The following is a 57,671-nucleotide window of genomic DNA, read 5'->3' as shown; positions in this document are numbered from 1 at the left end:
TACAGCCCTCCGCCGCATCCCTCGGCGCGGTAGTCCGGTACGGCGATGGCGCTCAGGTCGTCGGCATGGCCATGGGTCAGCGGATAGCCGCAGGTCTGGGTCAGCAGCAGGGCGGGGTCGCGCCAGTTCACATCCACCGGCCGGCCGCGGGTCAGCTCCTGCGGCACGTCGTCGAGCCCGGCCCGGCGCAGGTGTCCGGCGATCGCCGTCCACCAGGCATTGGTCGCGGCCTGAAGTTCCGGCAGGTCGTACATGGTGAGGGCGGCGATGGCGGTCATGCGGCCAGTCCTTTGTCGATCCGGTCGATCAGCGTGCGCATATAGGCCGGGATCTCATGGGCATGGACCACGGCGTGGCGGATCAGGTCGTCGAAGCGCCGGGTGAGGACCCGGATGTGCTCGGTCGTGGTGAAGACGATATACATGTCTCCGGCGTAGATCGCCGCCCGCTTCGGTCCGAAGATGGTGACCGGAATGGCGTAGTCGCGCACCCCGTCGAACAGGAACCAGCGCACGCTCGGATAGAGCTCGTCGACCAGATCGGCGATATGGATGAGCTGGCGGCGGCGCATGTCCGGCGGCAGGTCGCGCCACACGCCGGTGCCGTCGGCAAAGTCCAGCATCGACTGTATGGAGGTGCATATCTCCACATCGGTTTCCGGCTGACGGACATAGTCGAGCCGGTCGCGGGAGCGGCGCATCGCCTGGTCGGCCATCGAGCCGCCGGTCTCCTGATACTCGTAGGCGATCACCTCGGGGATCTTCACCTGGTCGGGCAGGCTGGTCGGAACGTAGCGGATCTTGTAGCCGGCCGCCTCCGCGTGCCAGCGCAGCAGGTTCTCGTCGGCGACGGTTCGGTTGTGCGGGCTGATCTCCGGCGAGCGTTCCATGATGTCGGCGGTGAACTGTCCCTCCTCGGCGAGGCCGAGCAGCCAGTCCAGCGACACCTGCAGCGTCACCGCCAGGGCGGCGACCGTGTCGGCACGGGGCAGGCGCACACCCTCGTCCGAGAGGATCTGGGACAGGGTCGAGCGGTCGACCCCGATGCGCTTGGCCACCGCCGAGCGCGACAGGCCGGCGCGGTCCATTGCCGCCTCCAGCCGCTCGCGGAACAGGCGGGCGACATCGCGCTTATCGGCCGGTTGAAGAGAGTGTTGCATTTAATAAACATCGTTTCCTAAGTGGCGCTTTGTCAACATTAGTTTCGCATTGGCTCAATTGTGGCAACATCGGGGTTGTCGATAGGGTCGCGCCATGGATCAAGTACATCGCGTTGCCGCCGACGGCACCGGCCACGGGCCTGCTGTCGCTCCTCTTCCTGTTGCCGCTCACCGCCGCCGGGTCCGCCTGCCGGATCGGGTGGAATGGCCGACCGTCTGGGTTGCCTTGTGTGTGTATCTGCCGATGGCCGCCGCGCTTGGCGTGGTGTCGGCGGGTTGGATCCCGTGGTGGACGGCGACGCCGGTTCTGGCCTGGTGCGCGGCCTGGCAGGCGTCGCTGCAGCATGAGGTGATCCACGGCCACCCGACCCCCTGGGCCCGGGTGAACCGGTTGATCGCCGGCCCGCCGCTGCTGGGCTTCGTGCCCTTCGACCGGTACCGCGACAGCCATCTCGCCCATCACATCGACGAGCGGCTGACCGATCCGCTGGACGATCCGGAGAGCTGGTATGTCACCGCCGCACGCTGGCAGCGGGCGGGCCGGGTGGAGCGGGTGCTGCGCCTGGCGATGAACAGTCTGGCCGGCCGCGTGGTGCTCGGCCCCCTGTGGGTGGCGGCACTGTCCCTTGTGACCGATGGTCGCGACCTGTTGGCCGGTCGTCGCCTTTTCGCGCTTGCGGGGCATGCAGCACAGCTTGCGGCGATGGTGGCCTGTCTGTCGGTCGTCGGGATCCCGCTCTGGGGTTATGCGCTCCTCGTCGCGTGGCCGGCGACCGGTCTGATGCTGGTCCGCAGCTTCGCAGAGCACCGCCCCGACCCGATTCCGGCCCAGCGGAGCGTCATCGTCGAGGCCGGCGGGGCGTTCGACCTGCTGTTTCTGTCGAACAATCTGCACGCCCTGCACCATGAGCGGCCCGGATTGCCGTGGTACCTGCTGCGCCGTGTTTTCCGCGATGGCCGTGGGGGGATTCTCGCCCGTAATGGCGGCTACAGCTTCGACTCATACGCCAAAATGGCAGGGCGCTATCTTTTTACACCCCGGGATCACCCGATTCACCCCCGGTGCCGGTAGTGGAAACTCAACCCTGGAGATTATAGGCCGGGGAGAAGTCGTTGTTTTCGTAGGCAAATGCATGCGACAAAATGGTTAATTTATGTGAAATTCATTTTATTTCGCCATTAACGAGTTATAAACAAATCAATGTAATACAACGTATATCCGTGGAACGCCCCGAACTTGGATGAACGTGGTTTCAAGTTTGTTGTCGCTCCTGCAATCGAGGGATATACGAATGGGTGAACCCGACAGCCTATGTCACCAGGAGTACCGAGCGGGAAGGACGTTCCTCCATTCCGATCAGTTCGCCTCACGCGTGTGGCCGTCGCAAACCCGATAAACGTGTATTGCCTTGTCAGCGAGGTAATGCGAAACCCATACTGCACTTTTAGTGAGACGGACGGTCGCGCACACCTCCGTCTCGAAGTAAGGAGGTTGAAGTAGCTCCATGGCTAAAGCCAAAGTAGATAAGCGTCGTGATGATCCCAACTATCAGATCACGAACAACAACCCGATCGACGTGCATGTCGGTCGCCGTGTGCGGCTGCGTCGCACGTTGCTGGGGATGAGCCAGGAGCAGCTCGGCGAAGCGCTCAACATCACCTTCCAGCAGGTTCAGAAGTACGAGCGCGGCAGCAACCGGATCAGCTCGTCCCGGCTTTGGGATATCGCCCAGATCCTCGACGTGCCGGTCAGCTTCTTCTTCGACGACATGTCCGACGACACGATGGCGCACTCCCCGCGCCGCATGAAGTCGGGCCAGCCGCGCGACGAGTACGAGGAGAACCCGACGGACCCGATGGCCCGCCGCGAGACCCTGGAGCTGGTGCGTGCCTACTACTCGATCAAGAATCCGAACCTGCGCAAGCGCATCACCGAAATGGTGAAGTCGGTCGCGACCGCGCTGCCGGAAGAGAAGTAAGCCTCTCCCTCCCCGGAAATCGTCTACAAAGCGCGCCGCTTGCCGGCGCGCTTTTGGTTTGCGCGCATGGCGTCAGACCGATCCTGAGGCGGAGATAAGGGGTTGGCCCGGCGTGCCGGCAGGAGGTCAGGTCGAGCAGGAGGTCAGGCGGAGACGTCGACGTTCTGGCCGCGGCCGGCATCCACCGGCACCGCCGGGGTGGCGGCGGAATTGGGGACCTGATCGGCGATCTGCTCGGCGACGGCGAGCAGGGACGACAGGCCCTGACCCAGCACGCGCACCTGCTCGTTCGCCGCGCGCACGCCGGACACCGACAGTGTCGCACTCGCTGCTGCTGCGCCCGAAATCGCCATACCGTGTCGCTCCTGAAACCGACGTGATAACTGCCTTACAATACAGCAGGATGAGCCGCATTTGAAGGGCGGATGCCGGAACAGCCGGATCGGGGTGACGGATGACGACGGGCGCGCGGGTGATCTGGGGCGGTGTGGTCGCCCTTCAGCTCGGCCATGCCGCCGGAGAGGCGGTCCGGTCCTGGGCCGCCCCGCGCGGGCTTCGGCGCCTGCTGCTGGTGCATGGGCCCGGCGGCGGCCCGGAGGCTCTGATCCCGCACCTGGAAACAGCCGGCCTGGCGGTCTTCGCCTTCGAGCATCCTGGCGGCCCGTCGGTCGCCGCCGTGGCGGAAGCGGTCGCGGCCTATCATTTCGATCAGTGCGACGCGGTGGTCGCGATCGGCGGCGGGGCGGCGGTCGACCTGGCGACCCTGGCCGCCTTCATGGCGGGGCAGCGCCATCCGCTGCCGGATCTGGCCGCCGATCCGTCGGCGGTTGATCCCCGCGGCGTCGCCTCCTGTCTGGCCGTCGCGACGGACCCGACCGGGCTGGCGGCGCTCGGCGGCGCGCGCGTTCTGATAGACGACCGGGGCTGTCCGTTTCTCATTCGCGACCCCCTCCTGCGCCCGGGCGCAGCCGCCTGGTGTCCGCTGTCGGGCAGCGACGGTCTCTGCGCCCCGGTGGTGGCGCTGGCCCTCGATGCGGGGGATGCCGAGGCTGCGGAGCGGCTGATTGCCGCCGGGCCCGAGGATGTGCCGGAGATCGCCCTTACGGTGGCCGGACTGCTGGAACGGCGCCTCGGCCCGGCCCGGGTCTTCGCCGCCTTCGCCGAGGTGGCCGGGGAGCTGCCGCCCGGGCCGACCCTCGCGGCCGTCCTGCGGAGTGTCGGCGGCCCTGAGTCGACCCTCTCATTCCTCTCGCGCGCCCTGGACCCGGACGGGACGGGGAGGGCGGGGCTGGACCGCCTTCCCCTGGACGGCCTCGCCCATCTCGATCCGGCCACTCTACCGGTGGACATTTCCGGCGTGCTGGTGATGCTGGGACGAGACATACCGGCGCGCAGACGCCGTGGCGGACGGGGAGGGGCGGCGCGCGGCCGTCGATCTGAATGACGCAAGATATCCGCGATGCCGAGCCCGGCGACTACGAGGCGCTGGTTCTCCTGAACAATGCCGCCGTGCCGGCGGTGAATGCCCTGACGGTCGCCGACTTCGCCGATTTTGCGGCCCAGGCGGACCTGTTCCGGGTGGTCGGGCCTCTGGGCGACCCGCAGGCGGTGCTGATCGCCCTGCGCCAGGGCCGGGTCTATGACAGCCTGAATTACCGCTGGTTCGAGCGCACCTATGACAGCTTCCTGTATGTCGATCGGGTGGTGGTGTCGGAATCCCAGCGGGGCAAGGGACTGGGCGCGGTGCTGTATGAGGATTTCGCCGGGGCCGGCCGTCGGCTCGGCGTGCCGCGGCTGACCTGCGAGGTGAACCTGGACCCGCCCAATCCCGGTTCTGTGCGCTTCCACGAGCGGCTCGGCTTCCGGCCCGTCGGTACCCAGCAAGTCGGCAGCAAACAGGTCCAGCTCATGGCCCGGGAGCTCGCGACGTGAGCGCGCCGGACGCCCCTGAGGAGGTCGTCGCCGCGCTGCGCGGCCTCGGCCTGATCGGCCCCGACGAACGGCCGGTGCTGACCCCGCTGACTGGCGGCGTGGCTTCGGATATCTGGCGGGTGGATGCGGCGCGCGGGCCGTTCTGCGTCAAGCGGGCGCTGGCCAAGCTCAAGGTCGCCGCCGACTGGCGCGCGCCGGTGATCCGCAACGAATACGAGGTCGCCTGGTTCGAGACGGTGGCACAGGCTGTGCCCGAAGCGGTGCCGGAGATCCTCGGCCACGATCCCGAGGCCGGGCTGTTCGCCATGGCCTGGCTCGACCCGTCGGACCACCGGCTGTGGAAGGCGGATCTGGCGGCGGGAGTGGCCGACCCGGCGGTGGCCCATGCGGTCGGCGACCGGCTGGGCCGGATCCATGCCGCGACCGCTGCACGCCCGGAACTGGCCGAGCGCTTTCCGACCGACAGCATCTTCCACGCGATCCGGCTGGAGCCCTATCTGGAGGCCGCCGGCCGCACCCGACCCGAGGTGGCGGCGGAACTGGCCGCGCTGGTCGCCCGTACGGCCGCCACCAAGCGCTGCCTGGTGCATGGCGATGTCAGTCCGAAGAACATCCAGGTCGGCCCGACCGGCCCGCTGTTCCTCGACGCGGAATGCGCCTGGTGGGGCGATCCGGCCTTCGACCTGGCGTTCTGCCTGAACCACCTGCTGCTGAAATGTCTGTGGGTGCCGGACAAGGCGGCCGGCTTCCTGCGCTGCTTCGAGCGGATGAGTGCAGCCTATCTCGCCCGGGCCGACTGGGAGGATGCGGCTGAACTAGAGACGCGGGTGGCGAGCCTGTTGCCGGGGCTGTTCCTGGCGCGGGTCGACGGCAAGTCGCCGGTGGAATACCTGACGGAAGAGACGGACAAGGCGCTGGTGCGCGAGACGGCGATCGGCTGGCTGAAGACTCCGCCGGCGACGCTTGAGGCACTGCGGACGGATTGGGCGAAACGGGTGAATGCGGAAGGCGCAGGGATATGAGCGATACGATCGACGCGGTGATCGGCCGACGGGTCTGGGACAGCCGGGGGCGCCCGACCGTGGAGGTGGAGATCCGCACGACCTCCGGCGCCATGGGCAGGGCGATCGCCCCGGCGGGAGCCTCCACCGGATCCGGTGAGGCGCTGGACCGGCGCGATGGCGGTTCGGCGTTCGCTGGCCTCGACGTGCGCGGCGCGGTCGCCTCGGTGAACGGCGAGATCGCCGAGGCGCTGAAAGGCCGCCCGGTCGACGATCAGGCCGGAATCGACCGTGGCCTGGTCGAGTTGGACGGCACTGGCGACAAGTCGCGGCTCGGCGGCAACGCGATCATCGCCACCTCCATGGCGCTGGCCCATGCGGCCGCCGCCTCGGCCGGTCTGCCGCTGTGGCGCCATCTGGCGGGCGAGGGGGAGCCCGGCCCGCTGCCGCTGCCGGAGATCCAGATCCTCGGCGGCGGTGCGCATGCCGCGCGTCGGGTCGACGTGCAGGACTTCATGGTCATCGCCGTCGGCGCGCCGGACTATCCCACCGCCCTGGACTGGACGGCCGATGTCTACCGGGCGGCGGGCAGGATTCTCGCCGATGCCGGCAAGCTGCAGGGCGTGGCCGACGAGGGCGGGTTCTGGCCTGCCTTCGACAGCAACGAGGAGGCGCTGGACTGCCTGCTGCGCGCCATCGAGGCCTCGGGCCACGCGCCGGGCGACGACGTCGCCATCGCGCTGGACATCGCGGCCTCCGATTTCGGCACCGGCGGTCGCTACACCCTGGCGCGCGACGGCCGCGAGATCGACAGCGACGGGCTGAGCGAGATGCTGCTCGGCTGGCTCGCCAAATACCCGGTCGTGTCCATCGAGGACCCGCTGGGGGAGGACGACGAGGAGGCCTTCGCCCGCTTCACCAAGGCGGCACCTGCAGGCGTGCAGGTCGTCGGCGACGACCTGGTGACCACCAACGCCCCGCGCATCGCCCAGTGCGCCGCGCTGGGTGCCGGCAACACCGCGCTGATCAAGCCGAACCAGATCGGCACTCTGAGCGAGACCCACGAGGCCCTGGAAACCGCACTGGCCAAGGGCTGGGGTGCCATCGTCTCCGCCCGGTCCGGCGAGACCGAGGACGTCACCATCGTCCATCTCGGCGTGGGCTGGGGCATTCCTCAGCTCAAGGTCGGGTCTTTCACCCGATCGGAGCGCATGGCGAAATGGAACGAAGGCCTGCGGCTGGCCGAACAGGTGCCGACAGGTACCGCCTTGCCGCCACGCACGGCCTATCCCTGGGGACGCAAGTAAGGACGACGGTTGGCATGAAGGTGGCGGCATGAAGGTTCTGTATCACTACGACGTCGGCCCCTGGCTGCGTGACCGGCTGAACCGGATGGCGCAGGAGGAGGGCCTGAAGGTGGCGATCTGCTCCGAGCGGGACCACGAGGGCTTCCTGGAACAGGTGGCCGATACCGACGTGCTGCTGCACAACCTGGAGCCGGTGAAGGACGAGCACATGGCGGCGGCACCCAAGCTGAAGCTGGTGCAGAAGATCGGCGTCGGGGTTAACACCATCGACCTGGAGTCGGCCAAGGCGCGCGGCATCGCCGTCTGCAACATGCCCGGCACCAACAGCCAGGCGGTGTCGGAGATGACCCTGCTGCTGATCCTGGCCTGCCTGCGCCGCCTGCCGGTGTTCCATACCCGCACCGCGCGCGGCGACGGCTGGGGCTGGCCGCCGGCGATGCAGGACACCCTGGGCGAGGTCGCCGGCAAGACGGTCGGCCTGGTCGGCAACGGCTCGGTGCCGCAGCTTCTGACGCCGGTGCTGAAGGCGATGGGCGCGCGGGTGATCTTCACCAAGCGCGGCACGCCGGACCCCGCCATGCCGGAATGGGTCGACAAGCCGACCCTGCTGGCGGAATCCGACATCATCTCGCTGCACATCCCGCTGGTGGACGAGACCCGTCACTGGCTCGACCGCGGCGCCATCTCGCAGATGAAGCCGGGCGCGATCCTGGTGAACACGGCGCGCGGACCCCTGGTCGACGAAGAGGCGCTGGCCGCCGCCCTGTCCACCGGCCGGATCATGGGGGCGGGGCTCGACGTCTTCGCCGAGGAGCCGTCGCCGGCCAACAATCCGCTGTTCAAGCTGGACAATGTGGTGCTGGCGCCGCATGTGGCGTTCTTCACCCTGGGCACGCTGGAGCGCAGCCTTGCGGTGGCGAGCGAGAACATCAACCGCCTGCGTGACGGGCGCGAGCTGCTGCACCGGGTCGCCTGAGCGTCCGGACGCATCTAAGCGAGGAGACCACCGTGAGCGATATCGCGCCGAGCCTCGGCGACCTGCCGACCCCCTGTCTGGTGCTGGACCGCAGCAAGATGGACCGCAACCTGACCCGCATGCTGAAGCGGGCGGAGACCCTGGGTGTGCGCCTTCGTCCGCACTGCAAGACGGCGAAATCGGCCGAGGTCGCACGTCTGGCCCTGGGTGGCGAGGTCGGGCCGATCACCGTCTCCACCATGCGCGAGGCGCAGTATTTCGCCGAGAACGGCTTCTCCGACATCACCCTGGCGGTCGGCATCTCGCCGTCGCGGCTCGGTCAGGCGGCCGATCTGCTGGCACGTGGCGTCGATCTGACGGTGATTACCGACAACGCGGTCATCGCCGGCGAGATCGTCGCCGCCGGCAAGGCGCGGGGCGTGACCTTCGCGGTGATGATCGAGGTCGATGTGGGCGAGCACCGGGCCGGCATCGACGCCCATGCACCCGAGCTGCTGGAGATCGCCGCGATCGTCGCCGAGGGCGGCCAGGAGCTGCGCGGCATCCTCGCCCATGGCGGCCATACCTATGGCTGCCGCACGCCCGAGGCGGTGGCCGAGATCGCCGAGCAGGAGCGGGCCGGCGCGGTTCTGGCCGCCGAGCGCCTGCGTCAGGCGGGGCATGCCTGCCCTGTGGTCAGCGTCGGCTCGACCCCGGGCGCGCTGTTCGCCAGGTCGCTGGACGGCGTCACCGAGATGCGCCCCGGCGTCTACATGTTCATGGACCTGTTCCAGTCCGGCGTCGGCTGCTGCGGGTTGGAGGACATCGCCGTCACGGTGATGGCCAGCATCACCAACCTGCGCCCGGAGCAGGGGACGGCGATCATCGATGCCGGCGCGTTGGCCCTGTCCAAGGACCGCTCCACCCAGGCGCTGCCGCGCGACTGCGATTTCGGCCTGCTGACCGACGCCTTCGGCCGGCCGCTGCCGGGGCTGACGGTGGAGGCGGTGCATCAGGAGCACGGGCGGATCGGTGGGGCCGGGGCCGACCCGGCGGTGCTGCCGATCGGCAGCCGCGTTCACGTGCTGCCGAATCATGTCTGCATGACGGCGGCGATGTACGACCGCTACGCGGTGGTCGACGGGCTCGAGCGGGGGCCGAACCAGCCGGTGGTGGCATTCTGGGAGCGGGTGAACGGCTGGTAGCCGCCGGCCCGCCCGCCTACGGCTTGGAGGCGAGCTCGGCGATCTGTTCGTCGGTCAGGATCGCGCCGTCCAGTTCGGCGCCGCGCAGATGTGCCCGGCTCAGACGGGCGCCCTGAAAATTCGCGCCGCGCAGGTTGGCGCCGGTCAGCTTCGCCCCGGTCAGGTCGGCATCGACGAAGACCGCGCCGGACAGGTTCGACACCCACATCCGGCCGGTCGGCGTGCCGTCGGCGGATTTCAGCTCGACCTCGGAGAAGTTCGCCCCGGCCGCCCGGGTGCCGGTCAGGTCGGCGCCGGACAGGTTGATCCCGGCCAGTTCGGCGTCGCGCAGGTCGGCGCCGCTCAGGTTGACTCCGCTCAGGTCGGACATCACCAGGCTGGTCCGGCGCATGGTCGAGCCGGCCATCTGCGCCTCGCGCAGGTCGGCGCCGGACAGGTTCACGTCCGAGATGTCGATGCCCGACAGATCGGTCTTGGCCAGTTGCGCCCGCGAGCCGCCGCGGCCCTGTTCGCGGATCCACACCGCGTGGTCGCGCAGGATGTCGCGCATGGAGCGGGACAGGCCGCGGCCGTCGGAATTCACCAGATTGGCGCCGGCAAGATCGGCCGAGGAGAGATCCACATTCTCCAGAATGGCGCCGTGCAGGTCGGAATTGCGCAGCAGCGTGCGGTGGATCAGCGCGCCGGAGAGGTTGGCTCCGGACAGGTTGGCGCCGACGATCTTGGCATCCGACAGGTTCGCGCCGGACAGGTCGGCGCCCGACAGGTTGGCGTTCTCCAGATTGACGCCCGACAGGTTGGCGCCGCACAGCAGCGTCTTCTCGAGCGTCGCCCCGACCATGCTGGAATGCGACAGGTCGGTGCCGGACAGGTTGGCGCCGTTCAGCTCGGCCTCGTCCAGCTCGGACTGGCCGATATTGGCGCGGATGATGGTCGCCGGCGCCGCCGGATTGCCGCTGATCAGCGCACCGCCGCGCAGGTCGGCTTCCTTCAGGTTGGCGCCGGCCAGGTTGGCGCCGCGCATGAAGGCGCCGCGCAGGTCGGCCCGCATCAGCATCGACTTGGCCAGATCCGCACCGTCCAGGTTGGCGCAGAACATGTCGGCATAGGACAGGTCCGCCCCCACCAGGATGGTGCGCGCCATGTAGGCGCCGGACAGCTTCGCCGACTGCAGCATGGCGGCCGTCAGGTTGAATTCGGAGAGGTTGCAGCCGGACAGGTCCGCTCTCTGCCCGCCCGACTTGCGCTGGAGCCACCGTTCGTGGCTCTCGATCATCTTGAGTATCTGCTCCGGGGTCATATGGGAGACCCCATCTGCCAGCCGTCGATGATCACGCGGTAGATCTTCGTCGGCCGCGGATCGGAAGCATAGAAATGCTCGTCTATGCGGACCTTCAGGTTCCGCATCTCGCAGTGTTCCTGCAACTGTTGAAATCCTCTGGTCTCGACGATGTCTGCCAGGCTGCTTCCGAGATCAGCCACCGTGACGTCCTTGAGCGGCTCGCCGTTCTCGTCCGTCAGGTAATAGATCACGAACCCGCCGCCGGTCGGTCCGACCCGGGAATCGGCATATAGCGCAACGTCGTCTTCGACACGGCTCACCAGTTCCAGAAGTTGGTTGCTGACCGTATGAAGAAACGATGCGTTAGGCTCGGCCACTGTGGTCATCATAGTTGAAGGTCAATCCGATCTGGTGTTTGGGCGTCGATGGACCGACCAAGACAATGCGTTAAAAACTCGACGCGACGTTCAATCTTTCGACCAAACGTCGCGTCGGTGCGGAAACAGTAGCCCGCAACATCTGGGGTCGCCGGCAAAGTCGTGAGCTCTGCCCGCCGTGTTCGCCGTCGATCAACCGTCCGAGGAGGGTGCGGTCGTCGGCGTCTGTGGCGCCATGACCGTCTGGCCGGTCGACTTGCTTGACGCTGATTTCGACGACCAGCCGCAGGCGGAAGCGCCGGTGGCGCCGAGCATGGACAGGCCGAAAGTCACTGCGAGGGCAACGATGAGGGTGCGCATGATGTGCCTCCTATCTGTAGACCCCAAGGATAGTGTGTTAAGCGCCTCACGACAACTGGAACCGGATCAGACGGCAGCCGCTTCGGTGTTCAGCGCTGTTTCCAACTGCTCCGGATCGACGACCGTGTCGGTCAGGTTCGCGCCGGTCAGGTTCGCCCCCTTCAGCTGCGCGCCGGTGAGGTCGCAGTGGGACAGGTTCGCCCCGCGCAGATCCGCCCCCCGCAGATCCGCGCCGTTGAGCTTGGCGCCCGACAGGTTGGCCGGCCAGAGCCGGCCGGTCGGGCGGCCCTTGCTGTCCTTCAGGTTCACCGGCGAGACGTTCGCCTTATGCAGATTGGCGCCGACCAGGCTGGCATTGGAGAGGTTCACCCCCTCCAGCACCGCCTTGGTCAGGTCCGCGCCCTCCAGGTTGCACTTGGCCAGGTCGGACATCACCAGCAGGGTCTCCGACAGGTTGGCGCCGGACAGGATCGAGGTGTGCAGATCCGCCCCCGACAGGTTCACGCCGGACAGGTCGATATGGCTGAGATCGGTGCCGACCAGCACCGCCCGATCGCCGAGCCGGCCGTCCTCGCGAATCCACACATAGTGGTTGTTCAGCATGTCGCGGATGTCGGAGGGCAGGGTGTCCTCGCTGCGCACCATGTTCGCGCCGGTCAGGTTCGCGGTGGCCATGTCGCAGCCGTCGATGTTCGCGCCCGACAGGTTGGCGTGCTTGAACACCGTGTTGTTGATCACCGCGCCCTGGAGCTGGACGTCCTGCAGGTTGGCGCCGGTGAAGTCGGTGTCGCTGAGGATGCACCCCTTCATGTCCGCGCCTTCCAGATTGGCGTTGCGCAGATTGACGCCGGACAGGTTCGCGCCGGACAGGGTGGCGCCGGCCAGGTTGGCGTTGGCCATGGCCGAGTTCGAAAGGTTGGCGCCACGCTCGTTCTTGGTCGGGCTGTCGCGCTCGCCGTCCTCGTCCTCGGTGCCGAACATCAGCGTGCCGCCGCGGAAGTCGGCGCCGCGCAGGTTGGCCCCGGTCAGGTTCACGTTGCGGATATTGGCGCCGCGCAGATCGGCGTTCTCCAGGTTGCAGCCCTTGGCGTCGACGCCGTCCAGCACCGCGCAGAACAGGTCGGACTCCGACAGGTCCGTGCGTTGCAGGATGGCGCGGGTCAGGTCGCAGCCTGACATCTTGGCGCCGCGCAGCCGCGCCCCCTCCAGCGAGAAGCCGGTCAGGTTCTGCCGGGCCAGATTTGCGCGCACGCCTCCGCGACCCTTGGTCAGCCAGGATTCGTGCTCCTGAAGGATCATGACGAATTGTTGCGGCGTCATCGGGATGCCCCAATCCCTTGCGGTCTCATTGCGCGAATGTCTCCCCCACCGTGCAGGGCAAACGTTAACACATCGTTTGCTCTGTGAAGAAGCATGCTCGGCGGGGAAGCTCTTGCGGTCCGTTCCGTCCGCCTATTCGGCCGGAGCGCCCTTGGGATCCGGGCCGCCGGAGGCCCCCGTGACCGTCGCCGGCACGTCCGGCGCCGGGCTCTTCGCCTCCCGGCCCTCGATCGCCGCCATGAACAGCGACAGCATCGGCGGGATCAGCCCCAGGGTCAGCACGGCCGACAGGGCGAGGCCCCCGACCACCACCGAGCCGAGGCCGCGGTACAGCTCCGACCCCGCGCCCGGGAACACCACAAGCGGCAGCATGCCGAGCACGCTGGTCAGGGTGGACATGAAGATCGGCCGGATACGGTTGCTGGTCGCCTCCAGGATCGCCGCTCCCGGTGCCATGCCCTCGTCGCGCAGGTGGTGCAGGGTCTGGTGCACCAGCAGGATCGCGTTGTTCACCACGATGCCGATCAGGATCACGAAGCCGAGCAGGGTGAGCATGTCGAGCTTCTGCGGGGTGAAGGCATTCAGCACCCCGAGCCCGAGCATGCCGCCGGCGGTCGCCAGCGGCACCGAGAACACGATGATGATCGGGTACAGGAAGCTCTCGAACAGGATCGCCATGACCAGGTAGACGATGGCCAGCGCCATCACCAGGTCGATCTGCATCTCCGCCCAGGTCTCCTGCAGCTTGCTGGCGGTGCCGGACAGCCGCATGGTCACGCCGGCGGGCACGCCCTCGGCGACCACCTTGGCGATCACCTGGTCGCGCAGGATGTCCATGCTCTCCTCCAGCGCGATGGAGGCGGGCGGCTGCACCACCAAGGTGATGGTGCGCAGGCGTTCGCGGTGGCGGATCTCGGTCGGGCCGGTTGTGACCGCCACTGTGGCCAGGGAACTGGCGGGCAGGATCATGCCCTGTTCGGTGACCACGGGCAGGGCCTCGATCCCCTGGGTCTGGGTGACGTTCTTGACCGGGCCGCGCAGGGTCAGGTCGACCCGCTCGCCGTCGACGGTGATCTCCGCCACCCGCAGCCCGTCGTTGAAGGCATCGACGGTCTGGCCGAGTTCCAGGGCGGAGATGCCGTTATCGGCCAGTTTCATGCGGTCGGGCAGCAGCCGCACCTCCGGCGCGCCGAGGGTCAGGCTGGGCAGCGGGCGGATCTGCGTGCCCTCGCTGCGTGGCAGGACGTCGTTGATCGCCCGGTCGATCCGCTGGGCCACCTCGACGATCTCGTTCATGTCGCCGCCGGAGATATCCAGATCGACTGCCCCCGAGCCGCCGACACCGCGGCCGAACAGCGAGGTCTGGAAGAAGAAGGAGCGGGTCCCGGGCACCGAGCGCACCGGGGCACTGAGCACCGGGATCAGCTCCGCCACCCGGCTGTCGTCGGCCGCGGCGGCACCGATGATGGTGTTGGCGCGGAAGGCGACGAAGAAGAAGCGCGACAGGGTCGGCGTGCCGTCCTCGGTCTGCAGCCGCTCCGCATTCTCGTCCCAGATCGGCCGGGTGGCGTTCTCCAACTGGCCGGCGATGGCGGTCTGGGTGTCCAGGTTGTAGCCCGGCGGCGGCGACAGCCGGCCGATCACCAGGTTGCGGTTGCCGTTCGGCAGGTAGTCGAGCTTCGGCAGGAAGATATAGGTCGAGATCGAACAGACGGCCGTCAGGGCGAGAATCATGGCGGCGGCGAAGCTGCGCGAGCGCACCGCGCTGCGGGTGATGCCCATCACGCCGCGATGGAAGGCCCGGGCGAAGTGGTCGATGCCCGGCACCCGCCGGCTCTGCGCCTTCTCCACCCCGGGGCCGAGCAGGCGGCTGGCCAGGGCCGGGACCACGGTGACCGAGACCAGCAGCGACAGCAGGACCGAGACCGAGATGGCGACGGCGATGTCGCGGAACAGCTGTCCGACTTCCAACTGCATGACCAGGATCGGGATGAACACCATCACCGTGGTCAGGGCCGAGACCAGCACCGCGCCCCAGACCTGGGAGGCGCCGAGATAGGCGGCGTCCTTGGCGCTGCGGCCGTTCTGGCGCAGCCGGAAGATGTTCTCCAGCACGACGATGGCGGCATCCACCACCATGCCCACCGCGAAGGCGAGGCCGGCCAGCGAGATCACGTTGATCGACCGTCCCAGCGCGGCCATGGCGACGAAGGACCCGACCACGGAGACCGGAATGGCCAGCGACACCACCAGCGTCGCCGATCCCGAGCGCAGGAAGGTCATCAGCACCACCGCCGCCAGCACGCCGCCGACCCAGATGTTCTGCTGCACCAGACTGATGGCCGAGGTGATGTAGGTGGTCTCGTCATAGACCTTGTTGATGTAGAGCCCCTCGGCCGGCAGGTCGTAGGCCGACAGCTCCGCCAGGGCGGCGTCGACGCCGGCCATGGTCTCGATCACGTTGGCGCCGGTCTCGCGGCGAATGGGCATGGCCATGCCGGGCTCGCCGAAATAGCGGATCCGGGCGACCGGTTCCTTGTAGTCGAAGACGACGGCGCCGATATCGGCCACGGTCAGCCGGGCGACCCGGCCGGTCACCGGATCGACGGTGGAGCGCAGCACCACGTCGCGCACCGACTGGACGCTCTCGAAATCGCCTTCGGTGCGCACGGTGTAGCGGCGCTTGCCTTCCTCCACCGCGCCGGCGGAGATGGACGCGTTGGCGGCGCGCAGACCCTGGACCACCTGGCCGATGGTGATGCGGTTATGGGCGAGGCGCTCCGGGTCGACGATGAGCTGCATCTCGCGCTCGGCGCCGCCATAGACGTCGACGCGGCTGACGCCGGGCACCCGCTCGATGCGGGTCTTGATCACGTCCTCGGCGAAGTCGCCGAAGGTGTGGATCGGCCGGTCGTTGCCCGCCACCCGGCGCAGGGTCAGCCAGGCGATGGCGTTGTCCTCGGCCCCGGCGGTGCTGAGCGTCGGCTGGTCGACCTCGGCGGGATAGTCGCCGACCCGGTCCAGCCGGTTGGCGACCAGCAGCAGGGCACGGTCCATGTCGGTGGCGACCTGGAACTCCAGCTCGATGCGGCCCCGGCCGGTCTCGGCCGTGCCGATCATCTCCTCCAGCCCTTCCAGGCCGCGCAGCTCGTCCTCCTGGCGGTTGACGATCTCGCGCTCGACCTCGGCCGGGGCGGCGCCGAACCACTCGGTCTCCACCGTGATCACCGGCCGGTTCACGTCGGGGGCGAGCTGGATCGGAATGTTGATCAGGGCGACGATGCCGAACATCACCACCATCAGCACGGCGGAGATGATGGCGATCGGCCGTTCGATCGAGGCGCGGATGATGTTCACGGCGCTGTCCCCCCGCTCTCGCCTCAGCCCTGACCCTGGCCCACGGACACCGCCTGGCCGGGGCGCAGCACCTCGTTGCCGCGGACCACGGCGAGGTCGCCGTCCTCCAGCCCGTCCAGCACCTCGAAGCGGTTGCCGACGCTCTCGCCGAGACGGATCGAGCGGGGTACCGCCTTGCCGTCCTGGACGATGAAGACGATGTTCTCGCCGCGCTGCACGGTGACCGCGTCCTTGTTGACGGTCAGCACCTGCCGGCTCTGGTCCAGCGGGACTTCCAGGGTGATTGCCTGGTTCGCCGCGTTGCCGACTTGGGAGGAATCCTGTGGGGTGAAGCGAACGGCCCGGGTCCGGGTGCGGGTGTTCTCCTCCGGCACGACGGCGCGGACCACGGCGAACAGCCGGGTGCCGTCCTGCAGCTCGCCTTCGACCACCGTGCCCGGTTTCAGGCCGCCGGTGCGGTTGGCCGGCACGTCGGCCTCGATCTCCAGCTCCACGTGGTTGAGCATGGTGACCACCGGGTCGCCGAGACGGACATAGGAGCCGGCGGAGACGTGCTTGACCGTGACCACCCCGTCATACGGCGCGGTGATCGCGGCGTCCTGCAGGGCGATCTCGGCCAGGTCGAGCTGCGCGCGGGCGACGGCGGCATCGGCCTCGGCGGCGCGCAGGGCGGCCCGATGGGCCTCCACGTCGCGTTCGGCATCCTCCACCCGGTCGGGGCGGTGCGCGCTGGACGAACGCAGCTTATTCAGCCGGTCCAGGGTCTGCTGCGCCTTGGCCAGATTGGCGCGTTCGGCGGTGATGTCGGACTCCGCCGCCTTGGCCTGGGCCTCCGTGCGCAGGCGTTCCGCGGCCAGCCGGTCGCTCGACAGCCGGGCGATCACGTCGCCGCGCTTCACCTGGTCGCCGACCTGCACCGCCACCTCGTCGACCCGCTCGGCCACCCGGGCGGCGAGCACGCCGGACTGCCGGGCGACGAAGCGGCCGAGCACGTTTACCGTGGCGATCAGCGGCTGCCGGGTGACGGGATCGACGGTGACCGACGCCTCGCGTCCCTGGGCCAGGGCGTCCGAGGTCGGCAGAAGCACCGCGCACAGGGCCCAAAGCCCGAGGAACAGGGCGGCGGAACGGGCAGGAACGGGCATCGTATGCAAGTCCTCACAGTCACTGGACGGTCATAAGGTAGCGCTCGTCACGGGCTTGCAAGTCTACAGGGTGAGATATACCAGAGTCCGCAACTATTAACCGGCTGACGGCCAGCGATCCGCGGGCGCCGCGCCGGCCCGGCGGCCAACCGAAGGGCGGGCTTTTGCGAATGACTTCGCATCCGACCGTGATCGAGACGGAGCGGCTGGTTCTGCGGCCGTATCGGTTGGTCCGGTCGATGGGGTACGCGGAAATCGCTACCGTCAGCTATGCCGGAGACCCCGTGCTGCTGCTGGTACGCGAGCGGGGGGCTTGCTAGGCTCGGCCCATGACAACGCTTCTCTATACCCACGACGCCTGCGTCCATCACGAGCCGGGCAAGATGCACCCGGAGCACCCGGCCCGCCTGAAGGCGATCTGGAAAGCGCTTGAGGCGCCGAACTTCGACAAGCTGGACCGGCGCGAGCCGCCGATGGCCTCGGTCGAGCAGATCGCCCGGGTCCATCCCGAGCGTTATGTGGCCGCGATTCTGGAGGCGGTCCCCAAGACCGGAATGGCGGCGATCGACGGCGACACCTTCCTGTCGCCGGGATCCGGCGAGGCCGCGCTGCGCGGGGCCGGGGCGGCGGTGGCGGCGACCGACGCGGTGCTGGGCGGCGAGGCGAAGAACGCCTTCTGCGCGACAAGGCCGCCCGGCCACCATGCCGAACCGGACCGGGCCATGGGCTTCTGCTTCTTCAACAATGTCGCCATCGCCGCCCGCCATGCGCAGGCGGTGCACGGGCTGAAGCGGGTGGCGGTGATGGATTTCGACGTCCACCACGGCAACGGCACTCAGGCGGCGTTCTGGGACACGCCGAGCCTGCTCTACGCCTCGACCCACCAGATGCCGCTGTATCCGGGCACCGGTGCGGCGACCGAGCGGGGCCAGGGCAATATCGTCAACGCGCCGTTGGCACCGATGTCCGGCGGCCCGGAGTTCCGGCAGACCATGAGCGACCGCATCCTGCCGGCGCTTGAAGCCTTCATGCCGGAGCTGCTGATCATCTCCGCCGGTTTCGATGCCCACCGCGACGACCCGCTGGCCTCGCTGATGCTGGAGACCGAGGATTTCGTCTGGGCGACCAAGGAGTTGATGCGGGTCGCCAAGAAGGTCTGCGGCGGCAAGGTGGTCTCGTGCCTAGAGGGCGGCTACGACCTGCAGGCGCTCTCCGTGTCGGCGGCGGCCCATGTGAAGCAGCTCATGAAGGGCTGACCGGCCGCCTCGGGCGGTATGCGAAGTCCAGGGCGAGGCTCAGTCCGCCGGCCTTGTTTCGCACCCGCACCCTGCATACACTCCGCGCGCTTTCCGGAGGACAGACGTGACCGATACACAAGCCGACAAACCCGCCGCCGCGCCCGCTCCAGCGCCGGTCGATACCATGAGCTTCGAGGACGCCCTGCGCGAGCTCGAAGCGATCGTCGAGACCCTGGAGCAGGGCCGAGGCTCGCTGGACGACGCCATCGCCGCCTATGAGCGGGGGGCGGCGCTGAAGAAGCACTGCCAGAAGAAACTGGAGGAGGCCCGCCTCAAGGTCGAGAAGATCAAGCTCGACGAGAGCGGTCAGCCGTCCGGCACCACCGATTTCGACGCCTGAGGGGAGCTGTCGATGGCCGACCTGCAGACGCTGCTGGCGGAGTGCGCCGCCACGGTCGACAAGACCATGGACCTGCTGCTGCCGAAGCCGGACGACGCCGAGGCGTTGCTGTTCGAGGCGATGCGCTATTCCTGCACGGCCGGCGGCAAGCGGCTGCGGCCGTTCCTGGTGATGCAGTCCGCCGCCCTGTTCCGGGTCGACAAGCGCTGTGCCGCCCGGGTCGCATCGGCCGTGGAGTTCATGCACACCTATTCGCTGATCCATGACGACCTGCCGGCCATGGACAATGCCGACACGCGGCGCGGCCGGCCGAGCTGCCACAAGCAGTTCGACGAGGCGACCGCGATCCTGGCCGGCGACGCGCTGCAGGCGCTGGCCTTCGAGGTGCTGGCCGCCCCGGAGACCCATGCGGATCCCGCGGTGCGCATCGAACTGGTGCGCGAGCTGTCCCAGGCGGCCGGCGGCCACGGCATGTGCGGCGGCCAGATGATCGACCTGCTGGCGGAGCGCGACGGCGAGATGAACATCGGCGCCATCACCCGGCTGCAGCGCCTGAAGACCGGCGAGATGTTCGCGTTCTCCTCGGTGGCGGGCGCGATCCTGGGCAAAGGCTCTTATCGCTCCTATATGGCATTGCATAACTTCGCGCAGGAGTTCGGTTTGGCGTTCCAGATCGCCGACGACCTGCTGGACGTCGAGGGCGACCCGGAGAAGACCGGCAAGCCAGTGGGTCAGGACGCCGCAGCCGGCAAGGCGACGTTCGTGTCTATCCTGGGAGCCGAACGGGCACGGGCGCAGGCCCACCTGCTGATCGACCAGGCGGTGCACGCTCTGGAGGTGTTCGACGAGGCCGCCGACCCGCTGCGCGAGGCCGCGCGCTACGTCGTCGACCGCACGAACTGACGGACTGGAAAGCGTTTATCATGAGCAATCGGCCCGAGACCCCGCTCCTGGACCGCATCGCCTCGCCGGACGACCTGAAGGGGCTGAGCGTCGCCGACCTGCGCCAAGTGGCCGACGAGCTGCGGGCCGAGACGATTTCGGCGGTGTCGGTGACCGGCGGTCATCTGGGGGCCGGTCTCGGCGTGGTCGAGCTGACCGTGGCCCTGCATCACGTGTTCGACACGCCGCGCGATAAGGTCATCTGGGATGTCGGCCACCAGGCCTATCCCCACAAGATCCTGACCGGCCGGCGCGACCGCATCCGCACCCTGCGCCAGGGGGGCGGCCTGTCGGGCTTCACCAAGCGCTCGGAAAGCGAATACGACCCGTTCGGCGCGGCGCACAGCTCCACCTCCATTTCCTCGGGCCTCGGCATGGCCGCCGCCCGCGACCTGCTGGGCGACGATTTCGACGTGGTCTCGGTGATCGGCGACGGCTCCATGAGCGCCGGCATGGCCTATGAGGCGATGAACAACGCCGGGGCGTCGGCCAGCCGGATGCTCGTGATCCTGAACGACAACGACATGTCGATCGCCCCGCCGGTCGGCGCGATGAGCGCCTACCTGTCCCAGATCGTCTCGTCGCGCTCCTTCGCCTCGTTCCGCGAGCTCGGCAAGCAGGTCGCCCGCCACTTCCCCAAGCCGCTGGAGCGCGCCGCCCAGCGCGCCGAGGAATTCGCCCGCGGCATGCTGACCGGCGGCACCCTGTTCGAGGAGATGGGCTTCTTCTATGTCGGCCCGGTCGACGGCCACAACCTCGACCATCTCGTGCCGATCCTGAAGAAGCTGAAGGGCCGCAAGCAGGGTCCGGTGCTGCTGCACGTGGTCACCGAGAAGGGCCGCGGCCATCCGTTCAACGAGGCCAATGCCGAGAAGTACCACGCCGTCGCCAAGTTCGACGTGGTCACCGGCGCCCAGGCCAAGCCGAAGCCAAACGCGCCCAGCTATACCAACGTCTTCGCCGAGAGCCTGATCCAGGCGGCCGAGGCCGACGACCGCATCGTCGCGGTGACCGCCGCCATGCCGTCCGGGACCGGCCTGAACAAATTCGCCGAGCGCTTTCCGGAGCGCAGCTTCGACGTGGGCATCGCCGAGCAGCATGCGGTGACCTTCGCCGCCGGCATGGCCTGCGAGGGGATGAAGCCCTTCGCCGCGATCTACTCCACCTTCCTGCAGCGCGGCTACGACCAGGTCGTGCACGATGTGATGCTGCAGAGCCTGCCGGTGCGCTTCGCCATCGACCGCGCCGGGCTGGTCGGCGCCGACGGGGCGACCCACGCCGGCGCCTTCGACCTGACCTATCTCGGCTGTCTGCCGAATTTCGTGATCATGGCGCCGTCGGACGAGGCGGAGCTGAAGCACATGGTCGCCACCGCCGCCGCCATAGACGACGGCCCTTCCGCCCTGCGTTATCCGCGCGGCGAGGGCGTGGGCGTGGAGTTGCCGATCACCGGCTCGGTGCTGGAGATCGGTAAGGGCAGGGTGGTGCGCGAGGGCACGACCGTGGCGATCCTCTCGCTGGGTGGCCGTCTTCAGGACGCGCTGGCCGCGGCCGAGGCGCTGCAGGCGCGCGGGATCTCCACCACCGTCGCCGACGCCCGCTTCGCCAAGCCGATCGACGGCGAGCTGGTCACCCGCCTGGCCCGCGAGCATGCGGCGCTGATCACGGTGGAGGAGAACGCCATCGGCGGCTTCGCCTCCCAGGTGCTGCATCACCTGGCCCATGCCGGACTGCTGGATGCCGGGCTGGCGGTGCGTCCGATGGTGCTGCCGGACCGCCCCATCGACCACGACAGCCAGTCCGCCCAGTACAAGGATGCGGGGCTGGATTCCGAGGCCATCGTGACCACCGCACTCGGCGCGCTGATGGCGACGGGGGCCTCCATCGCGTCCGGCGCCGGCCCGGTGGCCTGAGGCCGCTCCCGGTCGTGCTCTACCCGTCCTTCTCCCGCGCGATGCGCTTGCGCGCCCTGCGGGCCCCCGACCAGACCAGGATTGCGATCACCGGCACGGCGAAGCCCTGCACCGCGGGGACGTTGATCTCGGCGCCGATCGACTTCATCGCGTAGAGCAGATAGCCGGCGACCCCGACCACGTAATAGGTGATGGCGGCGACCGACAGGCCCTCCACGGTCTGCTGCAGGCGGAGCTGGAGGCGGGCGCGCCGGTCCATGGAGGCGAGCAGGTCGCGGTTCTGCGCCTCCAGGGTGATGTCCACACGCGTGCGCAGCAGGTTCGCCGCCCGGGTGGCCCGCTCCGACAGGGAGGACTGCCGCGATGCGGTCGACTCGCAGGTCCGCATGGCCGGGGTGAAACGGCGGTCCACATAGGCGCTGGGGGTCGGGTGGTCGCCCAGCGGCACCTCGGCGATCTCCACCACCCGGTCGACCACCAGCCCTTCATAGGCCCGGGCCGCGGCGAAGCGGTAGGACGTGGCGGCGATGTTCTCCTCGATCTCCGCCGACAGGGTGATCAGCCGCTCCAGCATCCGCTGCTCGTCGTCGATCTGTCCGACCGAGGTCATCGTGCCGGTCAGCTCCGCCAGCGACGCATCGATCCGGGCGATGGTCGGGGCCGCCTCGCGCGCCTTGGGCAGGGCGAGCAGGGCCATGTCGCGGTAGGTCTGGATCTCCACCAGACGCTGCACCAGCCGCCCGGCCTGGCGCGGCAGCAGGGTGCGGTCGAACACCAGCATGCGCACGAAGCCGTCCGGCGCGATCCGGTGGTCGGTGGAGATCTCCGCCGCCCCGCCGAGCACGGTCGCCCGGCACAGCGAAGACAGCGACAGGTGCTTGGCCAGATCCTCCTCGGCCCGGTCGCTGGTCTCCGGCAGCAGGGCCAGGTGGATCGCCACGACCCGCTCGCCGGGCAGGGAGGCCAGCCAGTCCGGCGGCGCCAGGGCCGATGCCGGCTCGGCGAACGGGGCGTCGAACGGGCCGTGGCGCAGGAAGGTGTAGGTCGTGAACTCGGTATGGCGCTCCCATTTCAGGCGGAAGGTGCCGAAATCCATGATGTGGTGGGTCGCCTCCTCGCCCGGGGGCGTGCCGCCGAGCCTGGCGCAGAGATCCGCCAGCCGGGCGCGCTCGACCTCGCGGGAGCCGGTGCCGGTGAGCAGGGCGATATGGGAGATCCGCTCCGGCGCCTCGAGTTCTGCAAACGGGCGCGCGTGCAGCTCCGCCGCCAGCGGAAACCTCAGCGGATGATCGGACGGGGCGGACATCGGGCCGGTACCTCGTCGCTGCGAATGCGCCTAATACGCGTGAAAGCGGCAGGTGGATCAGCCGGCCAGATCGTGGGCCGTACCGTGGGGCCAGAATCTATATTCCGATATTCTTCGGAATATCGTTGAAGAGGCGGCCGATCCGTCATATATGTGGCTCATGGACAGCACAGAGACAGCGCGCCGTCTGGAGGCGCTTGGCAACGCGACCCGGCTGGAGATCTTCCGCACCCTTGTGCGGGCCGGGCCGGACGGACTGCCGGTGGGGGAGATCCAGTCCCGCACGGGCACGGCGCGTTCGACCCTGTCGCACCACCTGCACAAACTGATCGCCGTCGATCTGGTCCGCCAGGAGCGGGACGGGACCACCCTGTACTGCCACGCGAACTATTCCGAGATGCAGGCGACCATCGACTATCTCACCCGGGAGTGCTGCGCCGACGCGCGCGGCAGATCCTGCGACGCCGCGTAATCGCGGCTTTTTTTTGCCCAGGAATGTCGATATTCTTGGGAATAAGGAAGAAGGAGCAACCCGATGGCCGACATGGCCCTGACCACCCGGCGTCTCGCCGGCAGGATTGACTGGACGCTGGTCGTCGTCCTGGCGGCTTTCGCCGTGCTCGCGATCATCAACGCCGGGCAGGCGCGGGACAGCGCCATCTTCGTCGGCGAGGCCCTGCTGGGGGTGGCACCGTTCCTGTTCGCCTCCATCGCCATCGCCGCCTATGCCAAGGCGAGCGGGGCCGACGGCCTGATTGCTCGGGCTTTCGAGGGGCGGGAGGTGACGATGATCGGTGCCGCCGCCCTGATGGGCGCTCTGTCGCCGTTCTGCAGCTGCGGCGTGATCCCGCTGATCGCGGCCCTGCTGTCCATGGGCGTGCCGCTGGCGCCGGTCATGGCGTTCTGGCTGGCCTCGCCGCTGATGGACCCATCCATGTTCTTCCTGACCGCCGGCACGCTGGGCATGGATTTCGCCCTGTTCAAGGTGTTCGCCGCCATCGCGGTCGGCCTGATCGGCGGCTTCGGCACCTTCGCCGTGGTGCGCGCCGGCGGCTTCGAGAACCCGCTGCGCGAGGGTGTCGGCAACGGCGGCTGCGGCGCCTCCAGCGTGCGTGCGCCCAAGCAGGTCGTCTGGAAGTTCTGGGATGAGCCGGCCCGGCGCGAGCGGTTCGCCAAGAACGCCTGGGAGAACACCCTGTTCCTGGGCAAGTGGCTGGCCGTCGCCTTCTTCCTGGAGAGCCTGATGCTGGCCTATATCCCGGCCGAGACCGTGACGTCGGTGATCGGCGGGGAGGGATGGCTGCCGGTCCTGGGCGCCACCCTGGTCGGCGTGCCGGCCTATCTGAACGGCTACGCCGCCCTGCCGCTGGTCGGCGGGCTGATCGAGCAGGGCATGGCGCCCGGCGCGGGCATGGCCTTCCTGCTGGCCGGCGGCGTTAGCTCCATTCCGGCGATGATCGCGGTTTGGGCTCTGGCCCGGCCGCATGTGTTCGCCGTATACCTGGGCTTCGCCTTTATCGGGGCCTTCTCCATGGGAGCGCTGTACGGCGTGATCGCTTGACCTCTTCCGCCTCCACGGCGGCGGCGTTTCCGACCGGACGCGTCGCCGCCCTTGCCATTGCCGAAACGCTCGTCTGGGCCGGGATGTTCTACAGCTTCCCGGCGCTGATCGCGTATTGGGAGGCCGATCTCGGCTGGTCGAAGACCGAGCTTGCCGGCGCCTATTCCGCCGCCCTGGTCTGCTCCGCCCTCTGCGCCCCGCTGATGGGCAAGATCATCGACAAGGGACACGGCCGGGCGGTGCTCACGGTCTGTGCCGTCGTCGGCGGCGTGCTGGTCGGGCTGCTGAGCGTGGTCCAGGCTTCCTGGCAGTTCTTCGTTCTGTGGCTCGGCATCGGCGTGTGCATGTCCGGATGCCTGTACGAGCCCTGCTTCGCCTTCGTCACCCGGATGATGGGCGGCGAGGCGCGCCGGGCGATCACCCGCATCACCCTGATCGCCGGGTTCGCCGGCACCGTCTCGTTCCCGCTCGCCGGGTTCGTGTCGGAAGCCTATGGCTGGCGGGTGGCAGTACTGACCTTCGCGGTGATCATCCTGGTGGTCGCCATCCCGCTGTTCCGCTACGGCACCGCCCTGCCGGCGCCCGAGGAGGAGCCCGAGACGCGCAAGCCCCTGCCGGGAAGCTCCTCCGACCTGCGCCGGGCGATGGCCAAACCGACCTTCTGGCTGCTCGGCATCACCTTCTCGATGATCGGCCTGACCCACGGCATCATCATCACCCACCTGCTGCCGATGCTGGCCGAGCGCGACGTGCCGGTGGCGACGGCGGTGCTGGCCGCCTCGATGATCGGGCCGATGCAGGTCGCCGGCCGGGTGGCGATGATGGTGGTGGAGCGCCGGCTGTCCATGCAGGTGATCTGTGCGGTGTCCTTCCTGTTCATGATCGCGGCGATCTCGTCGCTGATCGGCTCGATGGCGCTGCCGGCACTGCTGGTGCTGTTCGTGTTCTTCCAGGGCTCCGGCTACGGCGTCACGTCGATCACCCGGCCGGTGGTGACGGCCGAGATCCTCGGGCGGCAGGGGTTCGGCTCGATCTCCGGCGCGCTGGCCCTGGGGTTCATGGGAGCGAACGCCGCCGCGGCCACCCTGGGTGCCGCGATCTGGGAGGTCGGCGGCTACGCGATGGTGCGCTGGATGGTGTTCGGCTGCGTCCTGGTGGGGCTGATGGCGTTTCTCACGGCGATGACGCTCGCGAAGCGGGAGCGGGCGGCGTAACCCCACCAGTATTCGTCATCCCGGCTGTGCCCGGACTTGATCCGGCGCTCACCGGGATGACGGCTGGGGGTCAAGCAGGCCCGCTCGCCGCCAGCAGGGAGGCGTTGCCGCCCGCCGCCGTGGTGTCGATGCAGAGATGCCGCTCCAGCACGTAGCGCTCCGGGTCGATGCGGTCGGTGATCGGGATCAGCAGCGGCCCGGCGCGCTTCGCCAGCGCCTGGGCGATCGGCCGGACGTCCTCGCGGGTGCCGGCATAAGCCACGCCGTCGATCCCGGCGATCTCGGACAGGGCGCCGATCTCCACCGTGCCCTCGGCCACGATCAGCGCCGGGGCCAGATCCTTCAACTCGGCCAGGGCCGCCTCCGCGCCGGGGGCGACCACCACCGCCCGATTGCCGGTGGCCAGCGCCTGGATCGCCTGGTCCCGCGCCACCTCCGCGCTGGGGCCGAGGCACAGGATCACGCCGCGCGGGTGCACGCTGAACCGATTGCTCTCGCCGGTCGGCCCCGGCAGTTCCAGCACCTGGTCGGCGATGTCGGCGGCGGCGCTGAGTGCGGGAGAGCCGGACGACAGCGCCCGACCGACCGCGCGCAGGGTCGACCGTCCCCGGGCTGAGGACACCAGCCGCGACAGGGCGGCGGCGTCGACGAACCCGGCCGGTGCCTGTCCCGGCTCCGGCGTCTCGCCCGCCGTGCGGAAGCGCGACAGATAGTGCGGACCGCCGGCCTTGGGTCCGGTCCCCGACAGCCCTTCGCCGCCGAACGGCTGGGAGCCGACGATGGCGCCGATCTGGTTGCGGTTGACGTAGAGATTGCCGACCTCGGCCCGGTCGACCACCTGCTGCACCCGGCTGTCCACCCGGGTATGCAGTCCGAAGGTCAGGCCGTAGCCCTTGGCGTTGACCCGCCCGACCACGCCGTCGATGTCGTCCGGCGCAAAGGTCGCCACATGCAGGACCGGGCCGAAGATCTCGCGCTCAAGCTCCTCGATGCCCGACACCTCGATCACCGTCGGCGGCACGAAGGTGCCCTTGGCCGGGGTCTTCAGCCGCTTCAGCACCTTGCCGGCCTGCTCCATGGCCATGCAGTGCGCCTCGATGCCGGCACGGGCCTCTTCGTCGATCACCGGGCCGACATCGGTTGAGAGCAGGCGCGGGTCGCCCAGCCGCAGCTCGTCCATGGCGCCGAACAGCATCTCCAGCAGCCGGTCCTTGACCTCCTGTTGAACGAAGAGGCAGCGCAGGGCGGAGCAGCGCTGGCCGGCGCTCTGGAAGGACGAGGCGATGATGTCGCGCACCGCCTGTTCCGGCAGGGCGGTGCTGTCGACGATCATGGCGTTCAGCCCGCCGGTCTCGGCGATCAGCGGCGCGTCGGCGGCACCGGTCTCGGCCATGGCCTGCTGGATGCGCCGGGCGGTGTCGGTGGAGCCGGTGAAGCACACGCCGTCGATCCGCGGGTCGCCGACCAGGGCGCCACCGACCTTGGCGCCGTCGCCGGGCAGGAGCTGGATCACGTCGTCGGGCAGTCCGGCCTCGTGCATCAGCGCCACGGCGCGGGCGGCGAGCAGCGCGGTCTGCTCGGCCGGCTTGGCGATGACGGTGTTGCCCGATACGAGCGCGGCGGTGATCTGGCCGGTGAAGATCGCCAGCGGGAAGTTCCAGGGCGAGATGCACACGAAGGTGCCGCACCCTTTCTCGGCATCGCCGAAGCGGCGGGTTTCGGCGGCGTAGTAGCGGCAGAAATCCACCGCCTCGCGCACCTCGCCGATGGCGTCCAGCAGGGTCTTGCCGGCCTCGCGCGCCAGGATGACGAAGAGTTCCGGCGCGTTCGCCTCGTAGAGATCGGCCACGGCTTCGATGAGGCTCGCCCGCTCGGCGGCGGGGCGGTTGCGCCAGGTCTCCTGGGCGGCCCTGGCGCGCAGGATGGCGTCCTCCACCTCCTGCTCGTCCGCGTCCACGACCCGGCCGACCAGGTCGTCCGGATCGGCCGGGTTGATCACCTCGGCACCGGGCCGGTCGCCGCCATGGGTCGGGGCGGCCTGCCAGGTGGTCTTGGCGAAGGGCGCGCGGGCCTCGTCCAGGGCGACGAGATCGACCGGATCGGTCTGGTCCCATCCCTTGGCGTTGCGCCGCTCGCCGCCGTAGATGTTTGCCGGTGCCGGGATATGCGGATTGGCGGATCCGGCCTGTGGGAACGGGTCGGCGGCGACCCGTTCGGCCGGCACGCTGGCATCGACGATCTGGTTCACGAAGGACGAGTTGGCGCCGTTCTCCAGTAGCCGGCGGACCAGATAGGCCAGCAGGTCCTGGTGCTTGCCGACCGGCGCGTAGATCCGGCAGCGGGTGCCGTATTCCTGCTTCACCGTGCCGTGCAGCGACTCGCCCATACCATGCAGGCGCTGGAACTCGAAGCTGTCCCGGTCCTCACCGGCCATGTGCAGGATGGCGGCGGCGGTATGGGCGTTGTGGCTGGCGAACTGCGGGTAGATCCGGTCGGTCATTCCCAGCAGCAGCCGGGCGCAGGCGATGTAGGAGACGTCGGTATTGGCCTTCTGGGTGAACACCGGATAGCCGTCGAGGCCGAGGGTCTGGGCGCGCTTGATCTCGGTATCCCAGTAGGCACCCTTGACCAGCCGCACCATGATCCGCCGGTCCAGCCGCTCGGCCAGCTCATACAGCCAGCGCAGCATGAAATGGGCGCGGGGTCCGAAGGCCTGGACCACCACGCCGAAACCGTCCCAGCCCTCCAGCGCCTCGTCGCTCAGCACCGCCTCGATCACGTCGAGGGAGAGGTCGAGCCGGTCGGCCTCCTCGGCGTCGATGTTGAAGCCCATATTGGCGCTCTTCGCCAGCAGGGCGAGCGAGCGGCAGCGCGCGGTGAGCTGCGACATCACCCGCTGCTTCTGCGGCACCTCGTAGCGCGGGTGCAGGGCCGACAGCTTGACCGAGATACCCGGATTCTCGCGGATGTCCTTGGACTTGCAGGCGGGCGCGATGGCGGTGATGGCGTCGGAATAGGACAGGTGGTAGCGCCGGGCGTCGGCCTCGGTCCGGGCGGCCTCGCCCAGCATGTCGAAGGAGTAGGTGTAGCCGCGCTCCTCCATGCCGGCGCCGCGCTTCATCGCCTCCTCGATGGTGCGGCCGAGCACGAACTGGCGGCCGAGCTCGATCATCGCCTGGCCGGTGGCGGTGCGCACCACCGGCTCGCCGAGACGGCGCACGGCCCCGCGCAGGGCGGTGACCAGCCCCTGCTGCTCGCCCGGCCGCAGGACGGTGCCGGTCAGCATCAGCGCCCAGGTGGACGCGTTGACCAGGGAGGAGGAGGAATGGCCGAGATGCTGGCCCCATTCGCCGGGGACGATCTTGTCCTCGATCAGCGCGTCGATAGTCGGCGTGTCCGGCACCCGCAGCAGCGCCTCGGCCAGGCACATCAGCGCGATGCCCTCCTTGGTGGAGAGGCCGTATTCGGCGAGAAAACTCTCCATCGCGGTCGGCTCGGTCGAGCTGCGCACGCTTTCCACCAACCGGGCCGCATCCTTCGAGATCGCCGTCCGATCCGCCTCCGACAGGCCGGCGGCCTGTTTCAGGGCGGCGATCCGCGCGCTCTCCTCGGCCAGGGTCGCCGCGCGGATCTCGGCGCGCAGATCCGCGTTCGCATGGGTAGCGGTGGCATTGGGGGCGCTGGAATGGCTATGCTCGGCCGACGGTGCGGTCATTGCCTTCTCCGATCTGGGGTGTTGGAAACCTACACGCTGGAGGGGCGGTCCGTCATCGCTTGTGACACCTGTTCGGAGCGCGCCGCGCCGTGACCGAGATCGGCTTCTACCATCTGACCGCGACGGCCATGGACCGGGCCCTGCCGAAGCTGCTGGAGCGGACGCTGGAGGCCGGCGAGCGCGCCGTGGTGCGGCTTGCCTCCGAGGAACGGGTGCAGGCGCTGAACGCCCATCTCTGGGTCTATGAGGAGAAGTCCTGGCTGCCCCACGGCTGCCGCAAGGACGGCGAGGCGGAGCTGCAGCCGGTCTGGCTGACCGAGCGCGAGGAGAACCCGAACGGCGCCACCTTCCTGTTCCTGGCCGAAGGAATGGAGGCGTCGGACCTGGACAGCTTCAAGCGGGTGTTCGACCTGTTCGACGGCCGCGACGACCAGGCGGTGGCCGCCGCGAGGGCGCGCTGGAAGACGGCGCGCGAGGCCGGTCACACGCTCACCTACTGGCGCCAGAAGGACAATGGCGGCTGGGAGAAGGCCGGGTAGGGGCCTCCGCTTGCGAGGAATCGCCGGCGACGCTTGCCGCTGTCCCGCCGCGTCGCTATAAGGCCCGCGCCATTACAGGACATCCGGGCGCTGTGCCCGAGCCACATATCCCGCAAACAAGACAACGGAAGAGAGAGCCATGGCCCTCGAGCGCACCTTCTCCATCATCAAGCCGGACGCCACCGAGCGGAACCTGACCGGCGCCGTCAACGCCAAGATCGAAGAGGCGGGCCTGCGCATCGTCGCCCAGAAGCGGATCCAGATGACCCGCGGCCAGGCAGAGACCTTCTACGCCGTCCACAAGGAGCGTCCGTTCTTCGGCGAACTGGTCGACTTCATGATCTCCGCGCCGGTCGTCGTCCAGGTGCTGGAAGGCGAGAACGCCATCACGAAGTATCGCGACGTCATGGGCGCGACCAACCCGGAGCAGGCCGCCGAGGGCACGATCCGCAAGGCCTTCGCCAAGTCGATCGGCGAGAACTCGGTGCACGGCTCCGACGCGGCCGAGACCGCGGCGATGGAGATCGCCCAGTTCTTCAGCGGCAACGAAATCGTCGGCTGATCGCGTCGGCTGATCGCGGCCCGACGCCGAAACGAAAAGGGCCGGTCCTCAGGACCGGCCCTTTTTTCATGCGCGGGATCTGGTTTCAGACGACGAAGATCGCCAGCAGGACCAGCAGGACCGCAATGGCGACCCCGTTCCACAGCGTGAAGTTCATGAAGCCTTCCCAGAACGCCTTCCGCTCGCGGGTCAGTTCAGCGAATTGATCGTTACCGGCCATGCTCCAAATTCCTCCAAGGCGCAGGTTCGTCCATCTGACGGGGTTATACGGGAACGGGGCGCGCGGGAAAAGTCTCTTGGCGCCCGATTGAGTCTCCGCTCAGAGCATCGTTCCGACCATGCCGGCGCCGAACGCGGCGATGGTGATGCCGGTCAGATGCACCGCATTCGCCCCCATGGTCGCGAAGCGTTGACACAGCAGCCGGGCGCCGAACAGGCCGCAGCCATGCAGCAGGGCCGTCGCCAGCACGAACCCGGCGCCGTATTCGGCGGCCGAGAGGCTCGGGGCCATCTCGGTGCCGTGGGCATGGCCGTGGAACACCGCGAAGCCCGCCGCCAGGGCGACGGCGGCGGCTTCCGGGATCGACCGGCCGAAGGTCGTGGCCAGGCCGAGCACGACGACCGACGCGCCGATCCCCAATTCGACCATCGGCACCGGCAGGCCCAGCGATCCGGCGGCGGCGCCGAGCATCATCATGGCGAGGAAGGCGCAGGGCACGCTCCACATCGCGCGCCCGCCGACCACGGCGGCCATGGTGCCGACGGCGATCATCGTCAGCATGTGGTCGACGCCGGTCATGGGATGCAGGAATCCGATGGCGAAACTCGCCACGAGGCCGATGCCGGCATGGGCTAGGGCCGGGGTCGCGAGGGCACCGAGCGCAGTGACGGTCAGGACCGCGACAGCCAGGGCGGCGACGGGGAGCGAGCGCATGGGAAAGTCCCTCCAGAATGACGATGGAGGAAGTCTAGACCGGTGATTTGCGATGCAACAAGACGTCGGGCGCGGTATCCGGCGTCGGCGTCAGCCGGTGAGCGCGCGCCGTCCCTCGATGCGCACGGCGCCGCCGGCCAGGAGCGCCAGTCCCTTGGGATAGATCCGGTGTTCCTGCTCGAGAATCCGCGCCGACAGCGCGGCTTCGTCGTCGCTGTCCAGCACCGGAACGGTGGCCTGCTCGAGAATCGGGCCGTCGTCCAGGTCCGGGGTGACCAGATGCACGGTACAGCCGGCCACCTTCACGCCCGCCTCCAGCGCCTGGCGCTGCGGGTGCAGGCCCTTGAAGCTGGGCAGCAGGGAGGGATGGATGTTCAGCATCCGACCGGCCCAGCCCTCCACGAATCCGCGCGACAGGATCCGCATGAAGCCGGCGAGGCAGACGATCTCGCAGCCCGCCGCGCGCAGGGCCGCGTCCATCGCCGCATCGAAGCTCTCGCGGTCAGGATACGCCTTGTGGTCGAACACCTGGGTGGCGATCCCGGCCTTGGCGGCCCGCTGCAGGCCGAAGGCGTCAGCCTTGTTGGAGACGACCAGGGCGATCTCGGCCGGATACGCGGGGTCGGAGGCGGCGTCGATCAGCGCCTGCAGGTTGCTGCCGCTCCCCGAGATCAGCACGCCGACGCGTTTGCGGGCCATCACGCCAGCCAGGTCTGGTCGAGACCGTCGAACACCACCGCGTCGCCGGTACGCGTCTCGATCCGGCCGACCCGAACGGGCGTCTCGCCATGGTCGGACAGGGCAGTCTCGACGGCCTCCACGGCATCCGCCCGCACCACCACCAGCATGCCGAGGCCGCAGTTGAAGGTACGCAGCATCTCGCGTCCCTCGATGCCGCCCGCCTTGGCGAGCCACGGGAACACGGCCGGCGGCGTCCAACTCGTCAGGTCCAGCCGCAGGGCCAGAGCGTCGCCATAGACCCGGGGCGGGTTCTCCACCAGACCGCCGCCGGTGACATGGACGAAGCCGTGCACCGCGTCGGTCTGCAGCGCCGCGAGGCAGGCCTTCACATAGATCCGGGTCGGGGCCAGCAGCGCCTCGGCCACGGTCTTGCCGGGCTCGAACGGAGCCGGCGCGTCCCAGGCGAGGCCGGCGCGCTCCACCACCCGGCGCACCAGGGAATAGCCGTTTGAATGCACGCCGGAGGAGGCGAGGCCGAGCACGATGTCGCCTTCGCCCACCTTGTCGCGCTCCAGCACCCGGTCGCGCTCGACCGCACCGACGGAGAAGCCGGCGAGATCGTAATCGCCTTCGGAATACATGCCCGGCATCTCGGCGGTCTCGCCGCCGATCAGCCCGCATCCGGCCTGGCGGCAACCCTCGGCGATGCCGGCGACCACGTCGCGGGCGACGGCCACCTCCAGCTTGCCGGTGGCGTAGTAGTCCAGGAACATCAGCGGCTCGGCGCCCTGGACCACCAGGTCGTTGACGCACATGGCGACCAGGTCGATGCCGACGGTGTCGTGCTTGCCGGATTCCAGCGCCACCCGCAGCTTGGTGCCCACGCCGTCGGTGGCCGCCACCAGGATCGGGTCGGAGAAACCGGCCGCCTTCAGGTCGAACAGCCCGCCGAAACCGCCGAGATCGGCGTTCGCCCCCGGCCGCCTAGTTGAGGCGGCAAGCGGCTTGATCGCCTCCACCAGGGCGTCGCCCGCGTCGATATCGACGCCCGCGTCCCGATAGGTGAGGGGGGTGTTCGCGCCACCGGTGCCGGGGCCCTTTGAGTAACTGTCGCTAGGGGCGGTTATGGTGTCCTCCACCGCGCTGGGCTATAACTCCGGTCCGGTTGCCATTTACCTTCAGGATAAAGGGAACCTTTCGACGTGTTCGCGGGTTTATGCCGTGACGCTCATGCTCCCCGCAAGCGGCAAGTGGGAAGAAACCGTGCACCATCGATCCATCCTCATCGCCTCGCTCATGCTTCTGGCGGTGGCCTTCAGCGGCGCCGAGGCGTCGGCCCAGGAGATCTACACCGTGCGCGGCGTCCCGGTGGACGCCACCGCGGACAGCCCCTCGGCCGCCCGCGACAAGGCGGTGCGCGAAGGCCGCCGGCTGGCCTTCGAGCGGCTCATCGACCGGCTGGTGCCGAAGGGCTCGACCGGATCGGTGGGGCAGCAGTCCGACAATGAGCTGGCCAACCTGACCCTGGGCTTCGAGGTCGCCGACGAGCGCAGTTCGGCGGTGCGCTACGTCGCCAAGATGACCTTCGCCTTCGATCCGGGCCGGGTGCGCAATTTCCTGATGCAGACCGGCGTCCCCTTCGCCGAGACCCGCAGCCTGCCGGTGCTGGTGATCCCGGTGCTCGACGGCAGCAACGGCACGATGCTGTGGGAGGAGGGCAACCCCTTCCGCGCCGCGTGGAGCCGGGCGTCGATCGAGGCCGGGCTCGTGCCGGTGGTCGTACCGTATGCCGATATCGCCGACGTGCGCGAACTGACCACCGCTCAGGCCACCGCCGGCGACGAGGCGGCGCTGGCCAACATCGCCGAGCGCTACGGGGCCCGCGATGCGGCCGTGGTCGTGGCCGAGCCGCGCTCCGACGGGGCGCTGAACCTGTCGGTGCGCCGGATCGGAGCGTCGGGCTCGGGTACCACGATGACCGATACGGTGTCGGCCGATGGCGGCGGCGGGACGGCCTACGACGCGGCGGTGCAACGCGCGGTCGCCATGCTCGAGGATGCCTGGAAGCGCGACAACCTGATCCAGGGCGGGCTTGAGTCCCGGGTGACGGTGACGGTGCCGATAGACAGCATGAAACGCTGGCTGGCGATCCGCGAGGCCCTGGAGAAGACGATCATCATCTCCCGGTTCGACGTGATCCAGCTCACCCGGGTCGAGGCGGTGGTCGATCTCTGGGTGAACGGCGGCGCCGAACAGCTCCGTGTCGCCCTGGAGCAGCAGAACCTGCGTCTGCTGCCGGGTGCCGGCGACTACATGCTGGTCCAGCGCGGCCAGGAGATCCCGACACCGCGCGAGAGCTACGGCACGCCCGCCCCCGGCGCCGCCCCGGCGGCACCTCCGGCTGCCGGCACAACAGCGCCGGGCACGACGGCTCCGGGCACCACGTCTCCGGGCACCACGTCTCCGGGCACGACGGCGCCGGTCGACACCGCGCCGCCGACCGGCGGGCCGGGCGGCTTCTCTCCAGCCCCGGGCAACGTGTCGCCGCTGCCGGCCCCGGCGGCCGGGTAACGGCCGTGACAAGACGCGAGCGCCAGATCTTCTGGCTCCTCTTCCTCGCCGGATTCCTGATCCTGATCTACGTGCTGCGCGACGTGCTGCTGCCGTTCGTCGCCGGCATGGCGGTCGCCTATCTGCTCGACCCGGTGGCCGACCGGCTGGAGCGCCTGAAGCTCAGCCGGACCCTGTCGACGACCATCGTCGTGCTGGCCTTCTTCATCATCACCATCGGTCTGATGCTGCTGCTGCTGCCGCTGCTGCAGACCCAGGTCGAGCAGTTCGCCAACGCGGTGCCGACCTATGTGGAGCTGATCCGCGAGCGGGTGGGCCCGAAGATCCAGGAACTGCTGAGCGGGTTCGACGAGGAATCGGCAGTGAACAAGCTGCCGGATATCGCCGGCAATGCGCTGACCTGGGTCGGCAATATCTTCGGCAAGCTGTTGAGCGGCGGCGCCTGGCTGGCGAATGTCCTGTCCATCCTGGTGATTACGCCGATCGTCTCGTTCTACCTGCTGCGCGACTGGGACAAGATGGTGGCCACCATCGACGGCTGGCTGCCGCGCGAGCAGGCGCCGACGATCCGCACGCAGATGGGCGCCATCGACCGCACGCTCGCCGCCTTCGTGCGCGGGCAGGGGACGGTCTGCCTGATCCTGGGGGTGTTCTACGCCATCGGCCTGTCCCTGGCGGGGCTGAACTTCGGTCTGGTGATCGGGCTGTTCGCCGGGCTGGTCTCCTTCGTGCCCTTCGTCGGCTCGACCCTGGGCGCCATCCTCAGTGTCGGTCTCGCCGCCGCCCAGTTCGACTCGTGGCAGCCGGTGGCCATCATCGCCGGGATCTTCCTGGCCGGCCAGCTCATCGAGGGCAATTTCCTGACCCCGAATCTGGTCGGCGATGCGGTCGGCCTGCATCCGGTCTGGGTGATCTTCGCCCTGCTGGCGGGCGGCGCGCTGTTCGGTTTCCTGGGCGTGCTGCTGGCGGTGCCGGTGGCGGCGGTGATTGGCGTCTTGACGCGGTTCGCGCTGGAGCACTATCTCGCCAGCCCGTTGCATCTTCACGGCATACCGCCGCCCGACGATGCCCCGAACCGCGCCGAGTTCGATGACCACAAGCACTGACGCAGCCAACCGACGACAGCTCGCCCTCGATCTCGGCTTCCGGCCGGCGCTCGGCCGGGCCGACTTTCTGGTCGGCGCCTCCAACGCCGAGGCGGCCGCCTGGATCGACTGCTGGCCGGACTGGCCGGAACCGGCGCGCGGGCTGGCCATCGTCGGTCCGGCCGGGGCCGGCAAGAGCCACCTGGCCGCGGTCTGGCAGGCCGCGAGCGGGGCGGCGCTGATCGACGCGCCGGACCTGACCCCGCGGACGGTGCCGGACGCCCTGGGCGAGGCGCGCAACGCCGTGGTCGACCGGGTCGATGGCGGGATCGACGAGCCGGCCCTGTTCCATCTGTTCAATATGGTGGTTGAGCGGAGCGGCTCCCTCGTTATCCTGTCGCGCACTCCTCCGGCCAGGCTGGAGATAACCCTTCCCGACCTGGCGTCCAGGCTGGCGACCCTGCCGGTCGCGACCATCGGACTGCCGGACGAAGCGCTGTTGGCGGGCGTGCTCGCCAAGCATTTCGCCGACCGTCAGGTCCTGGTGCGCGATGACGTCATCGCCTATCTGGTGAACCGGATGGAGCGGTCCTTCGACGCCGCCGAGCGTCTGGCCGACCGGATGGACCGGGCAGCCCTGGAGGGGGACGGGAAGATTTCGATGCGCGTCGCGCGTCTGGCCATGGCCGACGAGGACGTGTCGCAAGAGGACATGCCTCACGAGGACATGCCTCACGAGGATAGGTCGCGCGAGAGCGCGGCGGACGACGACGGGCAGTAACGCCAACGGTGAAGACCGAACAGGAGAGGAGACTTACGCATGGATCTGGGTATCAAGGGCCGCAAGGCCATCGTCTGCGCCGCCAGCAAGGGCTTGGGCAAGGCCTGCGCGATGAAGCTGGCGGAAGCCGGCGTGGAACTGGTGATCAACTCCCGCACCAAGGAGGCCATCGAGGCCACCGCGACGGAGATCACCAAGGCCACCGGGGTCAAGGTGGTCGCGGTCGCCTGCGACATCACCACGCCCGAGGGCCGCAAGGAGGTCCTGGAGGTTGCCGGCAACGTTGACATCCTGGTCAACAACGCGGGCGGCCCGCCGCCGGGCAATTTCCGCGACTGGGGCATCGACGACTGGCAGAAGGCGGTGAACGCCAACATGCTGACCCCGATCGAGCTGATCAAGGCGACCGTCGACGGCATGATCGATCGCAAGTTCGGCCGCATCGTCAACATCACCTCGGGGGCGGTGAAGGCGCCGATTTCCTATCTCGGCCTGTCCAACGGCGCCCGCGCCGGTCTGACCGGCTTCGTCGCCGGCGTGGCCCGCGAGACCGTGCGTCACAACGTGACGATCAACGGCCTGCTGCCGGGTCCGTTCGCCACCGACCGCCTATACGGCAACCTGCGTCTGCAGGCCGAGAAGGCGGGCCGCACCTTCGAGGACTACGCCGCCGAGCAGGCCTCGAAGAACCCGGCCGGCCGCTTCGGCGAACCCGACGAGTTCGGGGCGACCTGCGCCTTCATGTGCAGCGTTCACGCCGGCTTCATGACCGGCCAGAACATCCTGCTCGATGGCGGCTCGTTCCCTGGTACTCTCTGAGCGCTGACCGGAAAGCCGTCCGGTGTCATGCTCCTGTCACACGGGACGCGTACATCGGACGGCACCCGCTGCTTCCAGCGGCGGGACCAGCGAGGAGAGCCGACGTGAGCGAGCAGGCCAGCCACAGCGAAAGTCCCCGTAAGCCGGCGGCGAAGCGCAACCGGACCGTGGTCAAACCGGAGGCCGACGAGGGACCGGCGATCACCCTCGACAGCCCCGAGCGGCTGATCAACCGGGAGCTTTCCTGGCTGTCCTTCAACACGCGGGTGATGGAGGAATCCCTCAACACCCGCAACCCGCCGCTGGAGCGTCTGCGGTTCGTCGCGATCTCCGCCTCCAACCTCGACGAATTCTACATGGTCCGCGTGGCCGGCCTGAAGGGCATGGTCAACGCCGGCATCACCTCGCCCAGCGAAGACGGCCTCAGCCCGGCGCAGCAGCTCGCGGAGATCACCCGCGAGGTCGCCATCCTGATGAGCGACCAGCAGACCTGCATGAAGCGTCTGCGCGAGGAGCTGAAGGCGGTGGACTTCCACCTCGTGGACATCGCCGAGCTGACCGAGGACGACCGCGAGTTCCTGCGCGCCCATTACAGCGAGCACGTCTTCCCGGTGCTCACCCCGCTGGCCATCGATCCGGCCCATCCGTTCCCGTTCATCCCCAACAAGGGCCTGTGCCTGGCCCTGACCCTGCGCGGCACCGGCGGGGCCTCCGACATGCAGGGTCTGGTGCCGCTGCCGTCCCAGGTCGGCCGCTTCGTGCGGCTGCCCGGCGACACCATCCGCTTCATCGCCATCGAGCAGGCGATCCTGCTGAACGTCGACCGGCTGTTCCCGAAATACGAGGTCACCGGCCAGGGCGTGTTCCGGGTCATCCGCGACAGCGAGATGGAGATCGACGAAGAGGCCGAGGATCTGGTGCTGTCCTTCGAGACGGCGCTGAAGGCGCGGCGGCGCGGCAACGTGATCCGACTGGCGGTCGACCACGCCATGCCCGAAGAGCTGAAGGCGATGGTCATCAGCGAGCTGAACGTGGCCGAGGAGGACGTCTTCGCCCTGGAGGCGATGGTCGGGCTGGCGGACCTCTCCCAGCTCATCACCTCCGAGCGGCCCGACCTGTTGTGGCCGACGTTCAACGCCCGGTTCCCCGAGCGTATCCGGGATTTCGCCGGCGACTGTTTTGCCGCGATCCGGGCCAAGGACATCGTCGTCCACCACCCCTATGAGAGCTTCGACGTCGTCGTGCAGTTCCTGCGCCAGGCGGCCTCCGACCCGTCGGTCATCGCCATCAAGCAGACCCTGTACCGGACCTCCAAGGACAGCCCGATCGTCAAGGCGCTGATCGAGGCGGCGGAGGCCGGCAAGACCGTCACCGCCATGGTCGAGATCAAGGCGCGGTTCGACGAGGAGGCGAATATCCGGCTGTCGCGCGATCTGGAGCGGGCAGGGGTGCAGGTGGTCTACGGCTTCGTCCACCTGAAGACCCATGCCAAGGTCTCGCTGGTGGTGCGGCGCGAGGGCAACTCCCTGCGCAACTACGTGCATTTCGGCACCGGCAACTACCATCCGATCACCGCGAAGATCTATACCGACCTGTCGTTCTTCACCTGCGACCCCGCCCTGTGCCGGGACGCCGCGCGGATGTTCAACTACATGACCGGCTACGCCCTGCCGGAGGAGATGGAGAAGCTGGCGATCTCGCCGCTGACCCTGCACAAGACGGTCATCGAGGGCATCGCCCAGGAGATCGCGCACGCCAAGGCCGGCCGGCCGGCGGCGATCTGGGCGAAGATGAACAGCCTGGTCGACCCGATCCTGATCGACGAGCTGTACAAGGCGAGCGAGGCCGGCGTGCAGATCGACCTGGTGATCCGCGGCATCTGCTGCCTGCGGCCGGGGGTGAAGGGGCTGTCGGAGAACATCCGCGTGCGCTCCATCGTCGGCCGGTTCCTGGAGCACTCCCGCATCGTGGTGTTCGGCAGCGGGTCGAAGTTGCCGTCGGACGATGCGAAGGTGTACATCTCCTCGGCCGACTGGATGCCGCGCAACCTGTACCGACGGGTGGAGCATCTGGTCCCGATCGAGAACCCGACCGTCCACCGGCAGATCCTGGATCAGATCATGGTCGCCAACCTCAAGGACCAGACCAACAGCTGGATCCTGCGCAGTTCCGGGCGCTTCGAGCGGCTGGCCGGCGGCGCGGACGATTTCTCGGCGCATACCTATTTCATGACGAACCCGAGCCTGTCCGGACGGGGCAGCGCGCTGCGGCGCGGCGGTGGTCCTAAGACCATCGGCGGATCGTCCCTCTGAGCCCTAGGCGCGAGTGAAACGCTGACCACCGAGACTTCCGACACACGCTCGAAGAGGGCCCGGCGCGACCACCGCATCGGCGTCCTCGATATCGGCTCCAATTCGATCCGCCTCGTCGTCTACGACCACGAGGGGCTTTCCCCGATCCCGGTATTCAACGAGAAGGCCCTGTGCGGACTTGGCCGGGGGCTGGACGAGACCGGGGCGCTCTCGGTCGAGGCCATGGGCTCGGCCCTGACCAACCTGCAGCGCTTCGCCTCGATCGCCGGGGCCATGCGGGTGGGCCGGGTCGACGTGCTGGCCACCTCGGCCGTGCGCGACGCCTCCAATGGCCCGGACTTCGTCGCCGAGATCGAGCGGCGCACCGGCTACACGGTGCAGATCATCGGCGGCGACGAGGAGGCGCGGCTGTCCGCGCTGGGGGTGGTCAGCGGCTTTCCGGACGCCGATGGCGTGGTCGGCGATCTGGGGGGCGGCAGCCTGGAGCTGATCGACGTGGCCGACCAGCAGCTCGGCGCCCATACCACGATGCCGGTCGGCCCGCTGCGCATCGGCGAGGTGGAGCCGAGCAAGCGTCGCAAGATGGAGGCGCTGGTCGACGGCTATCTCGACGGCGCGCCCTGGCTCGTCAACCTGGAGGGGCGCACCCTCTATGCGGTCGGCGGCGCCTGGCGCAGCGTGGCCAAGGCGCATATGGCAGCCGTCAACTATCCGATCGAGGTGATCCACGGCTATACGATCGACCGGGCGACCCTGAGCGATTTCCTGTCGACCCTGGCGCTCCAGTCGAAGAAATCGATCCGCGCGACCCCGGGCGTGTCGCGGCGGCGGGCCGATACCATGGCGACGGCTGCCCTGGTGCTGCAGCGGGTGCTGGGCCGGGGCAAGCCGGACCGGGTGGTGTTCTCCGCCTTCGGGCTGCGCGAGGGCTGCATCTTCGACCGGCTGCCGGCGGAGGAGCGCCATCAGGATCCGCTGCTGGTCGCCGCCGTCTCCATCGCCCGGGAGACCAACCGTTTCGCGCCGCCGGCGGAGACCGTGTTCAACTGGCTGAAACCGCTCTTCGGCGATTTCGCCCGGCGCGACGAGCGGCTGGTGCGGGCCCTGTGCATGCTGAGCGACATGGCCTGGGCCGAGCATCCCAGTTACCGCGGCGAGCACGCCTTCCTGCGGATCTCGCGGCTGCCGGTGGCGGGGCTCGACCATGCCGACCGGGTGTTCCTCGGCCTCGGCATGCTGGCGCGCTACAGCGGGCATGTGCAGCTGGAGGCGGCCCGCAAGGTGGAAGGACTGCTGGATCCGGAGCGTCGGCAGTTGGCGGTTCAGGTCGGCCTGGCCCTGCGCCTTGGCCTGACCTTGTCGGGCGGCGCCACGGCGTTGCTGCGGCGCACCCGTATCGAGTCCCGGGACGACGGCTTCGCCCTCACCGTGGCGCCGGAGGCGGTGGTGCTCATGGGCGAGGTGGTCGAGCGGCGGGTGCAGTCGCTGTCCGATGCTTTGCAGCGCCCGGTGGTGCTCAGCGTGCGGCCGGGCCGCAACGGCAAGCGCTGACGCAGAGACGCCGGGATCTATCCGGGAACCTCGATCAGCGCCAGCCGGTCCTTTTCCGGATCGAAGGCGAAGGCAAGCTTGCCGTGCTTGACCGCGAGTGCGGCGTCGCCGAACACCTCGCGCCGCCAGCCCTTCATCGCCGGCACGTCGGCATTGTCGTCGGTGGCGATGGCGTCCAGGTCGTCGGCGCTGGCCACCAGCTTCGGGGCGACGTCATGGGCGTCGCACTGCACCTTGAGCAGCACGCGCAGCAGTTCGGCTACCGGCTGGCGGCCCTGCGGCTTCTCGCGCTGGTCGGTCACCTTCGGCCAGGTCTCCTTCGGCGACTCCAGCGCGGCATTGACCGCCTCCAGGATCGCCCGGCCGGTCTTGCCGCTGGCGGATTCCCGGTTGAACGAGCGCGAGCGCGACAGCTCTTCGGCCGAGGTCGGGGCCTGGGCGGCGATGTCCACCAGCGCGTCGTCCCGCAGCACGCGGCTGCGCGGGATGTCCCGGGTCTGCGCCTCGACCTCGCGCCAGGCCGACAGGGCCCGCAGCACGGCAAGGAACTTCGGCTTCGTGGAGCGGGTCTTCAGCCGCTTCCAGGACTCTTCAGGCTCGGTGACGTAGGTGGCGACGTCGGTCAGGACCGCCATCTCCTCGTCCAGCCATGCGGAGCGTTTGGTCTTCGCCAGACGCTTGGCCAGGCGCTCGTAGCAGGGGCGCAGATGGATCACGTCTGCCAGCGCATAGTCGATCTGGTGCTGCGACAGCGGCCGGTGGCTCCAGTCGGTGAAGCGCGAGGTCTTGTCGATGTTCACCCCGGTCATGGCGCGCACCAGCCGGTCGTAGCTGACCGCGTCGCCGAAGCCGCAGACCATGGCGGCGATCTGCGTGTCGAACATCGGCGCCGGCACCTGGCCGGTCATATGGACGAAGATCTCGATGTCCTGGCGGGCGGCGTGGAACACCTTGAGGACCGAGGGATCGGCCATCAGCTCGAACAGCGGCGTCAGGTCGATATCCGGGGCCAGGGTGTCGACCGCGACCACGTCCTGCTCGCCGGCGAGCTGTACCAGACAGAGTCTGGAGTAGTAGGTCTTGTCGCGCAGGAATTCGGTATCGATCGCGACGTAAGGCTCGGCCGCGATTCGCTGGCAAACGGCGGCGAGGGTTTCCGTGTCCGTGACGAGTGTCATGGCGGGTGGTAATACACGAGCCTTGCGGCGGCGCAAGAGTGCGCGCGACCGGGCGTCGAATCCATACCCCCGTTAGGGCTTCAGCCATACCGGTTCACACACCGCCTTATCAGCATCCAATTTTAGATAAACTGCGACAGTTGCACTCGCCGCTCCGATAGGTGAAGATTCTCACACTAAACACCTGGTGGGACGGGGGAATTCTCATGAAACGCATCATCGCTGTGGCTGCGATGCCATTGCTACTCGGCGGATGTCTGCCGATTCCGGTCACGATCGCGTCGACCGCGATCTCCGGAATCAGCTACATGAAGACGGGAAAGTTCTCGGCGGATCATGTGCTTTCCGCCTTCGTCGAGCAGGATTGCGAATTCAGCCGGCCGATCATGGGCGAGGCGATCTGCCACGACATCGACCCCGCCAGCGCCGCCGCCTCCGAGCGCGTGGTGGTCGCCGCCTATCCGGGCGACCGCGACAATGGCAGTTTCCGCTCGAACAACGATCCCGTGATCAGCCTCGGCGCCATGAAGATCGATGGCGTGCAGGAAGAGCCGACGGTGGTGGCCGCCGCGCTGTCGGTGAGCCCGCCGCCGCGTGCGCCGATCGAGACCCCGGGTCTCGCCAAACCGGAAGCCTCGTCGCTCGCCGTGCTGGCCGCACCGAAATCGGCGGTTCCGGCCTCCATGCCGCCGGTGCCGATCGCCCGCCCCGCCTCGATCTCCTCGACCGTCGCTGCGCCGGCGACCTCGGTTTCGGCCCCGATCGACCCATGGACCCCGCCGGCCGGCTATACCCGGGGCGACCGCAGCGCCCGGGCCATGCCGGCCGCGCTGACCGCCGCGGCGCCTATTGACGCGCCCGTTGACGTTTTCGGTCAGGCGACCGCGTCGTCCGCGCCGCGATACATCGTCGTCGGTTCCGTGCGCGAGAGCGGCCGGGCCAAGGGTCTGGCAGAGCGGTTCGCCGACCGGAAGGCGGAAATTCAGTCGGTGGAGGTGGATGGCCATGTCTGGCACCGCGTCCTGATCGGCCCCTATGGGCTGCAGGAGGCGCGGGTGGCCAGGTCGGACCTGGGCGAGGTGGACGGCCAGCAGCCCTGGATCATCCGGCGCGCACCGCATGCCGATCAGGTGGCGATGCGCTGAGACGCGAACGACCGGGCCGCTGGAGACCCGGTCGATCCGCTTGACATCATGATTGAGGCAGGGCGGCGTTCGGCCGCCCTTTTTCGTGGATCGCCTTGGCCGGGCTTCGCCCGTGTTGTCGGGCCGGTGTCGTCAGGCCCGGCGCTCCGCCTTGCGCCGGTACATGATCTCGTCGGCGCGGTTCAGCACTTCGGCCGGCCGGTCCTGCGGCCGAAAGCTGACCGCGCCGACACTGGCGGAGACCGGCAGAACCAGTTCCCCCCAGCTCAGTCTCGTGGAATTCAGGCGCTTCTCCAGCCGCCGCGCCCGGGTCAGCCCGTCCTCGGCGTCCAGATCCGGCATCAGCACCGCGAACTCGTCGCCGCCCAGGCGGGCGACGGTGTCGCTGGCGCGCACGTCGCGGGTCAGGACGCCGGCCACCAGGCGCAGCAGCTCGTCGCCGGCGGCATGACCGTAGGTGTCGTTGACCGCCTTGAAACGGTCCAAGTCGATCATCAGGACGACGCCGCCATGCTGCTCGTCGGTCTCCTGGCTGTGGCGCTTCTGATGCGCCATCGACTTGCGCAGCTGCATGTCGAAACCGCGGCGGTTCATGGCCCCGGTCAGCTCGTCGGTGACGGAGAGGCTCTCCAGCTCGGCGATCCGCATCTGCTGACGCTCGATGCGCTTCTGCGCCTCGGTCATGGCGACCAGTGCCAGCTTCAGGGCCGCCGTCGTTTCCGTCGGGCTCAGCTCCTCGGCATCGTTGGCCGGATCGAGGGCGCCATTGAAACGGGCCAGCATGCCCGCCACTTCGGCGTACATCCGGGCGCTCGGCCCATCCAGGGGCGCGGTCATTAGGCTGGGATCGTGTGACATGGTCACCTCGCACGTTGGTCACCCCGGTCCATGCATCGGCCGTGCCATGTGCGGCGTTTCTGTCTGTCGCGTAAGAGTATGAAACCGTTTATGAATTTTTCGAGCGTTACCGAGAGGATCCTGCATTGGGAAAAACTTGCCGATGCGGTGGCGCGGACAGGGGCCATTTTTCCGCCCTGTTCGCCGTGTAATAGTCGGCGGAGAGTGAGCATGAAGGAGTGGCATATGTTGCACCGAGCCCGGGCCGCGGCTGTTGTTGCGGTTGCCGTGTTGGGCATGACGGCGGTCGTCGGACAGACGCACGCCAGTCCGGCGACCGCCGTTGAGATCCTGCCCCACCGCGCGCTGTACAAGGTGACGCTGGACAAGGCGGCATCCGGTTCGTCGATCGTCGATGTCCAGGGCCGCATGGGCTTCGAGTGGCGCGACGCCTGCGACGGCTGGGCCGTCGAGCAGCGCTATGCCATGGAGTTCTCCCGTGCCGACGGCGACGGCTCGGTGATCCAGTCGACCTATTCGACCTGGGAGTCCAAAGCCGGCGACATCTACCGCTTCTTCGTGAAGCGCGACCGTGGCGGCGGCGAGGAGCGGATCGAGGGCAAGGCGGTGATGCCGCTGCCGCTCGGGTCCGGGCCCGGCAAGGTCACCTTCGCCGAGCCGGAGTTGCAGGAGCTGAAGCTGCCGAAGGACACCCTGTTCCCGACCGAGCACACGATCCGGATGATCGCGGCCGCCACGTCGGGCAAGCGCTTCCTGCGGGCGCCGGTGTTCGACGGTGGCGAACCGGAGGCACCGTCCCTGATCTCCGCCGTGCTGGGCAAGGGCAAGGACGACGTCCTGCCGTCGATCAAGTCCGAGGCGGTGCAGGGGACCTACTATCCCTCGCGGCTGGCCTGGTTCGGCCCGGATAGCGAGGGCTCGGAACCCGATTTCGAGATGAGCATCGAGGTCCTGGCCAACGGCATCGCCCGGCTGATCCTGGTGCATTACTCGGACTTCTCGGTCCGCATGAGCCTGGAGGAGGTCGAGGCGCTGCCGGCGCCGGACTGCTGACGGTCCGGAGCGCGGACGGCTCGGATCGATGTGCTCCGAGCCTTAGAGTTCCTCGCCTTCCGGCATCTTGTCGGACGGCTGCTGACGGATCTTGCGGGCCTTCAGGCCGATCCCCTTGGTGATGGCCGCGTCGCCAAGCTTGGCCCGCACCGCGTCCATGGCGCCCTCCACCTTGCGTCTGGTCTCGAAGCCCGGATCGGCGAGATCCGCCGGGTCGGCCAGCCGCTCGCCGGCGAGATCGCTCACCCCCACCCCGATCAGCCGGAACCGCCGGCCGTCTGCCTGCTTTGACAGCAGCGCGTCGGCGGTGCGGTAGATCCGGTCGGCGAGCTGGGTCGGCGCCAGCAGGTGCTGCTGGCGGGTGACGATCTTGAAATCCTTGGTCTTCAGCTTCAGCGTGACCACCCCGCCGGCGATCGCCTTGCGCTTCAGCCGACCCGACACCTCCTCGCTCAGTCGCCAGAGATAGGGGCGCAGCGCGTCGATATCCGAGATGTCGGTGTCGAAGGTGGTCTCGTTCGACACGCTTTTGACCACCGACCCTGGCTCGATGCGCCGGTCGTCACGGCCGTGGGAGAACCGGGCGAGGCGCTGGCCGATGCTGCCGTAGCGGCGCATCAGGTCGGTCTCCTCCATCGGCTGGAGGTCGCCGATGGTGCGGATGCCGTCATCGATCAGCTTGCGCTGCAGCGTCTTGCCGACGCCCCACAGGATCGATACCGGCTGGTCGGCCAGGAACGATAGCGCCTCGCCCTGGCCGATCACGTGGAAACCGCGAGGCTTGTCCAGGTCGGAGGAGACCTTGGCCAGGAATTTGTTGAAGCTGAGCCCGATGGAGACGGTGACGCGGACCTCCTCCTCCACCCGCTTGGCGAGGCGGGCGAGGGTCTCCGCCGGCGGCGCGCGGTGCAGCCGCTCGGTGCCGCCGAGGTCCATGAACGCCTCGTCGATCGACAAGGGCTCCACCTGCGGTGTGATGGCCCGCATCATCTCGCGGATCTCGCCGCCGACGGCCGCGTATTTCTTCATGTCCGGCTTGATCACCACCGCATGGGGACAGGCATCCAACGCCTTGAACATCGGCATGGCCGAGCGCACGCCGTAGATCCGGGCGACATAGCAGGCGGCCGAGACCACCCCGCGGTGCCGGCCGCCGACGATCACCGGCTTGTCGAGCAGGGAGGGGTCGTCGCGCTTCTCCACGCTGGCGTAGAAGGCGTCGCAGTCCAGATGGGCGATGCTCAGCGATCGCAGCTCCGGATGGGACAGCACCCGGGCCGAGCCGCAGGACGGGCAGCGCGTGGGCGTGCCGGCGCTCCAGGTGAAGCATTCCCGGCACAGAGTTTCGCCAGCCGCCATCGTCCGCTCACTCCGTTCCTGCCGGAGGCTCGGCGGGTTCTTCGGACTGCCACAGCGAGGCCGCCCCGCGCACGCCGCTGCTGTCGCCATGGACCGGCGGCACGATCCGGGTGTCGAGCCGGTCGGTGAACACATGGGCCGGCAGAAGCTGTGGCAGGCGCTCGTACAGCATCGCCACCCGCGACAGGCCGCCTCCGAGCACGACGACGTCCGGGTCGAGGATGTTGATGACCCCGGCCAGCCCGCGGGCCAGCCGGTCGGCATAGCGGGCCATATGGGTCACTGCGGCTGGATCGCCCGCCTCGGCCGCCTCGGCGATCTGCGCGGCGGTCAGGCCGGGGCCGCCACTCTCGGCGAAGCGCCGGGCCATGCCCGGGCCGGACAGGAAGGTCTCCAGGCATCCATGGCGCCCGCAGTAACAGGCCGGACCGGGCCGTTCATCGTCCAGCGGGGCGGGCAGGGGATTGTGCCCCCATTCGCCGGTGACCCCCATGGGACCGTCGACCACCCGTCCGTGGATGGCCAGGCCGCCGCCGACGCCGGTGCCCAGGATCACGCCGAAGGCGATGGCCGCGCCCCGTCCCGCGCCGTCGGTCGCCTCGGACACGGCGAAGCAGTTGGCGTCGTTCTGCACCCGCACCGGCCGCTGCATGGCTTGCGACAGGTCGCGGTCCAGGGGCTTGCCGTTCAGCCAGGTGGAATTGGCGTTCTTCACCACGCCGCTGGCCCGCGACAGGCTGCCGGGAATGCCGACGCCGACCGTGCCCCGGGCGCCGAGCTCCGATTCCAGGGCGCGCACCAGATCCGCGGCCCCCCGCACGGTGCCGGGGTAGTCGCCCTGGGTGGTCGGGACCCGCCGGCGGAGCAGTTCGCGGCCGTCCTCGGCCAGCGCGATCGCCTCGGTCTTCGTACCGCCGAGGTCGACGCCTATGCGCAGGTGGCACTGGATCGGCTTTTGGTGCAAAACTGCCTCATCCGTGATAAGCCCGTCGGAGATGGAATCGGGTTGCAGGGCTTGATATTATCTCTATCCGGCTCGTCAAAACGGGTCGAGTGTATCCCAGAACGGATCAAGGTGGATGAGGGCATGACCTCGGTCGAGACACAGAACGGAAACTCGGGACCGGCATCGTCCACGCCGAAGACCGTCCTCATTGTCGAGGACAATGAGCTCAACATGAAGCTCTTCCATGATCTGCTCGAGGCTCATGGGTACGACATCATCTGCACGCGGGACGGGATGGACGCCCTGCGTCTTGCGCGCGACAAGCGTCCCGATCTGATCCTCATGGACATCCAGCTGCCCGAGGTCTCGGGCCTGGAAGTGACCAAGTGGATCAAGGAGGACGATCGCCTGAAGTCGATTCCGGTGATCGCCGTGACCGCTTTCGCCATGAAGGGTGACGAGGAGAAGATCCGGGAAGGCGGATGCGAGGCGTATATCGCCAAGCCGATCTCGGTCGGGCACTTCCTGGATACCGTAAAAAAGTTCCTGGGATAGAGCGCCATGCCGGGCCGCGTCCTCGTCGTTGACGATGTGCTGCCGAACGTCAAGCTGCTCGAAGCGAAGCTGACGGCGGAGTATTTCGACGTCCTTTCGGCCTATAACGGCCCAGAGGCGCTCGAGATGATCGAGCGCGAGATCCCCGACATCGTCCTTCTGGACGTCATGATGCCGGGGATGGACGGGTTCGAGGTGTGCCGCCGGATCAAGGCCGATCCGCGCACCACCCACCTGCCGGTGGTCATGGTCACCGCCCTGTCCGACGTGTCGGACCGGGTGCGGGGGATCGAGGCCGGCGCCGACGACTTCCTGACCAAGCCGGTGGTGGATGCCGCCCTGTTCGCCCGGGTGCGCTCGCTGCTGCGGCTGAAGATGATGATGGACGAGTGGCGTCTGCGGGTGGAGACCTCGTCCCAGCTCGGGATGCAGGAACCCCGGGCGATGACCGAGATCGACGTCACCAAGGCCCGGGTCCTGACCATCGAGGACAACCGCATCGACGCCATGAACCTGCGCGAGAGCCTGGCCGTGGACGGCGACACGGTGGAGCAGGCGGCCGACGGCGCCACCGGCTTCGCCCGCGCTTCGGCCGCCGAGTTCGACCTGGTGATCTGCAGCCTGAACCTGGCCGGCGACGACGCCCTGCGCTTGGTCTCCCAGTTCCGTGCCGCCGAGGCGACCCGGCACATCCCCATCCTGATGGTCGGCGAGGAGGACCAGACCGAGAAACTGGCCAAGGCGCTGGATCTCGGGGTGAACGACTACCTGATGAAGCCGATCGACCGGAACGAGATGCTGGCGCGCGTGCGCACGCAGATCCGCCGGCGCCGCTATCAGGAGCGGATGCGCGAGACCTACGAGCAGAGTCTCGCCCTGGCGCTCACCGACAGCCTGACGGGCCTGTATAACCGACGCTACCTGCTGACCCATCTGGGCCGGCTGATGAACGACACCGCCGAGCGCCAGAAGCCGCTGGCCCTGCTGGTGATCGACGTGGACCACTTCAAGCTGGTGAACGACACCTACGGCCACGGGGCGGGCGACCGGGTGCTGCAGCACATCACCGAGCTGATGCGCAGCAGCGTGCGCAATGTCGATCTCGTGTCGCGCCTCGGCGGCGAGGAATTCGTCGTGGTGATGCCGGACACGCCGGAGCCCTTCGCCATGGTCGTGGCCGAGCGGCTGCGCGACGTGATCGCCTCGACACCGCTGCGGCTGGACGACGGGCGCGAGCTGGGCGTGACCATCAGCATCGGCTGCGCCCTCAGGAATTCCGTGGGCGAGGACAGCATCGACAAGCTTATCGGCCGGGCGGACGATGCCCTGTACCAGGCCAAGCGCCAGGGCCGCGACCGGGTGGTGCTGGCCACGGACGAGTCGGCGGCAAACGTCACCGCGGTGAGCTGACCGACGAGACCGGCCCGGGCCGTCCGCCGCAACACAGTCTCTCCGCGCAGCACCGTCCTCCTGAACAGAACGGCTCAGCACAAAACAAAAGGGCCGCCCACCGGGCGACCCTCGGGGTCGTCAGCCTGTGGCCAGGATCACTTGATCTTGGCTTCCTTGAACAGGACGTGCTTGCGCGCGACCGGGTCGTACTTGCGCAGCTCGAGCTTCTCGGTCTTGGTGCGCGGGTTCTTCTTGGTCACGTAGAAGTACCCAGTCTCGGCGGTGCTGACCATCTTGATCAGAACGGTCGCGGGCTTCGCCATCTTTCATCTCCTTCGCCTTCGCGGAGGCCGCAAAATAGCTACGGCGCCGCACATGTCAAGCGTGCTTAGTTCAGATCCTTCGGCCGCTCGCCCAGGGCCACGCGGGAGGCGTGGAAGGCGAGCTGGAAAAGCTTGCGGTCCGACAGCAGGCGCAGGGCGAGCCGTGTGTCGGTGTCGGTGGTCGAGGGCGGGTGGTCGGCATGGCACCAGGCCAGCAGCTTCTGGCGCTCCGACTCGTCCATGCGGGTCACGTAGAGCCGCTTCTGCATGGTCTCGCTGAGCCGCAGCTCGCCCGACTCGAGGGCAGCGGCGCTGACCTCCGGGTCGTCGCCGTAATCCGGCGTGCAGATCGACGGGAACACCCCGAAATCGGCGAGCGGGTAGCCCGATGGCGCATGCATGCGCGCCCAGGTGAGAATCAGTTCGCTGGCGATCGGCGGAATGTCGATTACGCGCTGCACCGTGCCCTTGCCGTAAGAGCGGGCGCCGATCACCAGGGCGCGGCCTGAATCCTGCAGGGCGGCGGCCACCACCTCGGCGGCGGAGGCCGAGCCGCTGTCGATCAGCACGGCGATGGGGGCCAGGGTCGTGGTGTTGCCGTACTGGGCGTCGTAGCGGTGCCGGGACATGCTGTGCCGGCCCTGGGTCTCCAGGATGATGCCGTTGTCCACGAACAGGTCGGCCACCTCGACCGCCTCGTCCAGGGTGCCGCCGCGATTCTGCCGCAGGTCCAGGATGATGCCCGGCAGATCCTCGCCGAGCGTCGCCTTGGCCTCGATCAGGGCCTGGGACAGGGCGTTGGCGGTGTCGCTGTTGAAGCCGCTGACGTTGAAATAGGCAATGCCGTCGATCGGCACGAACCGGACCGTGTCCTCGATCACCCGTTGGCGCAGGATCGTGACGTCCTTGGCCTCGCCGCCGCGGGCGACGCGAATCGCCACCGTCGTGCCGATGGCGCCGCGCAGCAGGTTGGCGGTCGTCTCCATGTCCTTGCCGGCGACCGGCGTGCCGTCCACCGAAACGAATCGGTCGCCGGCCTTCAGCCCGGCCGAATGGGCGGGCGAGCCGTGGAAGACCGAGGCGACGACGACCGATCCGTCGGTCTCGCCGATGGTGACGCCGATGCCGGTATAGCCCTTGCGCGCGGCCCGCCCGGCCCGGGTCTCGGCGGCGTTGTGGTAGCGCGAGAACCGGTCGAGCTTGCCGGTGATGGCGTCGAAGGCGACTTCGTAGAGCCGGTCGGCGGCGGTATCCGCCAGAACCGCGGAGCGCTTGCGCGCCGCCTCGATCGCTGCGGCGGTCAGCCGGGCCCAGTGGGTCGGGCTGTCATCCGCCGGCACGGTGAATTTGGCGAAGGGGGTGCCGGTTTCGGTGACGATCAGCGAGTCGCCACGCCGCACGAAGTCGATGGCCGGGTCCAGGGCGGCGACGCCGTCCAGTGCCGCCAGGGCCAGGGACTGGGTCGGCACCGGCTCCACATACAGGTCGGCGATGCCCTCATAGCCGATCGAGAAGGCCTCCGCGCCGGTATCCATGGCGAAGGAGGTCGGACCACCGGATTGCGGCCGCGAGCCCGTGCAGGAGCCGAGCAGCAGCAGGGCGAGGCCGGCGATACCTAGGCGCCGAAGGGCGACCGACGGGAACGGTTTGAACGGCGAGAACCGACCAGGCTGTGACATTCACGGGCACTCGACATGGCGCTTGGAATTCGTATTCCGCGATGCATCAACAATGCTGCAAATCCGGGGGTGAATCAATCGCCACCACCGGACCGCGCGAGTGCAGTCACCGCCGCTTGCGTCCCTTGGGCGGGCGTCCGCGCGCCTGCGGGCGCCGCTTGGGACCGCCGTGACGCCGCCCGCCGCGCGGCGCCGTGCCCTGTTCGCCGCCCGACACGATCTCCACCACGATCCCGCCCGACGCCGCGTCGGCATCGACCAGCCGCACTTCCACCCGGTCGCCCAGGCGGAAGATCCAGCCATGCGAGCGGCCGGTGAGCGTGTGGTGCACGTCGTCATGGTCGTAATAGTCGTCCGGCAGGGAGCGGATCGGCACCAGCCCGTCGGCCCCGGTCTCGTCCAGGGTGACGAAGACGCCGAACTTGGTCACGCCGTTGATCCGGCCGGGGAAGATCCCGCCGACCCGGTCCGCCAGGTGGCGGGCGAGGTAGCGGTCCATGGTCGTGCGCTCGGCCACGGCGGCCCGGCGCTCGGTCATGGAGATGTGCTCGCCCCATTCCTGGAACTCGCTGTCGTCGTCTGGCCGCAGCCCGTCCTCGCCGAATTTCAGGCCGCGGATCAGCGCGCGGTGCACCAGCAGGTCGGAATAGCGTCGGATCGGCGAGGTGAAATGGGCGTATTTGGTCAGCGCCAGACCGAAATGGCCCAGGTTCTCCGGTGCGTAGACCGCCTGGGACTGGGAGCGCAGGACCAGTTCGTTGACCATGCGCTCATGCGGCTCGCCCTTCACCTTGGCGAGCACGCCGTTGAAGGTCTTCGGGCGTACCACCTGGCCCTTGGCGAAGGCGATGCCGAGCCCGTCCAGCACCTCGGACAGGGCGGCGACCTTCTCCGGGTCCGGGGTCTCGTGCACCCGGTACATGCAGGGCTGGCGCCGGTCCTCCAGGGTCTCCGCCGCGCAGACATTGGCCAAGACCATGAACTCCTCGATCAGCATATGGGCGTCGAGACGCTCGCGGATGCCGATCTCGGTGATGTTGCCGGACTCGTCCAGGATCACCCGCTTCTCCGGTAGCTCGATGTCCAGCGCGCCGCGCTCCGTGCGCGCCTTGCGCAGGGCGGCGAAGGCGCCGTAGAGCGGCTCCAGGATGCCGTCGGGGATGCCTTCGGTGCTGCCGCCGTCGCGGGCCTGCTGGACCTGGCGGTAGGTGAGGCGGGCCTGGGAGCGCATCAGCCCGCGCATGAACTTGTGGCGGCGCTTGTTGCCTTCGGAATCGATGACGATCTCGACGGCCAGGCAGGCGCGGTCCTCGTCGGGGCGCAGCGAGCACAGCCCGTTGGACAGGGCCTCGGGCAGCATCGGCACGACCCGGTCGGGGAAATAGACCGAGTTGCCGCGCTTCAACGCCTCGCGGTCCAACGCGTCGCCGGGGCGCACGTAATGGGCCACGTCGGCGATGGCCACCAGCAGTCGGAAGCCGCCGGGATTGGCCGGATCCTCGTCTGCCTCGGCGAACACGGCGTCGTCGAAATCCCGGGCGTCGATGCCGTCGATGGTCACAAGCGGAAGCGCACGCAGGTCGGTGCGCTTGCCCAGCGACACCGGCTTCGCCTTCTCCGCCAGGGCCTCCGCCGCCTCGGGGAAGACGTCGGGGATCTCCTGCTCGTGAATGGCGATGCGGCTGAAGGAGCGCGGGTCGGCGGCGCCGGCGAAACGCTCGATCACCCGGCCGACCGGCAGGCCGAGCCGCCCTTTGGGCATGATCTCCACGGTGACCAGGTCGCCGGTGACGGCTTCCTTCTCGTCGCCCTTGGGAATGCGGATCTCCGACTTCGCCTTCTTGTCGGTCGGGCGGACCCGGCCGCCATCGGCGGTCTTCTCGAACACGCCGAAGGTGCGCGCGGCAGTGCGGCCCAAGCGGCGGATCACCCGGGCGATGTAGAAGCTCTCGCCGGCGCGCTCCAGGCGGCACAGGGCGCGGTCGCCGGAACCCATGGGGCCGGAGCGGCGGTCGGGCAGGATATGGATGCGCGGCGCCGGCTCCTCGGCCTCGCGGCCGACGGCGCGGGCCATGACCTCGCCGTCCTTGTCGGTGCCGGTGACCTCGAGCACGGTCACTTCCGGCAGAGCGCCCGGCGGTGCCACCTTGCGCTTGCGGCCCATGTCCAGGTCGCCGGCCTCGGCCATCTCCTTCAGCAGCCCGCGCAGCTCCGCGCGCATCGGCCCCTTCACGTCGAACGCGCGGGCGATCTCGCGGCGGCCGACCGGGGTGGGGCTGTCCTCGACGAAGGCGAGGATCTGCTCACGGGTGGGAAGCTGGGCGGGGGGACGGGCCACGTGGTCGGCGCTCAGCTTCCCGTCGTGCCGGCGGTGTCACCGTCGGCGGCTTTCTTCGACTTGGCCGGCGCCTTCTTGGTCGCGGCCTTCTTCTTCGGCGCGGCCTTTTTCGCCGCGGGCTTCTCGGCTTCGCCGGCCTTGGCGTCCGTCTTTTTCGCCGCGGCTTTCTTTGCGGCAGGCTTCTTGGCCGCCTTCTTCGGCGCGCCCTTGCCGCTCTTCTCGGCCTTGGCGTTCAACAGTTCGATCGCCCGCTCCAGGCTGATCTCCTCCATCTCCTCGCCCTTGGGCAGGGTGGCGCGCAGGGAGCCGTGCTGGGCGTAGGGGCCGTAGCGGCCGGCCTGGACCGTCACCGGCTTGCCGTCGACCGGGTGATCGCCCAGCGGGCGGCCCGGCTTCTTCTTCGAGCCCTTCTCGGCGATGAGCTGCACCGCGTGGTTCAGGCCGATGGTCAGCACCGTGTCGTCGCCGGGCAGGCTGACATAGCTGCCGGCGTATTTCAGGTAAGGACCGTAGCGGCCGATGCCGGCCTCGATCAGGTCCTTGGTCTCCGGATGGTCGCCGACCGGGCGGGGCAGGGAGAGCAGGGCGAGACCCTTCTCCAGGTCGATATCGGCGGGCGACACCTGCTTGGGCAGCGAGGCCCGCTTGGGCTTCTCCTTGGAGCCTTCCTCCGGCTCGCCGAGCTGGACATAGACGCCGTAGGGGCCCTTCTTCAGGCTGACGTCCTTGCCGGTGGCCGGATCCTGGCCGAGCACGCGGGGCAGCGCGCCGCCTTCGCCCTCGCCATCGACAGGGCGGCCGCCGGCGGCCTCGCCGAGTTGGCGGGTAAACTTGCAGTTCGGATAGTTCGAGCAGCCGATGAAGGCGCCGAACTTGCCCAGGCGCAGGGACAGGTTGCCCTCGCCGCAGCTCGGGCATTCGCGGGCGGGCTGGCCGTCCGGACCCTTGGGGAAGAAGTGGTCGGCCAGCTCGGCGTCGAGCTTCTCGATCACGTCGCCGATGGACAGGTCCTTGGTGCCGTCGACCGAGCCCTTGAACGACGACCAGAAGTCGCGCAGCACCTGACGCCAGTCGATCTGCCCGTCGGATACGTTGTCGAGCTGGGTCTCCAGATCGGCGGTGAAGTTATACTGGACGTAGCGCTCGAAGAAGCTGGACAGGAAGGTGGTGACCAGACGGCCGCGGTCCTCCGGCACGAAACGACGGCGGTCGATACGCACGTATTCGCGGTCCTGCAGCACCTGCAGGATGCTGGCATAGGTCGAGGGCCGGCCGATGCCGAGCTCCTCCATCTTCTTCACCAGGCTGGCTTCCGAATAGCGCGGCGGCGGCTGGGTGAAGTGCTGCTCCGGCTTCACTTCCTGACGGGTGACGGCGTCGCCATCGGCGACAGCGGGCAGGATCTTGTCGTTCTCGTCGTCGCTCAGCTCCGCCCCGTCACTGTCGTCGCGGTCCTCGCGATACAGCTTCAGGAAGCCGTCGAAGGCGATGACCGAGCCGGTGGCCCGCAGCACGCTGCGCCCGCCCTTGTCGGTCACGTCGATGGTGGTCTGGTCGAGCTCGGCGCTGGCCATCTGGCTGGCCACGGCGCGCTTCCAGATCAGCGAATAGAGCTTCCACTGATCGGCATCGAGGCGGGAACGCAGCATGTCCGGCGTGCGGGTCACGTCGGTCGGCCGGATCGCCTCGTGCGCCTCCTGGGCGTTCTTCGCCTTGGTGGTGTAGACCCGCGGCGTGTTCGGCAGATAGCGGTCGCCGTATTCGCCGCCGATCGAGCGTCGGATGTCGGTGATCGCCTCCGGCGACATCTGCACGCCGTCGGTCCGCATATAAGTGATGAGACCGGTGGTCTCGCCGCCGATATCCACACCCTCGTAGAGCCGCTGGGCGAGCTGCATGGTGCGGGTGGCGCCGAAGCCGAGCTTTCGCGACGCCTCCTGCTGCAGGGTCGAGGTGGTGAAGGGCGGGGCCGGGTTGCGCTTGACCCGCTTCTTCTCCACCGAGCCGATGGTGAAGGTGCCGGCCTCGATGGCGGCGACGGCGGCCTTGGCCTCGGCCTCGGACTTGATGTCCAGACGGTCGAGCTTCTTGCCGTCCAGATGGGTCAGCCGGGCGGTGAAGGTCTTGCGCTCCTCGGTGCGGAACACCGCCTCCACCGACCAGTATTCCTGGGCGACGAAGCGTTCGATTTCCGACTCGCGCTCGCAGACCAGCCGCAGGGCGACGGACTGCACCCGGCCGGCCGAGCGGGCGCCCGGCAGCTTGCGCCACAACACCGGCGAGAGGGTGAAGCCGACGAGATAGTCCAGGGCCCGGCGCGCCAGATAGGCGTCGATCAGATCCTGGTCCAGCTCGCGCGGATGGGCAATGGCGTCCAGCACCGCATCCTTGGTGATGGCGTTGAAGGCCACGCGCTTGACGTCGATGCCGTTCAGGACCTTGCGCTCGTCCAGCACGTTGCGGATGTGCCAGCTGATCGCCTCGCCCTCGCGGTCGGGGTCAGTCGCCAGAATGAGCTGTTCCGCACCCTTCACGGCGTCGGCGATCGCCTTGACCTGCTTCTCCGAACGCTGGTCGGTCTGCCACAGCATCTGGAAGTCATGGTCCGGATCGACGGATCCGTCCTTAGGGGGCAGGTCCCGGATGTGGCCGTAGCTCGCCAGCACGTGATAGTCGCTGCCGAGATACTTGTTGATGGTTTTGGCCTTGGCCGGGGACTCGACGACAACGACTTTGGTCATACGTACCGTTCGCTTTCCCAGGATCCGGCCCGAACGGCGGCCGACGGAAGGCCGGGCGGTCAGGTCGGTATGTCCATTCGCCGCGACACCTGGTTTCCGGGATGGCGGTCAATAAGCCCCGCAAGCTCCGCTTCCAGAAGCACCGTCGCGACGATCGGAGCCGACAATTGGCACCCGCGGATCAGTTCGTCAACCGCGACCGGTTCGCAGCCCAGCGCTTCCAGGACCTGACGGCGGGCGGTTTCGTCCACATCTATCGTGGGCGTATCAAGGGCTTCGCCGTCATAGGAGCCCTCCCAATCGCGCCGTTGCGGTTCCCCCAATTTTCTCTGGGGCAAGCCGTCCAGAATCCGCAGCACGTCGGACGCGGACTCGACGAGAAAGGCGGCACCCTCCTTGATCAGACCGTTGGTTCCGCCGCATCGCGGGTCGAGCGGGGAGCCGGGAACCGCGAAGACCTCGCGGCCCTGATCCAGCGCCCGGCGGGCGGTGATCAGCGAGCCCGATCGGCTCGCCGCCTCGACCACCAGCACGCCGAGACTGAGCCCGGCGATGATGCGGTTGCGCGACGGGAAGTGCCGGGCCTGGGGCGTGGTGCCGA

General features: G+C 68.6%; 51 protein-coding genes (2 of these 51 running past the window's edge). 27 read left to right on the top strand and 24 right to left on the bottom strand.

The features are described from left to right. Both BLS34_RS21975 and BLS34_RS21970 read right to left on the bottom strand, forming a co-directional pair. Positions 1-278 carry the start of a phosphate/phosphite/phosphonate ABC transporter substrate-binding protein gene (locus tag BLS34_RS21975; RefSeq protein ID WP_028792597.1) on the bottom strand. Its footprint begins 532 nt before the window's first position, so only the first 278 of its 810 coding nucleotides appear in the window; its start codon is at positions 276-278; its stop codon lies beyond the left edge, outside the window. Next, positions 275-1,159 (bottom strand): helix-turn-helix domain-containing protein, encoded by an 885-nt coding sequence (locus BLS34_RS21970; protein WP_028792596.1) that lies wholly within the window; start codon positions 1,157-1,159, stop codon positions 275-277. The genes BLS34_RS21975 and BLS34_RS21970 overlap by 4 nt, the downstream gene beginning before the upstream one ends. A 94-nt stretch (positions 1,160-1,253) precedes the next feature. Between BLS34_RS21970 and BLS34_RS21965 the strand changes: the two genes are divergently transcribed. Together BLS34_RS21965 and BLS34_RS21960 are read left to right on the top strand one after the other, a co-directional pair. Next, complete coding sequence (locus BLS34_RS21965) at positions 1,254-2,231, top strand: fatty acid desaturase (protein WP_093153882.1); 978 nt, start codon at positions 1,254-1,256, stop codon at positions 2,229-2,231. A gap of 433 nt (positions 2,232-2,664) precedes the next feature. Then, positions 2,665-3,138, top strand: a complete 474-nt coding sequence (locus BLS34_RS21960; RefSeq protein WP_028792594.1) for a helix-turn-helix domain-containing protein — start codon at positions 2,665-2,667, stop codon at positions 3,136-3,138. Positions 3,139-3,281: 143 nt separating this feature from the next. On the opposite strand, the gene BLS34_RS25610 is transcribed toward BLS34_RS21960, so the two are convergent. After that, a complete protein-coding gene (locus BLS34_RS25610) occupies positions 3,282-3,491 on the bottom strand; it encodes a hypothetical protein (RefSeq protein ID WP_139189424.1) in 210 nt (69 codons plus the stop codon). A 101-nt stretch (positions 3,492-3,592) separates the two neighbouring features. On the opposite strand from BLS34_RS25610, the gene BLS34_RS21955 reads away from it, so the two are divergent. From BLS34_RS21955 to BLS34_RS21930, 6 genes are read left to right on the top strand one after another with little or no spacing between them, the layout of a single operon-like run. Next, positions 3,593-4,582: an iron-containing alcohol dehydrogenase gene (locus tag BLS34_RS21955; RefSeq protein ID WP_093153880.1), complete on the top strand. Its 990-nt coding sequence runs from the start codon at positions 3,593-3,595 to the stop codon at positions 4,580-4,582. After that, positions 4,579-5,070, top strand: coding sequence for a GNAT family N-acetyltransferase (locus BLS34_RS21950; RefSeq protein WP_093153877.1), 492 nt, complete (start codon positions 4,579-4,581; stop codon positions 5,068-5,070). The genes BLS34_RS21955 and BLS34_RS21950 overlap by 4 nt, the downstream gene beginning before the upstream one ends. Continuing rightward, on the top strand, positions 5,067-6,092 hold the full coding sequence (locus BLS34_RS21945) for a phosphotransferase family protein (RefSeq protein ID WP_093153874.1): 1,026 nt from the start codon (positions 5,067-5,069) through the stop codon (positions 6,090-6,092). Before BLS34_RS21950 ends, BLS34_RS21945 begins: the two co-directional genes overlap by 4 nt. Continuing rightward, positions 6,089-7,378, top strand: a complete 1,290-nt coding sequence (gene eno / locus BLS34_RS21940) for a phosphopyruvate hydratase (protein WP_093153872.1) — start codon at positions 6,089-6,091, stop codon at positions 7,376-7,378. The genes BLS34_RS21945 and eno overlap by 4 nt, the downstream gene beginning before the upstream one ends. 28 nt (positions 7,379-7,406) lie before the next feature. Next, on the top strand, positions 7,407-8,354 hold the full coding sequence (locus BLS34_RS21935; protein WP_093153869.1) for a 2-hydroxyacid dehydrogenase: 948 nt from the start codon (positions 7,407-7,409) through the stop codon (positions 8,352-8,354). Positions 8,355-8,386: 32 nt separating this feature from the next. Beyond that, a complete protein-coding gene (locus BLS34_RS21930; RefSeq protein WP_215906189.1) occupies positions 8,387-9,538 on the top strand; it encodes an alanine racemase in 1,152 nt (383 codons plus the stop codon). Positions 9,539-9,554: 16 nt separating this feature from the next. Here the strand turns inward: BLS34_RS21930 and BLS34_RS21925 are convergent, their stop codons facing one another. The 6 genes from BLS34_RS21925 to BLS34_RS21905 form a co-directional block, all read right to left on the bottom strand. Then, positions 9,555-10,838, bottom strand: a complete 1,284-nt coding sequence (locus tag BLS34_RS21925; RefSeq protein WP_028792587.1) for a pentapeptide repeat-containing protein — start codon at positions 10,836-10,838, stop codon at positions 9,555-9,557. After that, positions 10,835-11,206: a hypothetical protein gene (locus tag BLS34_RS21920; protein ID WP_139189423.1), complete on the bottom strand. Its 372-nt coding sequence runs from the start codon at positions 11,204-11,206 to the stop codon at positions 10,835-10,837. The genes BLS34_RS21925 and BLS34_RS21920 overlap by 4 nt, the downstream gene beginning before the upstream one ends. A gap of 183 nt (positions 11,207-11,389) precedes the next feature. Then, the gene (locus tag BLS34_RS26055) at positions 11,390-11,557 is read right to left on the bottom strand and encodes a hypothetical protein (RefSeq protein WP_156907153.1); all 168 of its coding nucleotides are present in this window, start codon (positions 11,555-11,557) and stop codon (positions 11,390-11,392) included. Positions 11,558-11,623: 66 nt separating this feature from the next. Next, positions 11,624-12,877, bottom strand: coding sequence for a pentapeptide repeat-containing protein (locus BLS34_RS21915; RefSeq protein ID WP_038012983.1), 1,254 nt, complete (start codon positions 12,875-12,877; stop codon positions 11,624-11,626). Between the two features lie 132 nt (positions 12,878-13,009). Next, positions 13,010-16,234, bottom strand: a complete 3,225-nt coding sequence (locus BLS34_RS21910) for an efflux RND transporter permease subunit (RefSeq protein ID WP_093153864.1) — start codon at positions 16,232-16,234, stop codon at positions 13,010-13,012. A gap of 23 nt (positions 16,235-16,257) precedes the next feature. After that, positions 16,258-17,379: an efflux RND transporter periplasmic adaptor subunit gene (locus BLS34_RS21905; RefSeq protein ID WP_093153861.1), complete on the bottom strand. Its 1,122-nt coding sequence runs from the start codon at positions 17,377-17,379 to the stop codon at positions 16,258-16,260. Positions 17,380-17,708: 329 nt separating this feature from the next. On the opposite strand from BLS34_RS21905, the gene BLS34_RS21900 reads away from it, so the two are divergent. The 4 genes from BLS34_RS21900 to dxs all read left to right on the top strand — a co-directional run bounded on the left by BLS34_RS21900 (position 17,709) and on the right by dxs (position 21,872). Beyond that, positions 17,709-18,635 (top strand): histone deacetylase family protein, encoded by a 927-nt coding sequence (locus tag BLS34_RS21900; RefSeq protein ID WP_028792584.1) that lies wholly within the window; start codon positions 17,709-17,711, stop codon positions 18,633-18,635. A 106-nt stretch (positions 18,636-18,741) separates the two neighbouring features. After that, entirely contained in the window at positions 18,742-19,017 is a 276-nt protein-coding gene (locus BLS34_RS21895; protein WP_281169140.1) for an exodeoxyribonuclease VII small subunit, read from the top strand. Positions 19,018-19,029: 12 nt separating this feature from the next. After that, positions 19,030-19,920, top strand: a complete 891-nt coding sequence (locus BLS34_RS21890; protein ID WP_093153859.1) for a polyprenyl synthetase family protein — start codon at positions 19,030-19,032, stop codon at positions 19,918-19,920. A gap of 20 nt (positions 19,921-19,940) precedes the next feature. Then, a complete protein-coding gene (gene dxs / locus BLS34_RS21885) occupies positions 19,941-21,872 on the top strand; it encodes a 1-deoxy-D-xylulose-5-phosphate synthase (protein ID WP_093153855.1) in 1,932 nt (643 codons plus the stop codon). A 19-nt stretch (positions 21,873-21,891) separates the two neighbouring features. Here the strand turns inward: dxs and BLS34_RS21880 are convergent, their stop codons facing one another. Beyond that, positions 21,892-23,178, bottom strand: coding sequence for a DUF3422 family protein (locus tag BLS34_RS21880; protein WP_093153853.1), 1,287 nt, complete (start codon positions 23,176-23,178; stop codon positions 21,892-21,894). Positions 23,179-23,338: 160 nt separating this feature from the next. On the opposite strand from BLS34_RS21880, the gene BLS34_RS21875 reads away from it, so the two are divergent. The 3 genes from BLS34_RS21875 (at position 23,339) to BLS34_RS21865 (ending at position 25,953) form a co-directional block, all read left to right on the top strand. Next, on the top strand, positions 23,339-23,650 hold the full coding sequence (locus BLS34_RS21875; RefSeq protein ID WP_093153930.1) for an ArsR/SmtB family transcription factor: 312 nt from the start codon (positions 23,339-23,341) through the stop codon (positions 23,648-23,650). 63 nt (positions 23,651-23,713) lie between these two features. Continuing rightward, the gene (locus BLS34_RS21870) at positions 23,714-24,739 is read left to right on the top strand and encodes a permease (RefSeq protein WP_093153851.1); all 1,026 of its coding nucleotides are present in this window, start codon (positions 23,714-23,716) and stop codon (positions 24,737-24,739) included. Then, on the top strand, positions 24,736-25,953 hold the full coding sequence (locus tag BLS34_RS21865; RefSeq protein ID WP_215906188.1) for an MFS transporter: 1,218 nt from the start codon (positions 24,736-24,738) through the stop codon (positions 25,951-25,953). The genes BLS34_RS21870 and BLS34_RS21865 overlap by 4 nt, the downstream gene beginning before the upstream one ends. Positions 25,954-26,023: 70 nt before the next feature. Here BLS34_RS21865 and putA read toward each other — a convergent pair whose 3' ends face one another. Continuing rightward, complete coding sequence (gene putA / locus BLS34_RS21860) at positions 26,024-29,668, bottom strand: bifunctional proline dehydrogenase/L-glutamate gamma-semialdehyde dehydrogenase PutA (protein WP_093153848.1); 3,645 nt, start codon at positions 29,666-29,668, stop codon at positions 26,024-26,026. Positions 29,669-29,757: 89 nt separating this feature from the next. Between putA and BLS34_RS21855 the strand changes: the two genes are divergently transcribed. Then, a complete protein-coding gene (locus BLS34_RS21855) occupies positions 29,758-30,207 on the top strand; it encodes a DNA polymerase III subunit chi (protein WP_028792575.1) in 450 nt (149 codons plus the stop codon). Between the two features lie 139 nt (positions 30,208-30,346). Then, positions 30,347-30,769: a nucleoside-diphosphate kinase gene (ndk, locus tag BLS34_RS21850; RefSeq protein WP_093153846.1), complete on the top strand. Its 423-nt coding sequence runs from the start codon at positions 30,347-30,349 to the stop codon at positions 30,767-30,769. A gap of 85 nt (positions 30,770-30,854) precedes the next feature. Here the strand turns inward: ndk and BLS34_RS21845 are convergent, their stop codons facing one another. From BLS34_RS21845 to purM, 4 genes are all read right to left on the bottom strand, one after another. Next, on the bottom strand, positions 30,855-30,989 hold the full coding sequence (locus tag BLS34_RS21845; protein ID WP_084618582.1) for an aa3-type cytochrome c oxidase subunit IV: 135 nt from the start codon (positions 30,987-30,989) through the stop codon (positions 30,855-30,857). Positions 30,990-31,088: 99 nt separating this feature from the next. Further along, positions 31,089-31,703, bottom strand: a complete 615-nt coding sequence (locus tag BLS34_RS21840) for a HupE/UreJ family protein (RefSeq protein ID WP_093153843.1) — start codon at positions 31,701-31,703, stop codon at positions 31,089-31,091. A gap of 90 nt (positions 31,704-31,793) precedes the next feature. Further along, positions 31,794-32,402, bottom strand: a complete 609-nt coding sequence (gene purN / locus BLS34_RS21835) for a phosphoribosylglycinamide formyltransferase (RefSeq protein WP_093153841.1) — start codon at positions 32,400-32,402, stop codon at positions 31,794-31,796. Continuing rightward, positions 32,402-33,523: a phosphoribosylformylglycinamidine cyclo-ligase gene (purM, locus tag BLS34_RS21830; RefSeq protein ID WP_425441465.1), complete on the bottom strand. Its 1,122-nt coding sequence runs from the start codon at positions 33,521-33,523 to the stop codon at positions 32,402-32,404. The genes purN and purM overlap by 1 nt, the downstream gene beginning before the upstream one ends. A gap of 124 nt (positions 33,524-33,647) precedes the next feature. On the opposite strand from purM, the gene BLS34_RS21825 reads away from it, so the two are divergent. From BLS34_RS21825 to BLS34_RS26270, 6 genes are all read left to right on the top strand, one after another. Next, entirely contained in the window at positions 33,648-34,955 is a 1,308-nt protein-coding gene (locus tag BLS34_RS21825) for a DUF2066 domain-containing protein (protein ID WP_175474339.1), read from the top strand. A 5-nt stretch (positions 34,956-34,960) separates the two neighbouring features. Next, positions 34,961-36,061, top strand: coding sequence for an AI-2E family transporter (locus tag BLS34_RS21820; protein WP_028792570.1), 1,101 nt, complete (start codon positions 34,961-34,963; stop codon positions 36,059-36,061). Next, positions 36,045-36,821 carry a P-loop NTPase family protein gene (locus BLS34_RS21815; protein WP_093153836.1) on the top strand — a complete coding sequence of 259 codons (777 nt, stop codon included), beginning with the start codon at positions 36,045-36,047 and terminating at the stop codon, positions 36,819-36,821. Before BLS34_RS21820 ends, BLS34_RS21815 begins: the two co-directional genes overlap by 17 nt. Before the next feature lie 39 nt (positions 36,822-36,860). Beyond that, positions 36,861-37,640 (top strand): SDR family oxidoreductase, encoded by a 780-nt coding sequence (locus BLS34_RS21810; protein WP_028792568.1) that lies wholly within the window; start codon positions 36,861-36,863, stop codon positions 37,638-37,640. A gap of 167 nt (positions 37,641-37,807) precedes the next feature. Next, the gene (locus tag BLS34_RS21805) at positions 37,808-39,952 is read left to right on the top strand and encodes an RNA degradosome polyphosphate kinase (protein ID WP_245702129.1); all 2,145 of its coding nucleotides are present in this window, start codon (positions 37,808-37,810) and stop codon (positions 39,950-39,952) included. A 21-nt stretch (positions 39,953-39,973) separates the two neighbouring features. Beyond that, entirely contained in the window at positions 39,974-41,503 is a 1,530-nt protein-coding gene (locus BLS34_RS26270) for a Ppx/GppA phosphatase family protein (protein WP_215906192.1), read from the top strand. Positions 41,504-41,520: 17 nt separating this feature from the next. On the opposite strand, the gene rnd is transcribed toward BLS34_RS26270, so the two are convergent. Continuing rightward, positions 41,521-42,681 carry a ribonuclease D gene (gene rnd / locus BLS34_RS21795; protein ID WP_093153832.1) on the bottom strand — a complete coding sequence of 387 codons (1,161 nt, stop codon included), beginning with the start codon at positions 42,679-42,681 and terminating at the stop codon, positions 41,521-41,523. Positions 42,682-42,887: 206 nt separating this feature from the next. On the opposite strand from rnd, the gene BLS34_RS21790 reads away from it, so the two are divergent. Continuing rightward, the gene (locus tag BLS34_RS21790) at positions 42,888-43,826 is read left to right on the top strand and encodes an SPOR domain-containing protein (protein ID WP_028792565.1); all 939 of its coding nucleotides are present in this window, start codon (positions 42,888-42,890) and stop codon (positions 43,824-43,826) included. A gap of 132 nt (positions 43,827-43,958) precedes the next feature. On the opposite strand, the gene BLS34_RS21785 is transcribed toward BLS34_RS21790, so the two are convergent. After that, a complete protein-coding gene (locus BLS34_RS21785; RefSeq protein WP_175474337.1) occupies positions 43,959-44,663 on the bottom strand; it encodes a GGDEF domain-containing protein in 705 nt (234 codons plus the stop codon). 246 nt (positions 44,664-44,909) lie between these two features. Here BLS34_RS21785 and BLS34_RS21780 point away from each other — a divergent pair, with 246 nt between their 5' ends. Beyond that, a complete protein-coding gene (locus tag BLS34_RS21780; protein WP_169400800.1) occupies positions 44,910-45,737 on the top strand; it encodes an EipB family protein in 828 nt (275 codons plus the stop codon). A 42-nt stretch (positions 45,738-45,779) separates the two neighbouring features. On the opposite strand, the gene BLS34_RS21775 is transcribed toward BLS34_RS21780, so the two are convergent. Beyond that, a complete protein-coding gene (locus tag BLS34_RS21775; protein WP_093153827.1) occupies positions 45,780-47,096 on the bottom strand; it encodes a DNA polymerase IV in 1,317 nt (438 codons plus the stop codon). Positions 47,097-47,103: 7 nt separating this feature from the next. After that, positions 47,104-48,060, bottom strand: a complete 957-nt coding sequence (locus tag BLS34_RS21770; protein WP_245702122.1) for an ROK family protein — start codon at positions 48,058-48,060, stop codon at positions 47,104-47,106. A gap of 123 nt (positions 48,061-48,183) precedes the next feature. On the opposite strand from BLS34_RS21770, the gene BLS34_RS21765 reads away from it, so the two are divergent. After that, positions 48,184-48,597: a response regulator gene (locus BLS34_RS21765; protein ID WP_051243410.1), complete on the top strand. Its 414-nt coding sequence runs from the start codon at positions 48,184-48,186 to the stop codon at positions 48,595-48,597. A 6-nt stretch (positions 48,598-48,603) separates the two neighbouring features. Then, positions 48,604-50,007, top strand: a complete 1,404-nt coding sequence (locus BLS34_RS21760; RefSeq protein WP_028792560.1) for a PleD family two-component system response regulator — start codon at positions 48,604-48,606, stop codon at positions 50,005-50,007. Positions 50,008-50,144: 137 nt separating this feature from the next. Here BLS34_RS21760 and rpmG read toward each other — a convergent pair whose 3' ends face one another. The 5 genes from rpmG to dprA form a co-directional block, all read right to left on the bottom strand. After that, the gene (gene rpmG, locus BLS34_RS21755) at positions 50,145-50,312 is read right to left on the bottom strand and encodes a 50S ribosomal protein L33 (protein WP_028792559.1); all 168 of its coding nucleotides are present in this window, start codon (positions 50,310-50,312) and stop codon (positions 50,145-50,147) included. Positions 50,313-50,377: 65 nt separating this feature from the next. Next, complete coding sequence (locus tag BLS34_RS21750) at positions 50,378-51,991, bottom strand: S41 family peptidase (protein WP_093153825.1); 1,614 nt, start codon at positions 51,989-51,991, stop codon at positions 50,378-50,380. A gap of 106 nt (positions 51,992-52,097) precedes the next feature. Further along, entirely contained in the window at positions 52,098-54,329 is a 2,232-nt protein-coding gene (gene rnr, locus BLS34_RS21745; RefSeq protein WP_093153822.1) for a ribonuclease R, read from the bottom strand. 11 nt (positions 54,330-54,340) lie between these two features. Further along, positions 54,341-57,070, bottom strand: coding sequence for a type I DNA topoisomerase (gene topA / locus BLS34_RS21740; protein ID WP_028792557.1), 2,730 nt, complete (start codon positions 57,068-57,070; stop codon positions 54,341-54,343). Between the two features lie 59 nt (positions 57,071-57,129). Next, positions 57,130-57,671 carry the 3' end of a DNA-processing protein DprA gene (gene dprA / locus BLS34_RS21735; protein WP_093153820.1) on the bottom strand. It continues 628 nt past the right edge of the window, so 542 of the gene's 1,170 nt are visible here — the last part of the coding sequence; the start codon falls outside the window, past its right edge — the gene reads right to left on this strand; it ends in the stop codon at positions 57,130-57,132.

This window comes from Thalassobaculum litoreum DSM 18839, assembly GCF_900102465.1.
Classification (GTDB): Bacteria; Pseudomonadota; Alphaproteobacteria; order Thalassobaculales; family Thalassobaculaceae; genus Thalassobaculum; species Thalassobaculum litoreum.
The sequence above is the reverse complement of the archived record's forward strand: the minus strand, read 5'-3'. Positions and strand labels throughout refer to the sequence as shown.

Bases quoted from the DNA above. Each gene is read 5' to 3' on its own strand.
- BLS34_RS21790 (WP_028792565.1), top strand. From the start codon at position 42,888: ATGAAACGCATCATCGCTGTGGCTGCGATGCCATTGCTACTCGGCGGA.
- BLS34_RS21950 (WP_093153877.1), top strand. From the start codon at position 4,579: ATGACGCAAGATATCCGCGATGCCGAGCCCGGCGACTACGAGGCGCTG.
- BLS34_RS21970 (WP_028792596.1), bottom strand. From the start codon at position 1,159: ATGCAACACTCTCTTCAACCGGCCGATAAGCGCGATGTCGCCCGCCTG.
- eno (WP_093153872.1), top strand. From the start codon at position 6,089: ATGAGCGATACGATCGACGCGGTGATCGGCCGACGGGTCTGGGACAGC.
- dxs (WP_093153855.1), top strand. From the start codon at position 19,941: ATGAGCAATCGGCCCGAGACCCCGCTCCTGGACCGCATCGCCTCGCCG.
- BLS34_RS21840 (WP_093153843.1), bottom strand. From the start codon at position 31,703: ATGCGCTCGCTCCCCGTCGCCGCCCTGGCTGTCGCGGTCCTGACCGTC.
- BLS34_RS21920 (WP_139189423.1), bottom strand. From the start codon at position 11,206: ATGACCACAGTGGCCGAGCCTAACGCATCGTTTCTTCATACGGTCAGC.
- BLS34_RS21905 (WP_093153861.1), bottom strand. From the start codon at position 17,379: ATGCCCGTTCCTGCCCGTTCCGCCGCCCTGTTCCTCGGGCTTTGGGCC.
- BLS34_RS21780 (WP_169400800.1), top strand. From the start codon at position 44,910: ATGTTGCACCGAGCCCGGGCCGCGGCTGTTGTTGCGGTTGCCGTGTTG.
- BLS34_RS26055 (WP_156907153.1), bottom strand. From the start codon at position 11,557: ATGCGCACCCTCATCGTTGCCCTCGCAGTGACTTTCGGCCTGTCCATG.
- BLS34_RS21845 (WP_084618582.1), bottom strand. From the start codon at position 30,989: ATGGCCGGTAACGATCAATTCGCTGAACTGACCCGCGAGCGGAAGGCG.
- purN (WP_093153841.1), bottom strand. From the start codon at position 32,402: ATGGCCCGCAAACGCGTCGGCGTGCTGATCTCGGGGAGCGGCAGCAAC.
- BLS34_RS21785 (WP_175474337.1), bottom strand. From the start codon at position 44,663: ATGACCGCGCCCCTGGATGGGCCGAGCGCCCGGATGTACGCCGAAGTG.
- BLS34_RS21760 (WP_028792560.1), top strand. From the start codon at position 48,604: ATGCCGGGCCGCGTCCTCGTCGTTGACGATGTGCTGCCGAACGTCAAG.
- BLS34_RS21810 (WP_028792568.1), top strand. From the start codon at position 36,861: ATGGATCTGGGTATCAAGGGCCGCAAGGCCATCGTCTGCGCCGCCAGC.
- BLS34_RS21915 (WP_038012983.1), bottom strand. From the start codon at position 12,877: ATGACGCCGCAACAATTCGTCATGATCCTTCAGGAGCACGAATCCTGG.
- topA (WP_028792557.1), bottom strand. From the start codon at position 57,070: ATGACCAAAGTCGTTGTCGTCGAGTCCCCGGCCAAGGCCAAAACCATC.
- BLS34_RS21765 (WP_051243410.1), top strand. From the start codon at position 48,184: ATGACCTCGGTCGAGACACAGAACGGAAACTCGGGACCGGCATCGTCC.
- BLS34_RS21750 (WP_093153825.1), bottom strand. From the start codon at position 51,991: ATGTCACAGCCTGGTCGGTTCTCGCCGTTCAAACCGTTCCCGTCGGTC.
- BLS34_RS21870 (WP_093153851.1), top strand. From the start codon at position 23,714: ATGGCCGACATGGCCCTGACCACCCGGCGTCTCGCCGGCAGGATTGAC.
- putA (WP_093153848.1), bottom strand. From the start codon at position 29,668: ATGACCGCACCGTCGGCCGAGCATAGCCATTCCAGCGCCCCCAATGCC.
- ndk (WP_093153846.1), top strand. From the start codon at position 30,347: ATGGCCCTCGAGCGCACCTTCTCCATCATCAAGCCGGACGCCACCGAG.
- rnd (WP_093153832.1), bottom strand. From the start codon at position 42,681: ATGACACTCGTCACGGACACGGAAACCCTCGCCGCCGTTTGCCAGCGA.
- BLS34_RS25610 (WP_139189424.1), bottom strand. From the start codon at position 3,491: ATGGCGATTTCGGGCGCAGCAGCAGCGAGTGCGACACTGTCGGTGTCC.
- BLS34_RS21880 (WP_093153853.1), bottom strand. From the start codon at position 23,178: ATGTCCGCCCCGTCCGATCATCCGCTGAGGTTTCCGCTGGCGGCGGAG.
- rpmG (WP_028792559.1), bottom strand. From the start codon at position 50,312: ATGGCGAAGCCCGCGACCGTTCTGATCAAGATGGTCAGCACCGCCGAG.
- BLS34_RS21875 (WP_093153930.1), top strand. From the start codon at position 23,339: ATGGACAGCACAGAGACAGCGCGCCGTCTGGAGGCGCTTGGCAACGCG.
- BLS34_RS21960 (WP_028792594.1), top strand. From the start codon at position 2,665: ATGGCTAAAGCCAAAGTAGATAAGCGTCGTGATGATCCCAACTATCAG.
- BLS34_RS21890 (WP_093153859.1), top strand. From the start codon at position 19,030: ATGGCCGACCTGCAGACGCTGCTGGCGGAGTGCGCCGCCACGGTCGAC.
- BLS34_RS21965 (WP_093153882.1), top strand. From the start codon at position 1,254: ATGGATCAAGTACATCGCGTTGCCGCCGACGGCACCGGCCACGGGCCT.
- BLS34_RS21775 (WP_093153827.1), bottom strand. From the start codon at position 47,096: ATGGCGGCTGGCGAAACTCTGTGCCGGGAATGCTTCACCTGGAGCGCC.
- BLS34_RS21900 (WP_028792584.1), top strand. From the start codon at position 17,709: ATGACAACGCTTCTCTATACCCACGACGCCTGCGTCCATCACGAGCCG.
- BLS34_RS21935 (WP_093153869.1), top strand. From the start codon at position 7,407: ATGAAGGTTCTGTATCACTACGACGTCGGCCCCTGGCTGCGTGACCGG.
- BLS34_RS21955 (WP_093153880.1), top strand. From the start codon at position 3,593: ATGACGACGGGCGCGCGGGTGATCTGGGGCGGTGTGGTCGCCCTTCAG.
- BLS34_RS21925 (WP_028792587.1), bottom strand. From the start codon at position 10,838: ATGACCCCGGAGCAGATACTCAAGATGATCGAGAGCCACGAACGGTGG.
- BLS34_RS21815 (WP_093153836.1), top strand. From the start codon at position 36,045: ATGACCACAAGCACTGACGCAGCCAACCGACGACAGCTCGCCCTCGAT.